59 protein-coding genes (2 of these 59 only partly in view) are annotated in these 55,680 nt (G+C 66.7%); 33 read left to right on the top strand and 26 right to left on the bottom strand.

Annotation, left to right across the window (positions count from 1 at the left end; translation table 11 throughout):
* Positions 1-1,883: the 5' portion of an RNA polymerase recycling motor ATPase HelR gene (gene helR, locus ACZY0X_RS13290; protein ID WP_463771018.1), read on the bottom strand. The gene continues 277 nt to the left of window position 1, outside the view; only the first 1,883 of its 2,160 coding nucleotides appear in the window; the start codon lies at positions 1,881-1,883; the stop codon falls past the left edge of the window.
* 374 nt (positions 1,884-2,257) lie between these two features.
* Here helR and ACZY0X_RS13285 point away from each other — a divergent pair, with 374 nt between their 5' ends.
* On the top strand, positions 2,258-2,959 hold the full coding sequence (locus tag ACZY0X_RS13285) for a cutinase family protein (RefSeq protein ID WP_463771576.1): 702 nt from the start codon (positions 2,258-2,260) through the stop codon (positions 2,957-2,959).
* Between the two features lie 46 nt (positions 2,960-3,005).
* The gene (locus tag ACZY0X_RS13280; RefSeq protein WP_463771017.1) at positions 3,006-3,347 is read left to right on the top strand and encodes a hypothetical protein; all 342 of its coding nucleotides are present in this window, start codon (positions 3,006-3,008) and stop codon (positions 3,345-3,347) included.
* Between the two features lie 212 nt (positions 3,348-3,559).
* Here ACZY0X_RS13280 and ACZY0X_RS13275 read toward each other — a convergent pair whose 3' ends face one another.
* Entirely contained in the window at positions 3,560-3,763 is a 204-nt protein-coding gene (locus ACZY0X_RS13275) for a cold-shock protein (RefSeq protein WP_241405277.1), read from the bottom strand.
* Positions 3,764-4,420: 657 nt separating this feature from the next.
* On the opposite strand from ACZY0X_RS13275, the gene trhA reads away from it, so the two are divergent.
* Positions 4,421-5,128 carry a PAQR family membrane homeostasis protein TrhA gene (gene trhA, locus ACZY0X_RS13270; RefSeq protein ID WP_463771016.1) on the top strand — a complete coding sequence of 236 codons (708 nt, stop codon included), beginning with the start codon at positions 4,421-4,423 and terminating at the stop codon, positions 5,126-5,128.
* Positions 5,128-6,702 (top strand): class I adenylate-forming enzyme family protein, encoded by a 1,575-nt coding sequence (locus ACZY0X_RS13265; RefSeq protein WP_463771015.1) that lies wholly within the window; start codon positions 5,128-5,130, stop codon positions 6,700-6,702. The genes trhA and ACZY0X_RS13265 overlap by 1 nt, the downstream gene beginning before the upstream one ends.
* A gap of 11 nt (positions 6,703-6,713) precedes the next feature.
* On the opposite strand, the gene ACZY0X_RS13260 is transcribed toward ACZY0X_RS13265, so the two are convergent.
* The gene (locus tag ACZY0X_RS13260; RefSeq protein ID WP_463771014.1) at positions 6,714-7,304 is read right to left on the bottom strand and encodes a DUF1707 SHOCT-like domain-containing protein; all 591 of its coding nucleotides are present in this window, start codon (positions 7,302-7,304) and stop codon (positions 6,714-6,716) included.
* Between the two features lie 46 nt (positions 7,305-7,350).
* Here ACZY0X_RS13260 and ACZY0X_RS13255 point away from each other — a divergent pair, with 46 nt between their 5' ends.
* The 3 genes from ACZY0X_RS13255 to ACZY0X_RS13245 all read left to right on the top strand — a co-directional run bounded on the left by ACZY0X_RS13255 (position 7,351) and on the right by ACZY0X_RS13245 (position 9,802).
* Positions 7,351-7,896 (top strand): class I SAM-dependent methyltransferase, encoded by a 546-nt coding sequence (locus tag ACZY0X_RS13255; RefSeq protein WP_463771013.1) that lies wholly within the window; start codon positions 7,351-7,353, stop codon positions 7,894-7,896.
* Between the two features lie 44 nt (positions 7,897-7,940).
* Positions 7,941-8,504 (top strand): thiaminase II/PqqC family protein, encoded by a 564-nt coding sequence (locus ACZY0X_RS13250; RefSeq protein WP_463771012.1) that lies wholly within the window; start codon positions 7,941-7,943, stop codon positions 8,502-8,504.
* A 134-nt stretch (positions 8,505-8,638) separates the two neighbouring features.
* On the top strand, positions 8,639-9,802 hold the full coding sequence (locus ACZY0X_RS13245) for an acyl-CoA dehydrogenase family protein (RefSeq protein ID WP_463771574.1): 1,164 nt from the start codon (positions 8,639-8,641) through the stop codon (positions 9,800-9,802).
* A gap of 88 nt (positions 9,803-9,890) precedes the next feature.
* Here ACZY0X_RS13245 and ACZY0X_RS13240 read toward each other — a convergent pair whose 3' ends face one another.
* From ACZY0X_RS13240 to ripD, 3 genes are all read right to left on the bottom strand, one after another.
* Entirely contained in the window at positions 9,891-10,910 is a 1,020-nt protein-coding gene (locus ACZY0X_RS13240; RefSeq protein ID WP_463771011.1) for an NADP-dependent oxidoreductase, read from the bottom strand.
* Positions 10,911-11,002: 92 nt separating this feature from the next.
* Entirely contained in the window at positions 11,003-11,497 is a 495-nt protein-coding gene (tpx, locus tag ACZY0X_RS13235; RefSeq protein WP_463771009.1) for a thiol peroxidase, read from the bottom strand.
* Positions 11,498-11,575: 78 nt separating this feature from the next.
* On the bottom strand, positions 11,576-12,157 hold the full coding sequence (gene ripD / locus ACZY0X_RS13230) for an NlpC/P60 family peptidoglycan-binding protein RipD (RefSeq protein ID WP_463771008.1): 582 nt from the start codon (positions 12,155-12,157) through the stop codon (positions 11,576-11,578).
* A gap of 280 nt (positions 12,158-12,437) precedes the next feature.
* Here ripD and tenA point away from each other — a divergent pair, with 280 nt between their 5' ends.
* Positions 12,438-13,118, top strand: a complete 681-nt coding sequence (tenA, locus tag ACZY0X_RS13225) for a thiaminase II (RefSeq protein ID WP_463771006.1) — start codon at positions 12,438-12,440, stop codon at positions 13,116-13,118.
* A 170-nt stretch (positions 13,119-13,288) separates the two neighbouring features.
* Positions 13,289-13,585, top strand: coding sequence for a DUF4193 domain-containing protein (locus tag ACZY0X_RS13220; protein ID WP_463771005.1), 297 nt, complete (start codon positions 13,289-13,291; stop codon positions 13,583-13,585).
* A gap of 4 nt (positions 13,586-13,589) precedes the next feature.
* On the opposite strand, the gene ACZY0X_RS13215 is transcribed toward ACZY0X_RS13220, so the two are convergent.
* The gene (locus ACZY0X_RS13215) at positions 13,590-14,546 is read right to left on the bottom strand and encodes an enolase C-terminal domain-like protein (RefSeq protein WP_463771004.1); all 957 of its coding nucleotides are present in this window, start codon (positions 14,544-14,546) and stop codon (positions 13,590-13,592) included.
* A gap of 88 nt (positions 14,547-14,634) precedes the next feature.
* Between ACZY0X_RS13215 and ACZY0X_RS13210 the strand changes: the two genes are divergently transcribed.
* Entirely contained in the window at positions 14,635-15,222 is a 588-nt protein-coding gene (locus tag ACZY0X_RS13210; protein ID WP_463771002.1) for a hypothetical protein, read from the top strand.
* A gap of 29 nt (positions 15,223-15,251) precedes the next feature.
* On the opposite strand, the gene ACZY0X_RS13205 is transcribed toward ACZY0X_RS13210, so the two are convergent.
* Positions 15,252-15,680, bottom strand: a complete 429-nt coding sequence (locus tag ACZY0X_RS13205) for a PPOX class F420-dependent oxidoreductase (protein WP_241405264.1) — start codon at positions 15,678-15,680, stop codon at positions 15,252-15,254.
* Between the two features lie 68 nt (positions 15,681-15,748).
* Between ACZY0X_RS13205 and ACZY0X_RS13200 the strand changes: the two genes are divergently transcribed.
* Positions 15,749-16,576: an aminoglycoside phosphotransferase family protein gene (locus ACZY0X_RS13200; protein WP_463771001.1), complete on the top strand. Its 828-nt coding sequence runs from the start codon at positions 15,749-15,751 to the stop codon at positions 16,574-16,576.
* 16 nt (positions 16,577-16,592) lie between these two features.
* On the opposite strand, the gene ACZY0X_RS13195 is transcribed toward ACZY0X_RS13200, so the two are convergent.
* Together ACZY0X_RS13195 and ACZY0X_RS13190 are read right to left on the bottom strand one after the other, a co-directional pair.
* On the bottom strand, positions 16,593-17,285 hold the full coding sequence (locus ACZY0X_RS13195; protein ID WP_463770999.1) for an Rv0518 family GDSL lipase: 693 nt from the start codon (positions 17,283-17,285) through the stop codon (positions 16,593-16,595).
* A 14-nt stretch (positions 17,286-17,299) separates the two neighbouring features.
* The gene (locus ACZY0X_RS13190; RefSeq protein ID WP_463770998.1) at positions 17,300-18,544 is read right to left on the bottom strand and encodes an acyltransferase family protein; all 1,245 of its coding nucleotides are present in this window, start codon (positions 18,542-18,544) and stop codon (positions 17,300-17,302) included.
* Between the two features lie 333 nt (positions 18,545-18,877).
* Between ACZY0X_RS13190 and ACZY0X_RS13185 the strand changes: the two genes are divergently transcribed.
* From ACZY0X_RS13185 to yaaA, 4 genes are all read left to right on the top strand, one after another.
* Positions 18,878-19,318 (top strand): QcrA and Rieske domain-containing protein, encoded by a 441-nt coding sequence (locus tag ACZY0X_RS13185; RefSeq protein WP_463770996.1) that lies wholly within the window; start codon positions 18,878-18,880, stop codon positions 19,316-19,318.
* Positions 19,319-19,395: 77 nt separating this feature from the next.
* Complete coding sequence (locus ACZY0X_RS13180) at positions 19,396-19,989, top strand: class I SAM-dependent DNA methyltransferase (RefSeq protein ID WP_463770995.1); 594 nt, start codon at positions 19,396-19,398, stop codon at positions 19,987-19,989.
* Positions 19,986-21,122 carry an alkaline phosphatase family protein gene (locus ACZY0X_RS13175; RefSeq protein ID WP_463770993.1) on the top strand — a complete coding sequence of 379 codons (1,137 nt, stop codon included), beginning with the start codon at positions 19,986-19,988 and terminating at the stop codon, positions 21,120-21,122. The genes ACZY0X_RS13180 and ACZY0X_RS13175 overlap by 4 nt, the downstream gene beginning before the upstream one ends.
* A gap of 26 nt (positions 21,123-21,148) precedes the next feature.
* Positions 21,149-21,895: a peroxide stress protein YaaA gene (gene yaaA / locus ACZY0X_RS13170; RefSeq protein ID WP_463770992.1), complete on the top strand. Its 747-nt coding sequence runs from the start codon at positions 21,149-21,151 to the stop codon at positions 21,893-21,895.
* A 455-nt stretch (positions 21,896-22,350) separates the two neighbouring features.
* Here the strand turns inward: yaaA and ACZY0X_RS13165 are convergent, their stop codons facing one another.
* Entirely contained in the window at positions 22,351-23,889 is a 1,539-nt protein-coding gene (locus ACZY0X_RS13165; RefSeq protein ID WP_463770990.1) for an HNH endonuclease signature motif containing protein, read from the bottom strand.
* A gap of 173 nt (positions 23,890-24,062) precedes the next feature.
* Complete coding sequence (locus ACZY0X_RS13160; RefSeq protein WP_463771572.1) at positions 24,063-24,476, bottom strand: VOC family protein; 414 nt, start codon at positions 24,474-24,476, stop codon at positions 24,063-24,065.
* 85 nt (positions 24,477-24,561) lie between these two features.
* Between ACZY0X_RS13160 and ACZY0X_RS13155 the strand changes: the two genes are divergently transcribed.
* From ACZY0X_RS13155 to ACZY0X_RS13145, 3 genes are all read left to right on the top strand, one after another.
* Positions 24,562-24,834: a hypothetical protein gene (locus ACZY0X_RS13155; protein WP_463770989.1), complete on the top strand. Its 273-nt coding sequence runs from the start codon at positions 24,562-24,564 to the stop codon at positions 24,832-24,834.
* A 175-nt stretch (positions 24,835-25,009) separates the two neighbouring features.
* Positions 25,010-26,047 carry a TerC family protein gene (locus ACZY0X_RS13150; RefSeq protein ID WP_463770988.1) on the top strand — a complete coding sequence of 346 codons (1,038 nt, stop codon included), beginning with the start codon at positions 25,010-25,012 and terminating at the stop codon, positions 26,045-26,047.
* A 61-nt stretch (positions 26,048-26,108) separates the two neighbouring features.
* Complete coding sequence (locus tag ACZY0X_RS13145; protein WP_463770986.1) at positions 26,109-27,569, top strand: amidase; 1,461 nt, start codon at positions 26,109-26,111, stop codon at positions 27,567-27,569.
* Here the strand turns inward: ACZY0X_RS13145 and ACZY0X_RS13140 are convergent.
* From ACZY0X_RS13140 to ACZY0X_RS13130, 3 genes are all read right to left on the bottom strand, one after another.
* Positions 27,566-28,279: a DUF899 domain-containing protein gene (locus tag ACZY0X_RS13140; protein WP_463770985.1), complete on the bottom strand. Its 714-nt coding sequence runs from the start codon at positions 28,277-28,279 to the stop codon at positions 27,566-27,568. The genes ACZY0X_RS13145 and ACZY0X_RS13140 overlap by 4 nt on opposite strands.
* Positions 28,276-29,052, bottom strand: coding sequence for an ArsR/SmtB family transcription factor (locus tag ACZY0X_RS13135; protein ID WP_463770984.1), 777 nt, complete (start codon positions 29,050-29,052; stop codon positions 28,276-28,278). The genes ACZY0X_RS13140 and ACZY0X_RS13135 overlap by 4 nt, the downstream gene beginning before the upstream one ends.
* 89 nt (positions 29,053-29,141) lie before the next feature.
* The gene (locus tag ACZY0X_RS13130; RefSeq protein WP_463770982.1) at positions 29,142-30,698 is read right to left on the bottom strand and encodes an ATP-binding protein; all 1,557 of its coding nucleotides are present in this window, start codon (positions 30,696-30,698) and stop codon (positions 29,142-29,144) included.
* 108 nt (positions 30,699-30,806) lie between these two features.
* On the opposite strand from ACZY0X_RS13130, the gene ACZY0X_RS13125 reads away from it, so the two are divergent.
* Complete coding sequence (locus ACZY0X_RS13125; protein WP_463771570.1) at positions 30,807-31,166, top strand: response regulator transcription factor; 360 nt, start codon at positions 30,807-30,809, stop codon at positions 31,164-31,166.
* A gap of 5 nt (positions 31,167-31,171) precedes the next feature.
* On the opposite strand, the gene ACZY0X_RS13120 is transcribed toward ACZY0X_RS13125, so the two are convergent.
* The gene (locus tag ACZY0X_RS13120) at positions 31,172-31,825 is read right to left on the bottom strand and encodes a response regulator (protein WP_463770981.1); all 654 of its coding nucleotides are present in this window, start codon (positions 31,823-31,825) and stop codon (positions 31,172-31,174) included.
* A gap of 171 nt (positions 31,826-31,996) precedes the next feature.
* Here ACZY0X_RS13120 and ACZY0X_RS13115 point away from each other — a divergent pair, with 171 nt between their 5' ends.
* The 6 genes from ACZY0X_RS13115 to ACZY0X_RS13090 are packed head-to-tail and all read left to right on the top strand — an operon-like array spanning position 31,997 to position 38,130.
* Positions 31,997-33,061, top strand: coding sequence for a cupin domain-containing protein (locus ACZY0X_RS13115; RefSeq protein ID WP_463770979.1), 1,065 nt, complete (start codon positions 31,997-31,999; stop codon positions 33,059-33,061).
* Positions 33,062-33,089: 28 nt separating this feature from the next.
* Positions 33,090-33,419, top strand: coding sequence for an SRPBCC family protein (locus ACZY0X_RS13110; protein ID WP_463770978.1), 330 nt, complete (start codon positions 33,090-33,092; stop codon positions 33,417-33,419).
* Positions 33,416-35,626, top strand: coding sequence for a xanthine dehydrogenase family protein molybdopterin-binding subunit (locus ACZY0X_RS13105; RefSeq protein ID WP_463770977.1), 2,211 nt, complete (start codon positions 33,416-33,418; stop codon positions 35,624-35,626). The genes ACZY0X_RS13110 and ACZY0X_RS13105 overlap by 4 nt, the downstream gene beginning before the upstream one ends.
* Complete coding sequence (locus ACZY0X_RS13100) at positions 35,626-36,177, top strand: (2Fe-2S)-binding protein (protein WP_463770975.1); 552 nt, start codon at positions 35,626-35,628, stop codon at positions 36,175-36,177. The genes ACZY0X_RS13105 and ACZY0X_RS13100 overlap by 1 nt, the downstream gene beginning before the upstream one ends.
* Positions 36,174-37,163, top strand: a complete 990-nt coding sequence (locus ACZY0X_RS13095) for an FAD binding domain-containing protein (RefSeq protein ID WP_463770974.1) — start codon at positions 36,174-36,176, stop codon at positions 37,161-37,163. The genes ACZY0X_RS13100 and ACZY0X_RS13095 overlap by 4 nt, the downstream gene beginning before the upstream one ends.
* Before the next feature lie 49 nt (positions 37,164-37,212).
* Positions 37,213-38,130 carry an alpha/beta fold hydrolase gene (locus ACZY0X_RS13090; protein ID WP_463770973.1) on the top strand — a complete coding sequence of 306 codons (918 nt, stop codon included), beginning with the start codon at positions 37,213-37,215 and terminating at the stop codon, positions 38,128-38,130.
* A gap of 82 nt (positions 38,131-38,212) precedes the next feature.
* Here ACZY0X_RS13090 and ACZY0X_RS13085 read toward each other — a convergent pair whose 3' ends face one another.
* Genes ACZY0X_RS13085 through ACZY0X_RS13075 form a run of 3 tightly spaced genes read right to left on the bottom strand, consistent with a single transcriptional unit; the run spans position 38,213 to position 42,869 of the window.
* A complete protein-coding gene (locus tag ACZY0X_RS13085) occupies positions 38,213-40,663 on the bottom strand; it encodes a GcvT family protein (RefSeq protein WP_463770971.1) in 2,451 nt (816 codons plus the stop codon).
* Between the two features lie 9 nt (positions 40,664-40,672).
* Positions 40,673-41,593, bottom strand: a complete 921-nt coding sequence (locus ACZY0X_RS13080) for a choline/ethanolamine kinase family protein (protein ID WP_463770970.1) — start codon at positions 41,591-41,593, stop codon at positions 40,673-40,675.
* A 4-nt stretch (positions 41,594-41,597) separates the two neighbouring features.
* A complete protein-coding gene (locus ACZY0X_RS13075; protein ID WP_463770968.1) occupies positions 41,598-42,869 on the bottom strand; it encodes a competence/damage-inducible protein A in 1,272 nt (423 codons plus the stop codon).
* Positions 42,870-42,968: 99 nt separating this feature from the next.
* Here ACZY0X_RS13075 and ACZY0X_RS13070 point away from each other — a divergent pair, with 99 nt between their 5' ends.
* Both ACZY0X_RS13070 and ACZY0X_RS13065 read left to right on the top strand, forming a co-directional pair.
* On the top strand, positions 42,969-43,652 hold the full coding sequence (locus tag ACZY0X_RS13070; RefSeq protein ID WP_463770967.1) for a VTT domain-containing protein: 684 nt from the start codon (positions 42,969-42,971) through the stop codon (positions 43,650-43,652).
* 45 nt (positions 43,653-43,697) lie between these two features.
* Positions 43,698-44,171, top strand: coding sequence for a DUF309 domain-containing protein (locus ACZY0X_RS13065; protein WP_463770965.1), 474 nt, complete (start codon positions 43,698-43,700; stop codon positions 44,169-44,171).
* On the opposite strand, the gene ACZY0X_RS13060 is transcribed toward ACZY0X_RS13065, so the two are convergent.
* Positions 44,168-46,933, bottom strand: a complete 2,766-nt coding sequence (locus tag ACZY0X_RS13060; protein WP_463770964.1) for a glycoside hydrolase family 2 protein — start codon at positions 46,931-46,933, stop codon at positions 44,168-44,170. The two genes, ACZY0X_RS13065 and ACZY0X_RS13060, sit on opposite strands and share 4 nt — an antisense overlap.
* Before the next feature lie 99 nt (positions 46,934-47,032).
* Entirely contained in the window at positions 47,033-47,665 is a 633-nt protein-coding gene (locus ACZY0X_RS13055) for a TetR/AcrR family transcriptional regulator (protein ID WP_463770963.1), read from the bottom strand.
* A gap of 59 nt (positions 47,666-47,724) precedes the next feature.
* Here ACZY0X_RS13055 and ACZY0X_RS13050 point away from each other — a divergent pair, with 59 nt between their 5' ends.
* Positions 47,725-48,564 carry an alpha/beta fold hydrolase gene (locus tag ACZY0X_RS13050; RefSeq protein WP_463770962.1) on the top strand — a complete coding sequence of 280 codons (840 nt, stop codon included), beginning with the start codon at positions 47,725-47,727 and terminating at the stop codon, positions 48,562-48,564.
* 9 nt (positions 48,565-48,573) lie between these two features.
* On the opposite strand, the gene ACZY0X_RS13045 is transcribed toward ACZY0X_RS13050, so the two are convergent.
* Positions 48,574-49,317: a glucose 1-dehydrogenase gene (locus ACZY0X_RS13045; RefSeq protein ID WP_463770960.1), complete on the bottom strand. Its 744-nt coding sequence runs from the start codon at positions 49,315-49,317 to the stop codon at positions 48,574-48,576.
* 98 nt (positions 49,318-49,415) lie between these two features.
* Here ACZY0X_RS13045 and ACZY0X_RS13040 point away from each other — a divergent pair, with 98 nt between their 5' ends.
* On the top strand, positions 49,416-50,492 hold the full coding sequence (locus tag ACZY0X_RS13040) for an NAD(P)H-dependent amine dehydrogenase family protein (RefSeq protein ID WP_463770959.1): 1,077 nt from the start codon (positions 49,416-49,418) through the stop codon (positions 50,490-50,492).
* Here the strand turns inward: ACZY0X_RS13040 and ACZY0X_RS13035 are convergent.
* Both ACZY0X_RS13035 and ACZY0X_RS13030 read right to left on the bottom strand, forming a co-directional pair.
* Positions 50,489-50,929, bottom strand: a complete 441-nt coding sequence (locus tag ACZY0X_RS13035) for an ATP-binding protein (RefSeq protein ID WP_463770957.1) — start codon at positions 50,927-50,929, stop codon at positions 50,489-50,491. The two genes, ACZY0X_RS13040 and ACZY0X_RS13035, sit on opposite strands and share 4 nt — an antisense overlap.
* 67 nt (positions 50,930-50,996) lie before the next feature.
* Positions 50,997-51,389, bottom strand: coding sequence for an STAS domain-containing protein (locus ACZY0X_RS13030; protein WP_463770956.1), 393 nt, complete (start codon positions 51,387-51,389; stop codon positions 50,997-50,999).
* Between the two features lie 211 nt (positions 51,390-51,600).
* Between ACZY0X_RS13030 and ACZY0X_RS13025 the strand changes: the two genes are divergently transcribed.
* Complete coding sequence (locus ACZY0X_RS13025; protein ID WP_463770954.1) at positions 51,601-52,338, top strand: HAD family hydrolase; 738 nt, start codon at positions 51,601-51,603, stop codon at positions 52,336-52,338.
* Here the strand turns inward: ACZY0X_RS13025 and ACZY0X_RS13020 are convergent.
* Together ACZY0X_RS13020 and ACZY0X_RS13015 are read right to left on the bottom strand one after the other, a co-directional pair.
* Positions 52,298-52,480, bottom strand: coding sequence for a (2Fe-2S)-binding protein (locus ACZY0X_RS13020; protein ID WP_463770953.1), 183 nt, complete (start codon positions 52,478-52,480; stop codon positions 52,298-52,300). The two genes, ACZY0X_RS13025 and ACZY0X_RS13020, sit on opposite strands and share 41 nt — an antisense overlap.
* Complete coding sequence (locus ACZY0X_RS13015; RefSeq protein ID WP_463770952.1) at positions 52,480-53,121, bottom strand: fatty-acid--CoA ligase; 642 nt, start codon at positions 53,119-53,121, stop codon at positions 52,480-52,482. Before ACZY0X_RS13015 ends, ACZY0X_RS13020 begins: the two co-directional genes overlap by 1 nt.
* 194 nt (positions 53,122-53,315) lie before the next feature.
* Here ACZY0X_RS13015 and ACZY0X_RS13010 point away from each other — a divergent pair, with 194 nt between their 5' ends.
* From ACZY0X_RS13010 to ACZY0X_RS13000, 3 genes are all read left to right on the top strand, one after another.
* Positions 53,316-54,449: a nitronate monooxygenase gene (locus ACZY0X_RS13010; RefSeq protein ID WP_463770950.1), complete on the top strand. Its 1,134-nt coding sequence runs from the start codon at positions 53,316-53,318 to the stop codon at positions 54,447-54,449.
* A gap of 146 nt (positions 54,450-54,595) precedes the next feature.
* Positions 54,596-55,159 (top strand): TetR/AcrR family transcriptional regulator, encoded by a 564-nt coding sequence (locus tag ACZY0X_RS13005; RefSeq protein WP_463770949.1) that lies wholly within the window; start codon positions 54,596-54,598, stop codon positions 55,157-55,159.
* Positions 55,156-55,680: the beginning of a molybdopterin-dependent oxidoreductase gene (locus ACZY0X_RS13000; protein WP_463770947.1), read on the top strand. It continues 1,722 nt past the right edge of the window; only the first 525 of its 2,247 coding nucleotides appear in the window; it begins with the start codon at positions 55,156-55,158; its stop codon lies off the right edge, out of view. The genes ACZY0X_RS13005 and ACZY0X_RS13000 overlap by 4 nt, the downstream gene beginning before the upstream one ends.

The raw sequence follows: 55,680 nt of genomic DNA, 5'->3' as shown, positions 1-55,680 counted from the left end.
ATACCGCCGCTGCGGGCGGAGATCGGCACGTTGGCGTCTGGGAGGACCGCCCGGATGATCGGCTCGGCTTCGGCCATGACCTCGGCCGGGGTTCGGTAGTTGATACGCAGAGACGCCACGTTGATCCGCTCGAGGCCGATCCGCTCGAGCCGTTCCCGCCAGGACTCGGTGAACCCGTGCCGGGCCTGCGCGCGGTCGCCGGCGATGGTGAAGCTTCTGGTTGGGCAGCGCAGCATCAGCATCTGCCACTCGGCGTCGGTCAGTTCCTGAGCCTCGTCCACGACGACGTGTGCGAATGGGCCGGCAAGCGGATCGGTGTCCGCGTCGGGCAGGGCAGCCTCGTCGACCAGCGCGTCACGGATACCCTGCTGGCGCAATTGGGCGATCATGCCCTCATCGTCGTCGGCCTGCAGAAGCTCGTCGACGACCCTGTCCATCTGCCTGCGTTCGACGGCGACGGCCGCCGCATACGCGCGCCGACGACGTGCGGCGGCGGGGTCGCCGAGCCGTTGCCGCGCTGCGTCCAGCAGCGGCAGATCGGACACCGTCCAACGCCGGGCGTCCGCGCGCTGCAGCTTCCGAACGTCGTCGGGACGAAGCCACGGCGCGCACTTGCGCAGGTAGGCGGGCACCGACCACAGGTCTGCGACGAGATCTGCGGCCTCGATCAGCGTCCACGAGTTGTTCAGCTTTGACCGCAGCTCCTCGTTCTGCAGCAGGGCGTTGCGGAGTGCAGCGGTTGGCGCGTCACCGTCGCACTTGTCGAGCAGGATCGTGAGCAGCACCTCCCAGATCGCCTCCCGCGCGATGTTGTGCGGCGTCCCGGGCTCGGGTGCGTCGAACGCCTCGGCCCAGTCGTCGGCGCTCAGCCAGATATCGGCCCAGTCGGTCGTGACCGTCATCCCCGTGCTGGGCGGCTCCTCATAGAACCTGACGGCTGTTTCGATCGCCCGCACCATGTCCACCGATGACTTGAGCCGGGCCACCTGCGGGTCGGTCTCGACCCCTGCCGCGGCTCCCTCGGGGACAAGGTCACCCACGGTGCAGGTCAGCACGCCCTCCTCACCCAAGTTGGGCAGCACATCGCCGACGTAGGCCAGGTAGGGCTGATGCGGACCGACGAACAACACCCCGCCTCGATGCTGATCGAGACGGTGGTCGGAGTACAGGACATAGGCGGTGCGGTGCAGGGCGACGACGGTCTTGCCGGTACCTGGACCACCGTCGACAACGAGGGCTCCGGGTGATGCCGCGCGGATGATGGCGTCCTGGTCGGCCGCGATGGTGCCGAGCACGTCGCGCATCTTCGCCGACCTGTTGCTGCCCAGGCTTGCGATGAACGCCGACTGGTCGTCTAGTGAGGCGTTGTCCTTCAGACCGTCGGGGGTGAACGCCTCGTCCCAATAGTCGCTGACCCGCGCCGTGTTCGCCGATCCGGAGCTCCAGCGATATCTGCGGCGACGTGTCAGACCCATCGGGTTCGCGTGGGTCGCACCGAAGAACGGCTCGGCCGCGGGTGTGCGCCAATCGATCAGCAGCTGTCGACCCGCACCGTCGATGAGGCCGAGTCGGCCGATGTACACGGGCGCGACGTCATCCGACCCGATCATGTGCCCGAGACATACGTCCAGACCGAAGCGGCGCAGGTAGCGCAGATGCGCCGCCAACCGGTGAATCTCCATGTCGCGCTCCATCGCCGCCCGATCCACGCCGCCGGGCGACCTGTGCAGGGCATCGAGGCGGGCGGTCACGTCCGCGATGGACTTCTCGAGGCACTGCGCGATGGCCGCAAAGTGCCGATCATCGTCGGCGATCAGTGTCGGGTCTGCCTTGGCGGTGAGGCGACCGGGAAGGTCGAAGGCGCTCGTCGACATCACACTCATTTCGTGGCCCTCACTTACATGCGTCTCTGGGTTCGGCCAGCGATTCTGCGGCACCACCCGGGTCTTGCCGCAAGCCCCCCAGTGCGCTATATGTTGAAGGTGGAAGGAGTTTCGTCCTCCCTTCTCATCGATCGTCCCTCGCACACGGGCAAACTCCATGACCCCCTCGGTTGTTTGACTCCGCCAGGAACCCTCGACGGACGTCCGGCATGTGAGGAAAAATCGCCCGACGAAATGTTTCGATGAGGCTGATCCGGGAAATCCACGCCCCGAACTACTAAGGGGCGCTAAACAAGCCCTCTCTGGACGTCGAGGAGCCGAACATGGGCAACGGCACATCTGGACACACGTCGGCGGATCGCCACCCGTCCCGCATCAAACGCGCACAACGCGGGATCCCTCTCCTGCTCGTCGCAGTCGTGGCGGTCATAACAGCGGTGGTTCACCCGTTCGTCTACGCCCCTGAGGCGGCAGCCGAGCCATGCCCCGACGTCCAGGTCGTGTACGCGCGCGGCACCTTCGAGCCGCCCGGTGTCGGACTCACCGGGCAGGCGTTCGTGGACGCACTGCGCGGGAAGCTGCCCGACAAGTCCGTTGACGTGTACCCCGTCAACTACCCCGCTTCTCTCGACTTCGCCCGAGCCGCCGACGGTGTCATCGATGCCACCAACAAGGTGCAAGATGTGGCGGCGAAGTGCCCCGACACGAAGATGGTGCTGAGCGGCTACTCCCAGGGCGCCGCCGTCATCGCCTACATCACCACCGATTCGGTGCCTGCCGACTACAAGTTGCCACCCGGGATCACTGGCCCGATGCCGGACTCCGTGGCCGGTCACGTCGCCGCCGTCACGCTCTTCGGAAAACCGTCGACCGGGTTCATGAACATGATCGACCGGTCTGCACCGCCCATCACGATCGGAAGCGAGTACGCGGGCAAGGCGCTCGACCTCTGTATACCCGCGGACCCGATCTGCTCGCCGAACGGCGGTGACAGTGCCCTGCACACCCTGTACGCGGTCAATGGAATGGCCGACCAGGCAGCGACATTCGCCACCCAACACTTGCGGCTGACGTGAGGTAGTTCAGCCCTGAATCTGTGAATTGTGCGAGGAAAGGGCGCTGTTGCTGGCGGTGGCAGCGGCAGTGGACGCGTTGGACGAGACGATATCGGCCGCGTGCAAGGTCTCTGGTCACGGCGAGCACGCGGCCGAGTCGATCAGGAACACAGTCGGCCGGCTGAGGACGCGACGCGCGACGCTGCTCGACGGGCTCACCGCGGCAGTGGACGAGGTGGCCACCGTCTACGCGGGGCTGCTCGAGCTGTCGGCCACTGCACGCACCGTGGGTGTCTGGCTTGAGGATACGGACGTCGGCGCGGTCAACGACTCCGTCACGCTCTTGCAGATGACATTCGCCGAACTGGAGGCAGACGCGGCAAGGCTACCCATCGATGGGCTGACCTAGATCTGCCCGAATCCGAATTGGACTGTCGTCCAACGGATTGCGTGCCTCACTTCACGATGAGCGCACGAACCACCCTGCAGGACGGCATCGTTCGATGACGAGCGCGCCGCCGTACAGGGGGTTGAAAAGCAGGAAACCCCCGGACTGATCAGGAATGGCACTGGGTTGCAGCGCGCATACCGATCAGCTCGGGGGTTGTCCGGAGGGAAGGTCTAGAGGGCGGTGACGCCGACCGCCTGGGGACCCTTCGCACCCTGCGTGATGTCGAACTTCACACGCTGATTCTCCTCCAGCGTGCGGAATCCGCCCGACTGGATCTCGGAGTAGTGAACGAACACATCTGCCGCGCCGCCGTCAGGCGAGATGAAGCCGAAGCCCTTCTCGCTGTTAAACCACTTGACGGTTCCTTCTGCCATGCTCTTACTTCCTTCTTCTTCTAGCAATGAATGCAACTGATGTGCATCCAGGTCTGTGGACGGTTTGGGACTAGGTGCGGTCACCAAACCGAGGTCGGGTCATGGGATTTGTACGAAGTGAGTGGGCGTAGACCGTCACAGTGCGGCGCTCCTGCCCGACCGCAAACCGGTCAATCCTCAAACCGACGACGTCACGACTAGATCAGTCGTGCGACGAAATACCGTCGATGTGGACTTACTCTACCGGCTTTTCGTCGCTGTCCCAACAGTTAGCCGAATATGGGTTTCGGCATGGTCCGTCGCGGAGCGGCCGCTGAGCCTGCAACGTGGTCCCCCGACAGGTGCTCGAACACGGCACTCGGACAGCGCAGCGGGACCTTTCACCTCCTCATGTCCGGGTGTCCGTTTCGGTGCGGCAGGCATCACACGTCGCGCATGCGCTACCGGCGTGTCGCGCACTGTTCCGACGCATCCACCGCCGAACGAACGCTCCCCTTGGGGCCCATGGGGCGCATGTGACTCGCAAACTGCCATATCGACCGCCTATCGGGGGCGTGCGACGGTAGTGTTTGGACGGCTATCGCGATACCAACCACCAGGTCATACGCGAGGAGCGGAGGCCGTCTTGAGCACTCGCAGAGCAGCGATACGACGACCGTGACCTCCGAACGCCCCGCGGCGGGTGAGGATCTCCCGCAGATCCTGGCCGACACCATCACGAACCTCCTCGACAAGCCTCGGGCCCGTGGCTGGATCCATCTGGTGGTCGCCGTGATGGCCGTCGTTGCGGGTGCGGCGCTGGTCGCGGTCGCGGCCGTCAATGTCTCATCGCGGGCCGGGTGGGCGACGCTCATCTATGCCGTGGCCATCATCGCCATGTTCAGTGTCAGCGCCATCTATCACCGCGTGGATTGGGTCTCCCCGATCACCGAGAAATGGATGATGCGCCTCGATCACTCGCTGATCTTCGTCTTCATCGCGGGCAGCTACACCCCGTTCGCGCTGTTGGCCATGCCGCACCACACCGGCACCGACCTGCTGATCCTGGTGTGGACCGGCGCTGCGGCCGGTGTCGCGCTGAAGATGCTCTGGCCATCCGCGCCGCGGTGGGTCGGTGTCCCCCTCTACCTACTGCTGGGGTGGGCGGCGATCGGGTTCGCGGGGACGCTCAGGGACGGCGGCGGCCTGGTGGCGGTGGTATTGCTGGTGGCCGGTGGCGTGCTCTATAACGTTGGCGCCGTGTTCTACGGCTTTCGGTGGCCAAACCCCTGGCCACAGACGTTCGGCTATCACGAGTTCTTCCACGCGTTCACCGCAGTGGCCGCGGTCTGCCACTACGCCGCCGTGTGGGTGGTGCTGCGGTAGTGACCCCGTCGCCAACGACAACCACTCCACCGACCACCATCCCCGCGCTCCTCGAACACAGTGCACGTGAGTTCGGCGGGCACACGTACCTGATAACCCCCGATGAACGGCTCACCTACCAAGAGGCCGAACAGCGTTCGGCCGTGGCCGCGCGGTGGCTGCTGCGCGAGGGCGTCGGCAAGGGCACCAGGGTGGGACTGTTCTTCGCGAACGGTGTCGACTGGGTGATCTGGTGGCTTGCCGCATCGCGGATAGGGGCGCTGGCCGTGCCGCTGAGCACTATGTACACACCCGCCGAGATCGCCAAGGTGGTCAGGCTCGCCGACATCGGGCTGCTCGTGGCGCCTGACCGCGTGCTCAAGGTCGATGTCGCCGAGCGGCTCGAGGCAGCCCTGCCCGGGCTCGTTGATCAGCAGACCGGAGCTCTGGTCCTGGGCACTGCGCCCTACCTGCGTCGCATCGTGATCACCGGCGACACTGACCGGCGCTGGGCCACCCGGTACGACGAGGAGGCCACCGCCTCCGTGCCTCCCGCGATGCTCGCCGCGGTCGAGGCAGAGGTCTCCGCTGCTGATCTCGCGGTCATGGTGCACACCTCCGGATCCACGGCGGATCCGAAGGGCGTCATCCACACCCACGGGACCCTGGTCAGGCAGACGGCGACGTGGCCCGCCGCGATTCGCGTCGTCACCGGATGGGACGGCGCCACCCGGGTGCTGTGTGCGATGCCCTTCTTCTGGGTCGGCGGACTCCTCGCGGTGACGGGCGCGCTGCACGAGCCCACCACGGTCGTGGTCCTGCCGTGGCTCGATGCCGCGACCGCACTGGACATGATCGAGAGGGAGCGGGTCACCGGGGTCGTGGGTTGGCCGGCGTTCACCCAGCGACTGCGTGAGCATTCGACATTCGGCAGTCGCGATCTGAGCAGTGCGCCGCTGCTGCGGGAGGGCCCGTTGGACATCGCCATGACCGACGTCCCGGACGGATATCCCGTGCACCGCACCATGTCCGAGACCGCAGGCGGCTTCGCTCATACCGACATCGCGATCGTCGGTGATGACGGAACACCGGTGGATTCGGGCGTCGTCGGTGAGCTTCGCATCCGTGGAGTCGGTGTGATGGCCGGCTACAACAAGCGGGAGCGGTGGGAGACCTTCGACGAGGACGGCTGGTATCACACCGGCGACCTGGTCTACCGCAACGACGGTGACCCGCGCCTGTTCTACGTCGGGCGCACAAGTGAACTCATCAAGGCGGGCGGGGCGAACGTGTCACCGTTGGAGGTCGAGGCGGTGATCGCCGACTTCGCCGACGTGACGCAGTGCATCGTCGTGGGCATCGAGGATCCGGTCCGCGGCGAGGAGGTCTGCGCCGTGATCGTGCCTGCTGACGCGGAACTCGACGTGGCATCCCTCGTGGCACGTGCGCGCGAGCAGCTCTCGACATACAAGGTGCCCACGCGATGGGCCATCGCGGCCAGTGAGCAGATCCCGACCCTGCAGAGCGGCAAGTTCAATCGGAGGGCACTGCGCGAACTCGTCGTCGACGGCGTCCTGACGTCAGTGAGGTCGTAACGCGGTTCGCGTCACCCCCACAGTCTGCGCAGCCGACTGCCGAACGGGTGCTTCACGGTCAGGGAGCCGAACCTGACATTGCCGCGCAGGACGACATGCACGCGGCCGGCGGGCGGTGCGGTGTTGGCGCGGGAATGGGCGCTGCTGCCAAGACACCTCAGGTCGTTGATGTCCACCGTGAAGTCGTCGGGCACCACGATCTCGGTGCTGCTGCACATGTCGTCGACGTCGACGGTGATGACCGGGGTACGGACATCGGCCTGAGTGAGATCGAGTTTCACGTCGGAGAACCGCGTCTTGAGCGTGAGACGCTCGGGCACTCGCCAGTTCCCCGATCGGTGAATCGAGGACATGGTCACCTTGATTGGAAGTGCCGCGGTCGCCGAGGGCAACGAGAGGTGGCGGGGGTCGGTGGCGGCTTGCGAACCAGGTAGGTCGGCCACGACCTCGCTCAACTCGCCCCTCGTCCGCGCGGCCAGTGCAGCGTCCATGCGGGAGCTGAACTCGTCCAGGGTGATCATGCCCTCGCCGACGGCGCGGTGCAGCATCTCGATCACACGCTCGCGATCCGCATCCCCTACCCGCAGCTCTCGTTCGTCCACTCGACCCAGGATAGGGGTTGGCCCGCCGCGGTTTACGCTGACGCACGTGTCCGATCAAGATCGTCAGCGCTGGGACGAGCGGTACGAGGATCGTGGACCGGTGCCACTCGACGACGTGTCACTGCCCCCGGTGTTCGAGCCGTTCGCCGACGTGTTCCCGACCGCGGGACACGCTCTCGATCTCGCATGTGGTCGCGGAACGGCCGCGGTGTGGCTCGCCCGACGCGGTATGACGGTGTCGGGCTTCGACGTCTCCCCCGTGGCGATGGCCCAGGCCGGTGAATTGGCGTTGGCCAGCGGTGTGATGCAACGCTGCCGTTTCGTGGCCGTCGACCTCGATGCCGGTCTGCCCGCCGGTCCGCCCGCGGACGTCGTGCTGTGTCACAGGTTTCGCGACTCCCGACTGGACGGCGACATCGTCGCGAGGCTCGCTCCCGGTGGAGTGCTGGCAATCAGCGCGCTCAGTGAGGTGGGCGCCTCCCCCGGCCCATTCCGGGTCAAGGCCGGCGAGTTGAGCGCGGCGTTTGGCGTCCTCGAGCCGATCGCCGCAGGCGAGGGCGACGGAGAAGCCTGGCTCCTGGCCCGCAAGTAGGCGTGCCGGCCAAGTGATCGGCGCACGCGGCTATCGTCGCCTGCGTGCTCGAACCCCTTTGGACTGCCGCAACCAACCATGTGTTCCTCGACGCCGTGCGCGAGGGCACGATCACGGACTCGGCGTTTGACCGCTGGCTGGCCCAGGATGCGGTGTTCGTCGCGGACCTCCTGCGCTTCCAGGCGCGATTGCTCGGCCGGGCACCACGATCCGCCCAGTCGACGCTCGCCGGCGGGTGCGTTGCCCTGGTCGAGGAGCTGGACTGGTTCGACGTCCAATCCGCGCGGCGCGGCATCGACACCGACCAACCGGTGCTTCCCGCCACGCTCGCCTACCGGGACCTGCTCGTGCGGCTGGACAACGCACCCTTCGACGCGGCGATCACCGCGCTGTGGGTTCTGGAGCGGGTGTACCTGCTCGCCTGGACCGTTGCGGCGTCCCCGAAATCGCCGTTCTCCGAGTTCACCGATCACTGGACGACCCCGGAATTCGCCGCCTACGTCGAGGCGCTCGGCGCTCTGGCCACGCCGGATGGTCACGACGACCTCATCGCTGAGGTCCTGTCGTACGAGGTGGCGTTCTGGGATATGGCGCTGCCGAATCCGTGAACAGAATTGATTTTGTGTCTAGTTAGTCGTTGACACCCGACACTCGCGCGGGTTCTGATGTGGACGTGACGACCGACGCATCCACCGCGACGGCCACGCCGCCGCAGATCTATCCAGTCGACCTCGCGAGGTCGATGCGCGATGTCGTGGCCGCGGAGGCCGCCGCATCGGAACGTCTGCGCACACTCTCTGCGCCGATCGTCGATGCGATGTGGTCGAGCGGCCTGATGACATCGTTCAACCCGGCGGTCGCTGGTGGCACGGAACCCTCCTTCGCTCAGATGATCGAGGCGTGGATCGAGATGGCTTGGCAGGACGGGTCATTCGGCTGGACAGGAATTGCGAACATGCCGTCGTCGCTGGCCGCGGCGACCTATCTGCCCGACGCGGGTTTCGAGGAGGTGTTCACCCGCAATGGCAATCGGGTGACCATCGGCGGCCAGTTCGCCCCGAACGGCCAAGGTGTGGTTGTCGATGCCGGAGCCGCCCCGGCGGGGACATCAGGCGGAGGCTACCGCTTGACCGGGGCGTGGAACTTCGGCTCCGGCACGGCGCATTCGGCGTATGTGGCGGCCGGCTTCCTGCCGATGGAAGACGGCGAGATGCGCTGGATCGCCGATGGCATCCCCGAGATGATGATCGCCGTCCTGCCGCGTGATGAGGTCACCTTCACCGACGGCTGGCACGTCCAAGGACTCAAGGGCACAGGCTCCTACGACTACAACGTGGCGGACCTGTTCGTGCCGGCGTACCGGACGTTTCAGCTGTTCACCCGCGAACCCCTACGCGGTACCTCAGCGGTGGGTCGGATGGGCATGATGGCCGTGACTGGCGCCGGTCACGCGGCGTGGGCGCTGGGTGTCGCCAAGAGCATGCTCGACGATGTTCAGGAACTCGCCGCCACCAAGTACCGAATGTCGGATATGGCGGCGCTCGCGAGCCGACCGACATTCCAGAAGAGCCTCGCCTATCACGTGATGAGTTGGCGCGCGGCGCGATTGCTCGTCCTCGACACCTATGGTCGCGCCGAGTCCGGCGTGCAGGCCGGTGCCGAGCTCACCCCGCAGGGTCGTGCCGACATGCGGGCCGCCGCGGTGTATGCGACGGACGTTGCCCGCGCGTGCGCCGAGTGGGCCCATCTCGCCGCAGGCACCACGTCCATCCGCGAGGGCAGCCGGTTGGAGCGGGCGTTCCGCGACATCTACACCGGTACGCAGCACGCGTTCATCAGCGAGAAGGTCGCCATCGACGCGGCGCAGATATGGCTGGGCACCATCGAGGACCACTTCGCGCTGTAGCGGCTCGCCGACTTCAACTAATCGTCGGCTCGCCGACCTCAGCCAATCGTCGGCTCGCCGACCTCAGCCAATCGTCGGCTCGCCGACCTCAGCCAATCGTCGGCTCGCCGACAGCGACAAGCATCTTGCCGATATTGGCCCCGGTGAAGAGTCCGTTGAGTGCGTCGACGCATGACTCGACACCATCGAAGATGGTCTGCCGATGCTGCAGTAGGCCGTCCTGCTCCCACTGACGTAGCGCGGCGAAGGCCTCGTCGAAGCGGCCCCACTGATCGAGGGCATTGAAGCCCTGCATCGACGCGGTTCGCGCCAGCAGGTTCACGTAGTTCGACGGTCCGGGATGCTCGCCGGTGAGATAGCTCGAGATGACCCCGCACAGGACGACACGCGCCCGCGGTGCGAGGCGGCCAAGCACCGCATCGAGGATCGGTCCGCCGACGTTGTCGAAGTAGACATCGACCCCGCGCGGGCAGTGCTGTTTGAGGCTGGCGGCCAGGCCGTCCTCGCGGTAGTCGATACACGCGTCGAAGCCGAAGTCCTCGACGACGGCCCGGCACTTCTGTGGCCCACCGGCGATGCCGACCACACGGGCGCCGTGAATCTTGGCGATCTGTCCGGCGATTGACCCGGTGGCGCCCGCGGCGGCCGAGACGACGACGGTCTCGCCTTCCTTGGGCTTGCCGATGTCGACCATCCCGAAGTACGCCGTGGCGCCGGTCGGGCCGTACACCGACATGATCGCCAGCTGGTCGGTCAGCCCGGGCATCGGCGTGCTGAACAAGTCATCGCGGATGATGACGTACTCCTGGAATCCGGTCAGGGTCGTGACGATGTCGCCGACTGCGTAGGCGTCGCACCGGGACGCCACGACCTCGCCGATTCCGGCTGCACGGATGACCTCGCCGAGTCCCACCGGCGGCAGGTAGCCCGGCTGATCGTTCAGCCAGGTCCGTACCGCGGCGTCGATCCCCACGTAGGTGGTCCGCAGCAGCGCCTCGCCCTCGGCCGGCTCGGGAGCCGGTGACGCGACGATCTCAGTGTCCCCGGGTGCGACCGCCCCGGTGGGTCGACGGCGAAGCAGCACTTGGTGATTCATCAGAGCGGGCACATCGTGAACCTACCCAATCGGGTGCCCTCAGAATGCAGAACGCCCCTCGACGCCGTGAAGACGGGCCGAGGGGCGTTCTCGAGAAGATGGGGTCAGCCCGCCGCCGCGATGGCCGCGTCGTAGTTGGGCTCCTGGCCGATCTCGGGGACGAGCTCGGCGTAGGCCACATTGCCGTCCGCGCCGATGACAACGACGGCCCGGCCCAGTAGACCCGCCATCGGGCCATCGGCGATCGTCATGCCGTAGTCCTCGCCGAAGCTGCCGCGGAACGCCGATGCCGTCGTGACGTTCTCGATGCCCTCCGCGCCGCAGAATCGCTTCTGCGCGAACGGCAGATCGTTCGAGACGCACACCACGGCAACGCCACTCCCGGCGACGCGCTCGTTGAAGGTGCGGACGCTGGTGGCGCACACCGGCGTGTCCACCGACGGGAAGATGTTCAGCACGACCGACTTTCCGCTGTACTGCTCGCTGCTGATCTCGCCGAGGTCAGTTCCGGTCAGGGCGAAGCCAGGTGCCGGCGATCCGACGGTGGGCAGTTCTCCGACAGTGTTGATGGGGTTTCCGCGCAAGGTGATCTGTGCCATGCCGACAGTCTGCCAAGTCGGATGCCACAGCGGTCGGTCAGGGTGCCGAACGTCGGTCGCACGGTCCTGGGACTGGCGTCACCACTCGATGATGCGGCTCAGGTAGGGCGCCATCTCGTTGGTGCGGACCGGTGACACGGTGACGGCCGTGTCGGTGACCCCGACCATCTGTCCGTTGCCGATGAACATCGTCACGCTCTGCGTGCCCTCGGGCCCGTAGAAGATCAGGTCACCCGGCAGCGCCTGCGACGGCAGGATCTTGCGGCCAACCTTGTACTGCTCCCCCGAGGAGCGCGGCATCTTGATGCCCACGCCACCGAAGGCGTAGACGATCAGGCCGGAGGCGTCGAATCCCGCGACCTTCGGTGCGACGGGCGCCGCCGGTGCCGCAGGTGTGAGGAGGCTGGGGAACAGTGGATCGGGGTTGTTCGCGGTGAGGCCCGTCGCGGGCGGCTCCTCGCGGACGGGGGGAAGGCTCGGTCCGTTGATGTCGCCACCGCCGTAGGTGAAGGGGACGCCCTGCTGCGAAACGGCGCGCTTGATCACCATGTCGATCGCCTGCTGGCGCTGCGCCGGCGTCGCGTAGTTGTCCGCGTGGGCCAGCCCGGGCGTCGCGAGGAGTACGGCCAGGCCGAGCGCGATGGCGTAGATGCGTCTCATTCTTCAATCCCACTTCTGCGGTCGTTCATCTGCGGTTGGCACTGCACTGTGCCGTCGGGCTGGTGTGCCATCGGGCCTCAATATGAGGTCACAACCTTCACATCAGTCACTTGCACCCCAAATTGTGCCACTCCCCTGTGTCAATAAGGCCCATGGCGGTGGGAACTTGCCCGTACCGTGACCGAACGGTGACCATCTCATGGTGAGCCCAATCACGTTTTACGCGTTGAGCTTTCGGCAGCGTCCCCGTTGTGACGAACGGGGTGCGAGGATGCTGCACGTGATCGAATCGACAAATGAGGCATGGTCGACCCGGCTCTGGAACGAGATCGACCAGACCTTCACCGCAATCCTCGAGCACCCTTTCGTGACAGGCCTGCGTGACGGCACTCTCGACATTGACGCATTTGCCCAGTACGTCGCCCAGGACGTGCACTACCTGCGGGACTACGCGCGTGCCCTGGCCATCGTCGGCGCTAAGGCCCCCACCCTGGCCGACACGGCGATGTTCGCGCGGCACGCAGCCGAGGTGTTCGACGTGGAACTTGAGCTGCACGGCTCGCTGCTACCCGAGATCGGACTGGATTCAGCGGCAGTGAGCGCGGCGCCGGTCACGCCCACCACCAGGGCATATACCAGCTATTTGCTCGCCACGGCCTACGGTGGCAGCTTCGCCGAGGGACTGGCCGCAGTCCTGCCGTGCTACTGGATCTATGCCAGGGTCGGCGCCGCGCTCGCCCAGAGCGGTTCGACGGACAGTCGCTACCAACGCTGGATAGACAGCTACGGCGGGGAGGAGTTCGCGGCGACCGTCGCCGAGGTCCTTGCTCTCACCGATCGGATCGGATCGATGTTGAGTCCCGCCGAGGAAGAGGTTGCGCGGGCCCACTTCGCGACGACGTCGCGCTACGAGTGGATGTTCTTCGACGCCGCTTACCGCCGCGAGATTTGGCCCGTCTGAACGGCGCGACGGCGGTCCGTCGAATGCCCGTGGGCGCGGCATCGCGCACAACCTGTAGGGTTCGACGGCCAGTCGCACTTCGTCAAGTTTCAGTCGAGGTGTCCCGGGAACATTCGGCACCATCCGCAACGTTCTGATGGCGCCGGTTCCACACTCGAGAGGACGTTCCCTTGGCCACCGATTACGACGCACCACGTAAGACCGAGACCGAAGACACCGCCGACGAATCGTTGGAGGCGCTGGCGGGCCGTCGGACCGACGCCGCCACCGCGGTGATCGACGTCGACGAGGGCGACGACGACATGTTCGATCTGCCCGGTGCGGACCTGTCCGGTGAGGAGCTGACGGTTCGGGTCGTGCCCAAGCAGGCCGATGAGTTCACGTGCTCGCGTTGCTTCCTGGTCCACCACCGCAACCGTCTCGCGATGGAGTCGGGCAACCAGCAGATCTGCACCGACTGCAGCTGAGGTCCTACAGGAGCGCAGCGCGCACGCGTTCGCGCCACCACGCGATCCTTGTCGGATCGGTGAGGGCGTAGCGCGCCAGGGCGTCGGCGTCGGGGGCCGGTGGCATCGGCGCAACCGGTAGATGGCCATCGACGGCGACCAGCGTCCGGCCGGATGAGACCACATCGCCACCGAGTCGCGCCGCGGTGGCGAACCCGTAGGCGAACGGCAATTCGGCCAGAGCGCCGGCCAGTGCCAGCCCCGCAGCCAGTCCGACGCTGGTCTCGACCGCGGACGTCACTACGCAGGGCAGCTCGAGCCGCTCGGCTTGGCGCAGCGCGCGCCGCACACCGCCCAGCGGAGCACAGGCCAGCACCGCCACGTCGGCGGCGTCGGCTGGTGCCGCGGGTGCCGTGTCAGCGAGCAGACGCGATGCGGGAACAGCAACGGAAACGGCCACGCGTCGGCGGACCGCGGCCAACTCGTCCAGGCTGCGACACGGCTGCTCGACGTATTCGATGCCGCCAGCTGCCTTGGCCAGGACTGCAATGGCCGAGACCGCCGCATCGACATCCCATGCGCCGCCGGCGTTCAACCGGATGGCGCCGTCCCGGCCTAGACCGTCGCGGACGGCCTCGAGCCTGGCGATGTCGTCGGCAATCGCACCCGCCCCCACCGCGACGTCTGCACTGCGGCAACCGGATTCGGCCACCAGCTGGCGTGCGCGAGATGGATCGACCGCCGGCACACCGATGGCAACGGGAACCCTGCCGCGCACCGCGTCGGGCCAACCCACGGTGCCGGGCTCCGTCGCCGCCGTCAGCCACCGATGCAGATCGCCGACGGCGCAGTCGTCGGGCGGACTGAACTCACCCCAACCCTGTGGTCCCTCAAGCAGCACGCCCTCGAACACGGTCCCGGAACCGTCGGTCACGGGGAGCGCGAACACGGGTGCCGCGGCGAAGTCGATCAGCGTCCTCATCAACGTCAACTTAGCGAGTGCCCATGGGCGAGCAGCGACTGCCATCGCCACAGCGGCAGCCGGTTACTCTGAGCCGATGACGGGTTGGATGACGGAACGCAGAGTCATCCAACGAGCCGCCGATGAGGCGTTGATGACACCACGCCCGCTCCTCGACGGCGATCATGACGATTCCCACGACCACCCGCCCGATGACCGGGACTACCCACCCGGATTCGGCTCGGCAAGAGTCGGTGACCCGAATGTCACAGTGCTATCAGGTATCAGCGCGTTGGCGGGGGGCTACCGGAATCGACCTTGGTATCAGACCAAGCGACTGTTCCCGGTGCTGGCGGTGGCTCTGATTCTCGCAGTCGCTTCGTGGGGCGTCATCGGCGTGCTCCGGAGTCCGGGCAGCAATGGCGATGACTCCCCCGCGGTGTCGCCGACCGGCGAGCCCGCTCCCGCCAGCCCACGGGCCCCGACGAGCCGGGGCGAGCCCATCGAGGTCGCTCCGCCGCCTCCCCCGCCGCCGCGTCCGACGGCTGAGAAACTCAATCCGCCAGCCAACCGAAGTGGACAGTGGCCGCGGTCCAGACCATCGCGGCCCGACGGGAAACCCGAGATCGGCGTCACCCGCACACCCGTCACCCGTGCGCCGCTGAGCGTCGCACCGATACCTCGGCAGCCCCGCTGACTCATCCTGGGGTGCGAGCGCGGTGCGGGTCAGCGGATCCGTTCGCCGTACACGCGGGTGACGGCCAGTCTCATCAGGACTCTGCGGTCCGACACCATGACCGATCGGTACTCGTCCCAGTCGGGATGCTCACCGGCCGCGGCCCGGTAGTAGTCCACCAACGCCCCAACCTCGGGACCATGCGGGTCGGTGCCGGGCCCGGTGAGTGTCACCGTGCCCTCTGCGGTGGCCCACGACCAACCGTCACGGCTCGTGACCTCGAGCGCGGCCCGCGGATCGCGGCGGAGGTTGACCGTCTTGGCACGCCCTTCGGTCATCGACACATAGACGACGTCGGCGTCGCGGTCGTAAAACGGCGTCACCGGCGACAGCTGCGGCATCCCGTCGGCCTTGATGGTGGCCAGGACCCCCAGGCCACTCTCGGCCAGCAGGTCACGAGGGTCAAAGGGTTCGGGCATGCCCATCGCAACGTGCCAGGGCTGACAGCCATTCCCGCCGTGCCTGTGCGGGGTGCGACGATGACGCGGTGATCGACCTACCCAGGCTGGTGAGCGACACCCTCGAGGCGTGGGATCTGGTGGTCGACGGCCCGGTAGCCCATGGACATGGTTCGGTGACGGTGCCCGTCCACACGTCGGACCGCGTACCCGCCGTGCTCAAGATCGCCCTTCCCGCAACCATTCCCACGCTGGAGCACCTGGCGCTACGCCGCTGGGGCGGCAATGGTGCGGTGTTGTTGATGCGGGCCGATCCGCACCGGCGAGCGGTGCTGCTGGAGCGGCTGCACAACCGGAACCTCGACGATCTCTGGGACATCGAGGCATGCGAGGTTGTCGCGTCGCTATACGGGCGGCTCCATGTGCCCGCGATGCCGCAGCTGCCCGACCTCGCCGACATGGTCGCGAGCTGGACCGAGGACCTCGGCGCGCTCCCGCGCAGTGCGCCCATACCTCGCCGGTTGGTCGAGCAGTCCATTGCGCACGGACGGGACTTCTCCTCGGACAGTGCAACCAGTGCCACGCTCGTTCACGGCGACCTCCACTATGGGAACGTCCTGGCCGCCGATCGTGAGCCGTGGCTGTCGATAAGTCCCAGGCCGATCAACGGCGACCCGCACTTCGAGGTCGCGCCGATGCTCTGGAACCGGTGGGACGAACTCGCCGGTGATACCCGCGGCGGCATCCGCCGACGATTCTTCGCCGTGGTGGACGCCGCAGGTCTGGCCGACGAGCGGGCGCGGGACTGGGTGGTGGTGCGTGCCGTACGCGAGGCGATGGTTGGTCTGACGGCCGTACAACCAGATCCCGCATTGTTGACCCGATGCGTGGCCATCGCCAAGGCCGTGCAGGGCTGACACCCGCGGTTCCGATTCACACCCGGCGCGGCAACTGCGCGCTGATGAGGGGCGCGATCCTCTCCGCCATGTAGGCGTGTCCGGCGTCGGTGGGGTGTACGCCGTCGGCGCCGATGAGGTCGGGTCGGCCCACGAACCACTGCTCGGCGATCGGGTCGATGAAGGTCGCGCCGGCCATGCTCGCCGTGAAGCGCAGGACATCGCGAATCTGAAGCACTGCCTGGGGCACGTCTGCGGTGGGCCACGGTGGTCCGATCACCAGAAGGTTCGCCCGCGGAGCGATGCGGTGAGCCTGCGCGAAGGCATCCTGCGTCATCCCGGCAAGCGCCAACGGGTCGGCCCCCTGGTCGTTTCGCGACCCGAAGAACACGACGAGTACGTCGTTGGCCGTGACGGCGCGCGGTGTCAGGTCGCCGAACACGTTGCCGTTGTAGCCGCGCACGACGTATCCCGCGCGACCCTCGGCGGCGACGTTAGGATCCACATCCTGACCCCCGCGTGCGAGCTTCTGCCAGGTCAGCGCTGTCCAGCCTTGCGCTCCATTGCCGCCCTCGGTGCTCCCGGTGGTGTAGGAGTCACCCACCACCGCCACGCTGTAGAGCGGAGACTCCCGAGTGAGCAGCACGGGGTGCGGCGCCGTCGAACTCGGCGCGAGCAACGCACCGGCGATGACGACGAGCGCCACAACGGCAGCGGCGACACGACCCACAGCTATCCTCCAGTTCATCCAGCGCGGGCCGAGAAGGCCTCGGATCGTGTGTCGTGCGCGGTGTCGACCGGATGCAGCCTGCCGCCGCCCGACGGGCCCTTCCCCTCATCGTCGCGGGTGCCCGCGGCGACTTCCCTGACGTCGACCATCCGGCGCATCCACCGTCGCGCGGGTTCTTCGACCAGGTGGTACATCAGGCTCGAGAACGCCAGGGCCGCCGCGATCAGCCCCACGACGATGAGCTTGCCGGCGCCACCGGTGAGAGTGATCTCGAACTGCTTGGCCGCCCAGGTCCAGGCCGTGTGGATGAGTTCGTGCACCATGTAGAGGGCGAACGAGATCTGGCCGAGGTAGACCAGCACCCGCGTGGACAGCAGCCGCGGCAGGCTGCCCGCCCCTATGGACAGGGCCACCACCAGCGGCAGGAACAGCACGTCGATGAGGCCGCCCGCATCCCGGACCGTCGCCACCGGGTGGGTGCTGTAGTAGTACAGCGCGCCGACGATCGCGACGATCAGCACGATTGACGCGTAGCCAGCGGCCTGGCGGGTGCGATCGGTGGGTTCTAGCTTGCGGACAGCGGCACATGCCAGCGCGCCCGCGGTGAACTGCATGACGATGCGCGGCAACCAGCTCCATGGCGTGTAGAACTCGCCGGAGGCCAGCAGCAGCATCACCGGTGGCAGGGACGCAGCGAAGGCCAGCAGCAGTAGGCCGCGCGCCCGCGTCGCCCGTGCCATCCGGAACACCACCAGGGCGATGCCTGCGAACAACAAGTAGGCGAGCCACTCGGCACTGATCGACCAGGCAGGGCCGTTCCAGCTCGTCCCGTCGAAGAACGGCTGGTACCACAGCTGGACCAGGAACAGTTGGCGAATGTAACTCGTCGCCGTCAGCGTGTCGACGTTCTCCGACGGCACGTGACCGACATTGAGCGTGAAGATGATCCACAGGGCGGCGAGATGCAGTGTGACGAGGTAAATCGGCCACACCCGAGCCAGCCGCAACCACAGGAACCGCAGTGTGGCCCGCATGGACCAGGTACGGCCCATCCTGTCCAGGTAGGTCCAGGTCAGCACGAATCCACTGAGGATGAAGAAGAGGTCGACGCCTTGTGCGCCGGCGTCGAGCACGGGAGCCAGTGCAGCGGCGAAATCCGGTGCGGCCTCCCCGAGCAGCGGCCGAAAGTGAAAGAGCACCACCCATACCGCGGCGACGATCCGCAGGCCTGTCAGAGCCTTGATCTCACCGCTGCGCACAACACTCTTTCCGTATCACTTCGCACTTGTTCGTTCGCGCCCTTGCGTCGCGCCACCGGGCGGTCCACCCCTCGGGGGTGACCAGGCAACCGGCAGCCATCGCAGGGTAGCAGCGTGTCGGAGCCGTTTGGGTGAGCGCGACACTGTGCGATTCCTGTGTGTGGCAAACCTCCGCGCCACCGGCGCTCGCCAGCAAACGCCACTTGGGGGTGAGGGCCTGCCCAGCCGAAAAGACATGCACCAGTACAGCGAAATCATAATTCTTCAACATGGCGCCGCCCCGCGCGCACGGGTACACAATCGGCTCACAGCCAAACGACGAAAGAGGCAGCCATGCCGCTGGACGAGATTCGACAACCTCGCCGCACCGTGATCGTCGGGACGGGCCTCGGCCTGGCCGCGACCGCACTCGCCGGCTGCGCTACTGCCGAGGACAAGTCCGCCGAGTCGTCAACGGGTTCGTCCACAGTGGGAGGCGAGGGCGCACCGGCCGCCGGGGCCCCGCTTGCGAAGACGTCCGATGTGCCCGTCGGGTCCGGGATCATCGTCGACGAGTACGTGCTCACCCAACCGACCGCAGGCGTTTTCAACGGCTTCTCGTCGGTCTGCCCGCACCGCGGATGCAAAGTGTCGGAGGTGATCGACGCGATCATCGTCTGCCCGTGCCACGGCAGCCGGTTCGATCTCGAGGGTGCTGTCGTGAATGGTCCGGCGGTCAAGCCGCTGGAGCGTAAGGCCGTGTCGATAAACGGGGACGCGATCCTCGCCGGCTGAGCTGGGATTTCGGCGCGCTTTCGTTCGCTCAGCGACGGTTTGCGCGCCGAAATCATAGAGGGTGCGAGGATGGCGCGATGACCACCCGATGGCAGAACTCGGACGCGCCGCGGGGCGACGACTACGACGCTCGCTGGCGAGCGCTGGCCGCACAGGGCCGCAGCATCCACGGTGAGGCTGACCTCGTCGACGCTCTGTTGCACGAGGCGGGCGGCACGCGCGTGCTCGACGCGGGCTGCGGGACGGGTCGGGTGGCGATCGAGCTGGCCGCCCGCGGGTACCGCGTCACCGGTGTCGACGTCGACCCAGCCATGCTGTCGACCGCCCGCGACAAGGCCCCCGAACTCGCCTGGCTTCAGGCCGATCTCGCCGATCTGGCGGCCGTCACCGACGAGCGCTTCGACCTGGTTGTCCTCGCCGGCAATGTGATGATCTTCGTCGACCCGGGCTCAGAGGGGGCCGTCCTCGCGGCGGCCGCGGGGCGGTTGGTTGAGGGCGGCATTCTGGTCGCTGGCTTTCAGATCCTGCCGGACCGGTTGTCGCTGCAGCGCTACGACGAGCTCGCCGAGGCCGCGGGTCTGCAGCCAGTGGCCCGGTGGTCCACCTGGAACCGTGACCCATTCACCGGGGGCGACTACGCGGTGACGGTGCACGCCAGGGACCGGTCATGACGCTGCCGTCGCCCGATCCGGATCTCGCGCACCTCAGTGATGTGGTCCCCGCGGTTCTCACCGCGATGGGCGCGGCCGGGTTCGCCAGCCCGATCGCACTCCCGGGTGACGTCTCCGGCGCCTGCGTGCTGCTGATCGACGGGCTCGGCGCCGAGCTGCTGGACGCCCACGCCGGCGACGCACCTGTGCTGGCCGGACTTCGGGGACAGACGATCAGCGTCGGGTTTCCGTCCACCACCGCGGCGGGCCTGGCCGCAGTCGGCACCGGCTGCAGGTCCGGTGAGCACGGCATGGTCGGATACAGCTTCCTGCTGCCCGGAACCGGTGTCGTCAACGCTCTGAGCTGGCGGCCCCACCCCTGGGGAGACGACCTGCGAGCGACGGTCGAACCCGAACAGGTACAACCGCTTCCGACCACATTTGAGCGGGCCGCGTCGGCCGGCTTCGCCGTCAGCGTGATCTCCGCGGCGAAGTTCGCCGACTCCGGGCTGACCCGCGCGGTCCTGCGCGGCGGCCGCTACGTCGGCGTTCATGCGATCGGTGACCTCGCCGCCAATGTGCGCGCCGTCGTCGCCGATGGCGGCTTCTGCTACGGCTATCACGCCGACCTCGATCTGCTGGGTCACCTGTACGGCCCGGGGTCTGATGCGTGGCGCGCGCAGCTGCGGCAGGTCGATCGCCTGGTCGAGTCAGTGGTGGAGACCCTGCCGCCCGGCGGTCTGCTGGCCGTGGTCGCCGATCACGGCATGGTCGAGGTCGACGCGGCCGGCGTCGTCGACCTCGACGCCTCTCCCCTGCTGCTCGACGGTGTCGCCGAGATCGGGGGTGAGGCCCGTGCCCGTCACGTCTACACCGCCGCCGGAGCCGCGGACGCGGTCCTCGCCGCGTGGCAGGAGACTCTCGCGGATCGGGCGTGGGTGGTGTCGCGGGACGAGGCGATCGCGGCCGGGTGGTTCGGCGCACGCGTCTCCGATGAGACTCGCGTGCGGATCGGTGACGTGGTGGCGGCCGCCCGGGATTCGGCGGCGATGGTGCGCCGCACCGTGGAACCCATCGAGTCCGCGCTCATCGGCCACCACGGATCGCTGACGTCCGCCGAGCAGCGCGTGCCACTGCTGCTTGCGCATGGCTGATCCCCACTCCGTTAACCTCAACGCCCGTGATCGTCCTGCTGCCGCCTTCGGAGACCAAACGTGACGGCGGCGATGGGCCGCCACTTCGCCTCGACACGTTGGGCTCGCCAGAGTTGGGCCCGCTGCGGTCGGAGTTGACGGGCGAACTTGTCGCCCTGGCGGCCGATCGGCCGACCTGCCGAAAGGCCCTGGGTATCTCGGCGGCCCAAGATGCCGAGATCGACCGCAACGCCGCCCTGCTCACCGCGGGCACCATGCCCGCGATCAATCGCTACACCGGCGTTCTCTACGACGCCCTGGATGTCGAATCCCTCAGTGGGGCAACGGCATCGAGGGCGCGGGCGCGACTGGCGGTGGGCTCTGCGCTGTTCGGGTTGCTGCGCGCCGACGACTCGGTGCCCGCCTACCGGCTGTCGGCCGGGTCGAAGTTGCCCGGTCGGCCCTCGTTGGCGGCCCGATGGAAACCTGTCCTGGAGCCCGTACTCGCGGCGCTGGCGCTCGATGAACTGATCGTCGATCTGCGCTCCGGTGCGTACGCGGCGCTGGCGCGGGTGCCCGGTGCGGTCACAGTCGACGTGGTGTCGGAACGCCCCGACGGAAGCCGCGTCGTGGTGAGCCACTTCAACAAGGCTCACAAGGGTCGGTTGGCGCGTGCGCTCGTCAGCTCCAAGTCCGAGCCCGACGATGCGGCGAAGGTGGCGGCGGTGGCCAGACGCGCAGGCATGCAGGTGGAACGCAGCGGTAACGCGCTAACCGTCGTGGTCACTGGCTAGTGAAGCGTCGCAGGCAGACTCGCGTCTAGGTGCACGGAATCCCGTGCGGACCGCCGATCCAGTGACCGGGCGGGGACTGCCAGGGGCACCACTTCTTGACCTGTCCGGGCGAGCCCCAATTGACTCCCGGATTCCAATCGACCCAATCGCCCGGCCCCGGAATCCACGGAATGTCCGGACCCCAACCGGGATCAGCCTGTGCTGAAGCCGGTTCGAGTCCGAGGGACGCAGCCCCAAGGGCACCAGCGATCATTGCTGTCGCCGCAGCCTTCTTCAGATTCATCTGCGGTCTCCTTCCTGCCCGTCGCCGCTGCCTCCGAGATGAGGCAGGGTATTGACGCGCGATACAAGGAAGCCGGTATGTCGTTGCTGTGGTGGACGGCAGACCAACCTCACGACCCGTGCAACCAGAATACCCCTCTGCTTTTGGCGTAAACACGCTGGTTGCGGGCCAGTCAGAAGGGCGGTGCCGTGCTGACGGGCTGACGCTGCGGGTCGGTTTCGTTGAGCCGACGTTCCTCGGTGATGCGGTGTGTACGGGCCTGCGCTCGGGTGGTGGTGCGTCGTGGCATGGTGAGCCCGTCATTGGGGCTCGGTGCGTGCGTCGTCGTGCGCGTGATGCTGGCGGCGACGGGTGCGGTCGGTGCGCACAGTTCGGGGAACAGCAAGCTGCTGCCCGGGCAGGTGCGGTAGGTCTGTCCGTCGGGTGCGGTCCAGATGACGGTGCCGTCGGGGTCTTGGCGGTCGCGCCAGCCGCCCTGACCACTCCAGAAGGTTTTGAGCAGGTGGTGTTTTCGGCACAGACACTTCAGGTTCGACGCACACGTGGGCCCGACGGGGTACGGAATCGTGTGGTCGAGGTCGCAGGCAGTGGCCGGTTCGTCGCAGCCCGGGAACCGGCACGTCAGGTCGCGGCAGCGCACGAAATCCGCCAACGCCATCGACGGCACGTAACGGGGTTCCGGTGGTGCGGTCCCGGGGTGCAGAACGTGTTTGATCGCGGCGGTCAGGGCGAGACGGCGGATGATTGGGCCGGCCAGAACAGGCCCGTCGATCATCACTCCGGGTGCGGTGGCCGCCAGCTCGCCGGGGTCGGTGTCGGTGAGCGCCTCAGCCAGGGTCAGTTCGCGCACGGGTTTGTCGAACATGCGCGGCTGCTCGCCGTCGAGCGTGGGGTCTTGGCTCGCTGTCACGTCGCTCTGGTCGGTGAGGGTGTCGTCGCGGGTGATGACGTAGACCACCGCAGAACTGCGGGCCGGTGCGGCGGCGGCGCAGTCGGGGTCCTCGCACAGGCAGGTCAGTCGATCCGCTCCGGCGGCCAGCGCACCGAGGGCGTCGGCGCGGCGCTGATCGCGTGTGCGGGGGTCTCGCCCGCACACGGTGTCGGCCAGCCCGCCGAGACGCCGGTCCAGCGCCTTGGCATCGTGGGCGAACAGCTCGCCCCACAGTGTCGCGATACCGGAGGCGTCATCGACGTCGATATCAACACCGCGGGAGCGCGCCCGTGTCTGCGTGCGGCGCAAGGCATGCGGGTCGTGTCGGTCGACGAACACGTCGATCGCGTCGACCGTCCTCTCCTGAGACATCGGCGGCGAGTCGGTCAGCGCGTGGGCCAGATCGGCATCGACGGCACGCAGGGCGTCGGCGTCCTTGATCAGGGCGGTACGCCACACCGCGGTGGACACCAGCCGGTAGGACAGCTGGCCCTGGGAGAAGGCCGCCGCGACCCTCGGCAGCCGGTCACGCAGCGAGGTCGCGACCAGCAGTTGATTCGATGCCGCCGCGGAGCTGATCTGTTGGGCGGCGCCGATCTCGGCGCAGACCGCTCCCCAGTTGTCCAGGTACCACTGTTCCCGCGAGGCGGAGTCATCGGCGGACTGGCGGACATCGAGCATTGCCACCATCGCGCTCAGGCGCCGCGCGCAGGCCGCGGACTCGACCCGTGCCCACGCCGCCACAGCCTCACCACCAGAGGCCCGGGTTGCGGCTGACACGAATTCATCGAACACAGTTTCGAATGTAGTCGGGGTGTGGGACACGTGCCAGAACCGAAATCGGGATCTGTGGATGAATCCGCGACTGTGGATAACTCGGTGATCAACCGCCGAGAATGTCAGAGCGCCATGCTAATTGGTCCGAGCGCCGGTCCCCCGGCATCGGACGCGACTCAGAGCGTCCCGAACAGTTCGATCGAGTTGCCGTCGGGATCGGCGATGAACATCCAGCCCATCCCCGGCACCGGTTCGAACTCGGTGGGCGGTTCCACGACCTGATAGCCCGCCGCCTCGATCTTTGCGGCCGTCTCGCGCAGGTTGGTCACCCCGATGGTGAGGTAGCGCATCCCGGCCTGGGCCTTACCGCCGCCGGGGACCACCGGCTGGGCAGGGGCGGTGTTGTAGGTGACCAGCTTGATCACGCTCGCCCCCAATGCATATCGCCGTTGCCGTCCGTCGGCGAACTCAATCTCACCCTGCAACTCGAGGCCGAGGAAGTCCTCGTAGAACGCGACCATTGGGTCGAGGTCGGTCGTGACGAGTCCGATCTCTACGGTCGGTGTCAGCAGGTCAAGGTTCACGGTCACCTCTTTGATATCGCGGGTCATGGGGGCGTGCCGTTCGGAGCCTAGCCACTGTTGTCGCCCCCGAACCCGGACACGCAGGCAATATATGGGGACCAATCAGCTGACGCCGACGACGGGAGATCGCGTGGAGACGTTCTGGCGCTACCTACGCGTACAGGCGTTCGTCTTCGTGTGCGGCATCGTCGGTCCGATCTTCCTGATCGTCTACTTCGCCACCCAGCCAGATCCGACCATCAAGTGGATGTACTGGGCAGGCCTGTTCATCACGGCGCTCGACGTGTTCATCGCGCTGGGGCTCACGTCTGCGGCAAGTCGCGGCAACCCGAAACCCTCCAGGTCGGAGCCATCGGAGCAGTAGCCAATGCTGCCCGAATTTCACCACCACCGAGTTCCTCTGACAGACTGATCGCTGAGGGGAGTATTCCTTCGCCGCGGTGTCGTCATCACGTTGTCCACCTTTGGACAGCCGGTGCCGTGGGCCGCATTCTGCGGCGGCAGAGACCTCAGCCGTGTTTGACGACCGGAGGAAGCTCTTGAACGTTACCCAGATCGAATGGATCGTCACGCTTGGCGTGACGCTCGCAGTGCTGCTGTTCGACATCATCTTCATCGCTCGCAGGCCTCACGAACCCACGTTCCGTGAGTGCGCGATAGCGCTGACGTTCTATGTCGGTCTCGCGGTGCTGTTCGGGATATGGGTCTGGTACTTCCACGGCAGCCAGTTCGGCGTGGAGTTCTTCGCCGGCTGGCTCACCGAGTACAGCCTCTCAGTGGACAACCTGTTCATCTTCCTGATCATCATGGCGAGCTTCAACGTGCCCAGGAAGTTCCAGCAGCAGGCGCTGCTGATCGGCATCATCCTGGCGCTGATCTTCCGCGGCATCTTCATCGCACTGGGCGCGGTCGCGATCAACCAGTTCTCCTGGATCTTCTACGCCTTCGGCGCGTTCCTGGTGTACACCGCGATCAAGCTGGCCCGCGACACCGAACACGATGACGACGCCGAGAACAGTGTGGTGCGGTTCGCCCGCAAGCATCTGACTCTCACCGACAAGTGGGACGGCCTCAAGATGTGGATCAAGCAGGACGGCAAGCGTCTGATGACGCCCATGTTCCTGGTGATCGTGGCATTGGGCACCACCGACCTGCTGTTCGCGCTGGACTCGATTCCCGCCATCTACGGGCTCACCCAGGAGCCCTACATCGTGTTCACCGCGAACGTGTTCGCATTGATGGGTCTGCGCCAGCTGTACTTCCTGCTGGGCGATCTGCTCAAGCGGCTGGTCTACCTGTCGCAGGGGCTCGCCTTCATCCTGTTCTTCATCGGCGTGAAGCTGATCCTGCACGCGTTGCACGAGAACGAGCTGCCGTTCATCAACGGCGGCGAGCACGTGCCGGTCCCCGAGATCCCGACGCTGGCCAGCCTGGGCGTCATCATCGTGACCCTGGTGATCACCACCGTCGCCAGCCTCTACAAGACGCGAGTGATCGACAAGAAGAACGGTGCATCCGAGGTGTCCCCGGCCCCCGACGCCGAGACCTCGACGGAGACACCGGATCGGCCCGCCTAACTGACGCCGGCCACCGGCATCGACTTGCCGTTGGCCGGGTCAGGCCCCAGGATCTGGGGCAATGGATCAGAACTCGGCCGTTGAATTGTCGGCCATCGATGCGATCGGCCAGGCCTCGCTCGTCGCGGCCGGTGAGTTGAGGGCGGCGGATCTGCTCGACGCGGCGATCCTGCGCGTCGAGGCGACCCGCCCCCTCAATGCCGTCATCACCGACCTGTTCGAGCGGGGCCGCGCACAGGCGACCGCGCTCGACGAGTCCGGGGTGCTTCGGCGCGGGGACGCGGGGCCGGTGGCCGGGGTGCCTTTCCTGCTCAAGGATCTCGGGGCGTCACTTGCCGGCGCCCCCGAGGCGATGGGCTCGCGCGCGTTGCGGTCCCACGTGGCAGGCGAGTCCGCGTGGATCGTGGACCGCTACCTGGACGCTGGCCTGGTCGTGTTCGGCAAGACCAACACGCCGGAGTGGGGAAACCACTGCACCACCGAACCCTCTCTGTTCGGCCCGACGGTCAACCCGTGGTCACCGGACGTCAGCCCCGGCGGGTCCAGCGGCGGATCGGCGGCAGCGGTCGCCGCTGGTGTTGTGCCCGCCGCCTCCGGTGGCGACGGCACCGGCTCGATCCGCGTACCCGCCTCCTGCTGCGGGCTGGTCGGACTCAAACCGCGCCGGGGCCGAACATCGTTCGCGCCGGGCGGCGGCCACGGGCTCGAGGGGCTCGTCAACGAACATGCGCTGACGCGTACGGTGCGCGACAGTGCCGCGTTGTTGGATGTCGTGACCGGGTCTGCCCCTGGCGATCCCTACACCGCACCCCTGCCGCGGTCACCGTTCCTGCAGGCGATGTCGGAAACTCCTGCGCCACAGCGAATTCTGACCACCACCGAATCGCCGTTCCCGGGATCGTCGACCCATCCGGAGGTCATCGCCGCGGTCGAGTCGGTAGCCGCGACGCTTGGCGATCTTGGGCACCACATCGCGCCCGGTGCACCGACGATCGATCCTGACGTGGTGGCCGACGCGATTGCGGTGCTGCACACCGTCAGCAATGCCGAACTGCATGCCCTCGCCACCGAGCACCTCGGTCGCGAACCCCGCGAGGACGAGTTCGAGGCCAGCACGTGGGTGATGGTGCGCGAGGGCTTCGAGACCAGCGGTGTGGCGTACGCGAGGGCCATTGAGGCCGTGCATGACCAGACCCGGCGCTTCGCCGCGGGCATGTCTGGGCATGACGTGCTGCTGGTGCCAACGTTGCTCACCTTGGTGCCGCCGTATGGGCTCCTCGATCAGCCGCGCGGGACCACCAGGAAGTTCTTCGACGTGGAGTTCGCCACGACGGGCTGGACCGCGCTCGCCAACGTCACCGGTTGGGCCGCCATCTCGCTGCCGCTCGGAATGAGCGCGACAGGCCTGCCGATCGGCGTGCAGTTGATGGCGCCCGACGAGACGATCCTGCTTCAGCTCGCCCGCCAACTCGAGCAGGCGTCGCCGTGGATCGATCGACGCCCTCCGGGATGGCTCGCCTAGTCGACGTGCGCGTTGATCTGTGCCAGCCACCCCTGCGCCACAGGCATGTCCGTGTCGTACTCGTCGTGCCAGTTCAACCACTCGTACGGCGGTGTCTGCGGATAACCCTCGGGTGAGTCCTCCCAGTTCTCCTGGCGACCGAGTGCGGTGATGTCGAGATAGCTCCACGTGCTACCCATGGCCTCGTCACCACGGTTGTCCACGAAATACGTCCGGAACACGTCCTCGCCATCGCGAATGAAGGCGTTGTGGCCGTGAAAGTCCTTGACCCCGAAGTCCGTGTCGAAGTCGTCGGTGAGGGTGAACCACGGCATGTGCCAACCCATTCGGTCCTTGAGCGCTGCGATATCCGCTTGGGGCGCCCGTGATGCGTAGACCAGCGTCGTGTCGCGCGCGTTCAGATGGCCGAGGTTCCCGACGTGGTCGGCGACCATGGAACAGCCCCGACAGGCGTGCTCCGGCCAGCCGAACACTCCCGGTTCGAAGAATGCTCGGTAGACGATCAACTGTCGTCGACCTTCGAACAGGTCCAGTAGGCCCACCCGGCCGTCCGGCCCGTCGAACGCGTAGGGCTTCTCCACCCGAACCCAGGGCATTCGGCGGCGTTGAGCAGCCAACGCGTCACGCGCCCTGGTCATTTCCTTCTCCCTAACCAGCAGGTCCTGGCGCGCGGCGTCCCACTCCTGTGGCGAGACGATCGCCGGCCTCACCGCTCCTCCAGCCCCGACTTGAGGCCGGCGAGCTTGCGCGGCCAACCCTGCGAGATCAGGCCCCGCACCATGCTGTCTGGACCGAAATCGTCGTGAATCACTGTGAGCTTCACCTGGTCACCCTCCTGTTCGAGGTCGAAGGACACCCTCGAGCGCCGCTCGGCAGCGAGTTCGGCGATGGTCGCCTCCGTCAGACTCGGTGCGATCTCACGGATCTCGGGAATGAAGGTGTGGAAGGTGAATGCCAGTCGGCGGTAGGGGTCTGACTCGAGGATCACCTGTTCGGGATGCTCGATCCGCACTCCCTCCTCGACCCAGGCGTAGGTGGAACCCTTCGTCCAGTCCGACTCGATCGCGTGGCCCATGTAGTTACGCGAGAACACGGGGTCGGTGATCGCCTGCCAGAGTCTCTCGGGCGTGGTCTTGATGTAGGTCGTGTACACGAATTCCGCAGTGTCGCTCATCTTCTCTGTCTCCAATGCCGTCTTCAGGTCGGCCAGTACCTTTACCCGTGGCTGGTCGTATTGGTTGATCCACCGGTCGGCGATGGCGTTGATCGGCTCGGCGTTGAGGTAGTGCAGCTTCTCCCGGCCCCGCCACGTCGTCGTGACCAGGTTGGCGCCTTCCAGCACCGCCAGATGCTTGCTCACCGATTGCCGGGCCATCGCCAGGCCAGTGCACAACTCCCGCAGGCTCTGACCGCCGCGGACGTTGAGGCTGTCCAGCAGACGGCGCCGGTTGGGGTCCGCCAACGCCTTGAATACCTCGTCCATCCGCGTTGTTCGCTTTCTTATATGCAGCCGTTTGGCTGCATATCCACCTTATGCAGCCAAACGGCTGCATGTCAATGGTGTGTCGGCGACTAACCCGCAGCGCCGTCGATTTGGTTGGCCGGAACCGGGATTCGCGCGGTCACGGTGGTTCCCGAACCCGCGACACTGACAACGTCGAGGTGCCCGGACACCGCCTCCACCCGGTCCTTGAGCCCGATGAGGCCACTCCCCCCGCCGGAGGTGGCGCCCCCGACACCGTCGTCGGACACCTCGAGACGCAGATCGTCGCCGTCGAACCCGGCACGCACCGTCACCTCGGTGGCTTCGGCGTGCTTCGCGACATTGGTGAGGGCCTCCGCGATCACGTAATAGCCCGCCACCTCGATGGATTCGGGCAGCCTTCGGTCCACCGCGAGGTTGAGCCGGACGGGCACAGCTGACCGGCGCGCCAAGGTCTTGACCGCCGGGCCCAACCCACCCTTCGACAGGATGGCGGGGTGAATCCCACGGGAGAGGTCCTGCAACTCGGTGTACAGGTCGGCCATGCCGTTCACCAGGTTGTCGATCTGCTTGCGCACTGTGACCTGATCGTCGGGGACCGAGGCCTCCAACGCGCGTAGTCCGAGACCGAGCGAGACGATGCGCTGCTGCGCGCCGTCGTGGAGGTCGCGTTCAATGCCCCTGCGAGCCTGATCGGCGGCAGCGACGATGCGCGCTCGCGACGCCTGCAGTTCGGCTCGCGTCTCCGCGTTGTTGATGGCGGTACCCACCAGATCGGCGAAATCACTGATGCGGTCCTCGGTTTCGGCCGGAAGCGCATCCGGGCGGGCGGACCCGACGATAAGGGCGCACCTCGGCTCGCCGTTGACGTTGACGGGGCAGCCGACCCCGGAACGCAGCCCAAGTCCCCTAAGCCTGATGGCGATGGAACCCTCGACGTCGGTGTAGTCGTCGATCCGCGCCGGTTCCCCGGTTCGGAGCACCCGGTCCGTGACGCTGTCGCCATCGAGTGAAAGCCGTTCTCCGACCGAGAGCGTCAGTTTTTCCGGTTCGTCGTGCGCCGCGAGGACCACACACTGGTCCCCCGGCTCGAACCGAGTCAGGGTGACGTGTTCGACGCCGAGTCCGCGGGCTAGTTCGTTCACCGCAACCGGATACACGGCCGATGGGTCGGCACCTCCGGCGACCAGTGTGGCCACCCGGCGCAGTGCCGTCTGCTGTCGGGCGAGGGCATCGGCTTCGCGGCGACGCTCCTCGGACTCGGCCGCGCGCAGCCGGGCCTGGCCCGCCAGGACGTTCACCAACAGCGCCAGCGGCAGGAAGATGAACAGCGCGGGCGCCAGACTGTCGCTGCCCTCCAGGTGGAAGTACGCATAGACCGCCGCACTCGCCAGCGACGTCGCCAATGCCAGCCCGAAGTTCCACCCCGCCGAGACCACCAGCACGCCGAGCAGGAACACCGCGCCGAAAGCGTTCTCCGGCGCCACCCGCTTGAGTTGGAGGACCAGAATCACCTCAGCCACGATGAAACCGGCCGCGACGAGAATGCCCCAGCCCAGGGGGCGCGCGGTGGGACTCAATACGAGGGCAAGCAGCCGACTGCGAAACGAGCGCCGGCTGTTGGCGGATACCGGTCGCTCTGTCATCCAACGGGATGCTAGTGGGTCGGCTCCAGCGGGAGTTCCAGCTAGCCGCAATGACGTCGGATCAACCAGCTGCGAGACTCGTTCCATGTGGTTTCCGGGACGTCAAACGTGCGCTGCCTGATCGTCGATGACAGCGCCAACTTCCGCGATGCCGCGAGCAGCATGCTCGAGCGTGCGGGGATCGAGGTCGTCGGTGTGGCGAGTAACGGAGCCGACGCCCTGACCCGATTCCGGCAAGTGCGCCCCGATGTCACACTGGTCGACGTCGACCTCGGCGTGGAGAGCGGATTCGATCTCGTCGTCCAGTTGTGCGCGGCCACCACGCCAGCGCCGGCGGTGATCCTCATCTCGACTCATTCCGAGCAGGATTTCCTTGACATGATCGCGGCGAGCCCGGCGCTTGGCTTCCTGCCCAAGTTCGCGCTCTCTCCCGGTGCCATTCGCGACCTGGTGGCCACGCGCGGGTAGCTACCTCAGAGCGAGTCGAGGTACATGATCACGGCGCGCACGCGCCGATGGTCATTGCCCGTCTCCGGTAGGTCGAGTTTGGTCAGAATGCTGCGGACGTGCTTCTCGACCGTTCCCTCGGTCACCCAGATCCGCCTGCCGATCCCGGCGTTGGACAACCCCTCCGCCATGAGCACGAGGACCTCGCGTTCCCGGGTGCTCAGTGCGGCCAGGGGGTCATCTCTACGCCGCGCCGACACCAGCTCGGCCACCAGCGCCGGATCCACCACCGATGCGCCGTTGGCGATCCGGCCGACTGTGTCGACGAAGTCGGCGACGTCGGTGACGCGCGTCTTCAGCAGGTAACCGATCGAGTGACCACCGGCTAGCAGTTCCATCGCATGCTCGATGTCGACGTGAGCCGACAGCACCAGAATCGCGATGTCCGGCCACTGCTCGCGGATCGTCCGCGCCGCGTCGAGGCCCTCAGTGCTGTGCGTCGGCGGCATCCTGATATCGACTACGACCAATCCGGGCTGGGTCTCGCGGACCAGGTCGAGGAGTTGAGCCCCGTCGCCGGCCTGGCCCACCACATCGAAACCCGACCGCTGCAGAAGACTCGTCACGCCCTCTCGAAGCAGGACGTCGTCATCGGCGACGACCACGCGTACGGCACTCATCACGTGAGTCTCTCATCGGAAACGGGGTGATACCTGCTAGCCGGTAGGCCGAATGGAGGGAAAACCTCCATGAGCATGGCGGGCAGCCCCGTCGACACATCGCCGGCGAGAGAGAAGTGTCATCCACACCAGATCATCGACGGTCCTTCGACCCCCACCGAGGAGCACGACATGACCCTCTCGCTCGCACGCAATACGCACTCAATCTCCCTGCTCGACGGCACGGTCGTCGAAGAGTCAGAGCTGGGATCGATGCGACGCGTGACCGCCGACGACCTGCCGATCCTGAAGGGCCTGTCGATCAAGCGCGTGCTGCTGAACCCCGGCACGATGCGCACACCGCACTGGCACGCCAACGCCAATGAACTCACCTATTGCGTGTCCGGCACAGCGCTGGTGTCAATCCTCGACGACGGCAGTCGGTTCTCCACCTTCATCATCACCGCCGGACAGATGTTCCACGCCGCGTCCGGGTCCCTGCATCACATCGAGAACATCGGCGACGACGTTGCGGAGTTCATCATCGCCTTCCGCAACGAGCGCCCAGAGGACTTCGGTCTCGGTGCCACATTCGGCGCCTTCACCGACGCGGTGCTGGGGAACACGTATGACTTGCCCGCCGCCGACTTCGCCAAGATCCGCCGCAGCACCACCGACCACAAACTGGCCGCCCGCATCGGTGATCCGCAGATCCCGGCCGGCGCGTACTTCAACGATCCGCACAAGTTCGATATCGAGGCCCAGGCCCCAGGACTGAACTACGTCAGCGGTAACGCGCGTTTCGCCCGAGACCAGTTCTGGCCTGTGCTCAAGGACATCTCGATGTACTCGCTGCGCGTCACCGACGATGGCATGCGCGAGCCGCACTGGCACCCCGTGACCGCCGAGATGGGCTACGTGCGGCAGGGCGATGCACGGATGACCGTCATGAATCCCGATGGCACGCTGGACACCTGGAAGCTCACCACCGGTGACATGTACTTCATTCCGCGGGCCTACCCGCACCACATCGAGAACGTCGAGTCCGACCCCTGGCACTTCCTGATCTTCTTCGATCAGCCGTTCCCGGCCGACATCGGCTACCGGGCGTCGGCCAGCGCCTACTCCCGCGAGGTCCTGGCAGCCGCATTCAACACCCATATAGACGACCTGCCCGACTTCCCCTTCACACCAGCTGACCCGCTGATCGTCGGGCGCAGCAATCCGGTTGACGCACATGGCGTCGGCGAGCACTGAAACCACTGGCGAAGGAGGGGAGAGACCAATGCCAACCATGTGCTGGCGAAGGGAACTGGACATCCCGTCGGGAGGAATGCCGACCATCGTCGCGTCGCTGTCTGAGTTGTCCGAACGCGACCGTCCCTGGCCGGTCAGCCCGGGTCTGACCGGCGAGACGCTTGACTACACGGCGGCGATCGAGGTGTTCGACGTGATCGCGACCGGTCGTTCCCTGGTGGTGTGGACGGCCACGTTCCCGGTGCCCGACGGGCGGTTGGCTAGCGCGGAGATGGTGGGCCACGCTGTCTTTCGTGACTTCATCGGGCAGCTGCGCTACGAATTGGTCGCAGACGCAAACCTCGGCGTGTCGGCGTGACGGCGGTCGGCCGCCCGGTCAGCCGGGTCGAGGGCCGCGACAAGGTCACCGGCGCAGCGATCTACACCGCTGACGTGGTGGTGCCGAACGTCGCACATGCGGTTCTGGTGCAGTCCACGATCCCGCACGGTCGGGTGCTCGCGGAGTCCCTTCGTGCCGCGACCAGACTCGCCTCGGCGGCACCTGGTGTCCTGCGGGTCATCACCCCGCTCAACTGCCCGCCGCTGAAGCCGCCGCCGCGGGAGATGAGTGATGACCTGCCGCTCGAGCGCCGGCCGCCGCTGTCCGACCTCACCGTGCAGCACGTCGGACAGCACATCGCCGTCGTCGTCGCGGACACGCTCGAGAACGCCACGTACGGGGCCTCACTGATGAATGTCAACTACGAGACCCTGCCCGCTCAGATGTCGGCGAACCAGGTGCTCTCCCAACCGATTGTCCCCGACGACGGAAACGGGTGGGTCAGGCACGGCGTCTACCGGCCGGACCACTTCGTCAAGCTCACCGACGAGAGGCTTCAGGACCACCGCGGCCCCGATCGCGAACCGGCGGACGGCATTAGGGTCTCGGCGCGGTTCTCCACCCCGGTCAACGCCCACTACCCGATCGAGCTGGCCGCGACGACGGCGCACTGGGACGGCGACATGCTGACCGTGCACGACACCACCCGGTGGATCACCGGCGAGCGGACGGCGCTTGCCGCATACCTGGACGTGCCCGAGCACAACATCAGAGTCCTGGCTCCCCTGGTGGGCGGCGCCTTCGGGTCCAAGAGCTTCCTGTGGATGCACACGGCGCTGTGTGCCATCGCGGCCCGGGAGGTCGGACAGCCGGTCAAACTGGTGCTCACGCGCGGCCAGATGTTCACCTCGACCGGGCACAGGCCCAGGACCGAGCAGCGCCTGTCCCTGGTGGCCGAGCACGGTGGTGCCATCGTCAGCACCGAACACCACACCCTGACCGAGACGTCGACCGTCGCACACTTCTGCGAACCCGTCGGCCTCTCGTCACGATTCCTCTACCAGTCGCCGCGCCTGGCTGTATCGCACACTGTGGCGCGGATCAACTCCCCCACACCATGTTTCATGCGCGGGCCCGGCGAGGCCCCCGGTTTGTTCGCGCTCGAAGTCGCCATGGACGAACTGGCATACGCGACCGGCCTGGATCCCGTCGCACTGCGGCTGCGCAATGACCCGGACCTGGACCAGGCCAGCGGGCGGACGTGGTCGGGAAAGCACCTGCGCGAGTGTTACCAGCAGGGTGTCGAGCGGTTCGGCTGGCACAACCGGCCGATGGAACCGCGCTGTCTGCGACGGAACGGTGTTCAGATCGGTTGGGGCATGGCCACTGCCACCTATCCCGGTAGACGTATGCCAGCGGCCTGCCGCGTCACAACGACCGCCGACGGGATCGTCCGGTTCGCATCGGCGACCCATGAGGTGGGCACCGGGGTTCGCACCGTGATGTGTCAGGTCGCCGCCGACGCCGCAGGCCTTCCACTGGCTGCTGTGGCCTTCGACTCGGGAGACTCGCTGTTTCCGCATGCACCCTACAGCGGCGCCTCGCAGACCACCGCCACCGTGGGATCCGCCGTCCACGCGGCGGGTACACAGTGGCGACTCCGGCTCGACGAGTGGTTCGGTGATCGCACCGGCGTCGACACTCCGTCCGTCATCGAACTGATCCGCGAGGGTGGGACGGCCCTGCTGGAGCGGCTGACCTTCACCGTCGACAGTGCCGGGCCCACCGCAGACGGCCCGGTGTCACAGTCGTTCGGCGCCCACTTCTGCGAGGTCGAGGTCGACGAGGACATCGGCCGTGCGACCGTGACGCGCTGGGTCGCGGTGCTGGACTGCGGGCGCGTGCTCAACCCCAAGCTGGCGCGCAACCAGGTAATGGGCGGCATCCTCTTCGGCCTGGGCATGGCGCTCATGGAACAGCTGCCCTACGACCCACACACTGCACAACCCATCGGCGAGTACTACCTGCCGACGCATGCCGACGTGCCCGATTTCGACATCGGCTTCGTCGACGTTCCCGATCTCGCACTCGACCCCATCGGGGTGCGCGGCATCGGTGAGATCGGCACGTGCGGTGTGCCCGCTGCGATCGCGAACGCGATACATCACGCCACTGGGCGGCGGCTGCGTGACCTTCCCATCACGGTGGAAGACCTGATGGCCCCCTTCGATACGGGAGTGTTCTGATGAGTACGGAGCAGTTGACTTGCACCACAGTCGAACTCGTCGTCAATGACGTTCCGCGCCGAATCGCGGTTGACGTCAGGCAGACCCTGTTGGACCTACTTCGCGAACGACTGCACCTGACCGGCACCAAGAAGGGCTGCGATCACGGACTGTGCGGCGCCTGCACGGTCACCGTCGACGGTGAGCGGGTGCTCAGCTGCCTCACCCTGGCGATGTCGATAACCGGACGCAATGTCCACACCATCGAGGCAGCAGCCGACCCCGACAACTGCAACCTGTCCCCCATCCAGAAGGCATTCATCGAGCACGACGGATTCCAGTGCGGCTACTGCACTTCGGGTCAGGTGACCTCAGCGCAGGCACTGCTGCGCGAACATGCTCGCGGCGACCTGTCCACGGCATCGTTCGAGCGCGGGAGGTGCGCAGCGCTGCGGGGCGAGGTCGCGCTGACTCGTGACGAGATCAGAGAACGTATGGCGGGCAACATCTGTCGGTGCGGAGCCCAGGCCAACATCGTCGCCGCGATCGCCGATGTGGCAGGCGCGCTGTGAAGCCGTTCGCGTTCGGTCACGCTGAAAGCGTCGACGATGCGATCCGCACCGCGATCGCGACCGGCGGTCGGTACTACGCGGGCGGCACCAATCTGCTGGATCTAATGAAGACCGGCGTCGAGACCCCCGACGTGCTGATCGACATCGGCCGGCTCGGGTTGACGGCAATCACCGCCACATCTGGCGGCGGTGTCCTGATCGGCGCCGGCGCCACCAACACCGCGGTCGCCAACCACCCGCTGATCCGGACCCGCTATCCAGTGTTGTCGCAGGCGATCCTGTCCGGTGCGACCACACAACTGCGCAATATGGCCACGGTCGGCGGAAACCTGATGCAGCGGACGCGGTGCCCCTACTTCATGGACCCGGGATTCCCATCCTGTGACAAGCGGTCACCCGGGACGGGCTGCGCGGCGCGGGACGGCTTCAACCGCGAACACGCACTGTTCGGAGCGGACGGATCCTGTGTCGCCGTGCACCCCTCGGACATGGCTGTGGCGCTAGCGATCCTCGACGCCACGGTGCACGTCCGTGGCGCCGGGGGTGTGCGGGACATTCCGGTGCGGCGGTTCTTCACCCTGCCTGGCCCAGATCCCGACCGCGACAACACCCTGGCGCCAGCAGAACTTATCGTCGGGGTCGAGCTCCCGCCCTCGAGGTATGCCGACCACAGCTGGTACCTGAAGGTTCGTGATCGACACAGCTATGCGTTCGCCCTGGTCTCGGTCGCGGTGGGTCTCGAGGTCACTGACGGTGTGATCCGGTCGGCCGCGCTGGCCCTTGGCGGGGTGGCCGCCATGCCATGGCGGACCGGTGCCGCCGAGGCCGCGCTCGTCGGCAGACCGCCAGGTCGGGAGGTCTTCCGGAATGCGGCCCGGCTCGCTCTGGAGGGCGCCCGACCACTCAGCCAGAACGGCTTCAAAGTCGACCTCGGAAGGCACGCGGTGGTCAGGGCGTTGACGGTCGCGGCAGATTTGCCGGTCTGACCCTGCGAAGGCCTGCAGGCGCGCCCAGGCGGCGTGCGAGACTTCAGCCATGGTCATGCCTATCGAACGCCCCAAGCTGGAGGGCAACGTCGCGGTCGGGGGCGATCGTCAACTCGGGTTTGCCGAGTTCGGCGACCCTCAGGGCCGCGCCGTGTTCTGGCTGCACGGCACACCGGGCGCGCGCCGGCAGATCCCCGTCGAGGCCCGCGCCTACGCCGAACAGCGCAACATTCGGCTCATCGGTGTTGACCGGCCCGGTATCGGCTCATCGACACCGCACCAGTACCGCAACGTACTCGCCTTCGCCGAGGACCTCCGGACCATCGCCGACGTGCTCGGGATCGGCAAGATGGCGGTGATCGGACTCTCCGGCGGCGGGCCATACACCCTGGCCTGCGCAGCGGCGATGCCCGACCGAGTCCTCTTGGCCGGTGTCCTCGGCGGCGTCGCCCCCACGGTCGGTCCCGAGGCTATCGGCGGCGGGCTGATGGGGTTCGGTTCACGCGTGGCGCCTGCGCTTCCGATCATCGGGTTGCCGCTGCGCCTGGCGGCGGTCGGCCTGGTCCAGATGATGCGTCCCGTCGCCCCTCTGGCACTGCACGCGTATGCGTTGGTGTCCCCCGAAGGCGACCGGCGTCTACTGGTCCGGCCGGAGTTCGGCGCGATGTTCCTCGACGATCTGCTCAACGGCAGCCGCAAGCAACTGGCCGCGCCGTTCGCCGACGTCGCCGTCTTCGCCAAGGACTGGGGCTTCCGGCTCGCCGATATCAAGGTCCCCGTGCACTGGTGGCACGGCGACGCCGACCACATCGTGCCGTTCGCGCACGGCCAGCACGTCGTCTCGCTGCTACCTGACGCCGAGCTCTACACCCTTCCCGGTGAGAGCCACCTCGGTGGGCTGGGCGTCGCCGAGGTGATCCTGGGCGATCTGATGAATCTGTGGGACGCGCTCGACGTCGAGAAGTGAGGCCGTGACATCCCTCGTCCCGGGCATGGTTGGCTACGTCGCCGCAGTCGGCGGCTGAGGCTCATACCGACGCGGGCGACTGTCAGCGAATCCGCGAGTTGGCGGGGTCATAGATCGGTTTGAGCGACACCGTGATTGGATACGTCGTCCCGCCGACGTTGACCTGGTAGTCGCCGGCGCGGATCCACTGCGCGTCGACCCGCGCACCGTCCGGCGAGCGGAGGTAGGCCATCCCGACGCACGCACCCGCCGTCTCACCCCATGCCGCCGAGGACACCTGCCCGGCGACGACGCCGTCGCGCAGCACCAGTTCGCCACCCCACAACATCGCCTCCGGCGAGCCGACCGTGAAACCGACAAGCTTTCGGCGTGGGCCGTCGGACCTGGCTCTCTCCACCGCGGTACGGCCCAGGAAGTCGATGTCGGTGTCGAGTTTGCACGTGAACAGCAGGCCCGCCTCTACGGGGTTGTCGTTGGGCGTCAGCTCCCGGCCGAAGGCGCGATACCCCTTTTCCAGCCGCAGCGATTCGATGGCGTAGTAGCCACCGCGCGTCACCCCGAACTCGGCGCCTGCGGACATCAGCGACTCATACACCCCGACCGCGAACTCGGTGGGAACGTAGAGTTCCCAACCGAGTTCACCCACATAGGTGATGCGGGTGGCGCGAACGCTGGCGTGACCCAGGGTGATCGACCGGCTAGTACCGAACGGGAAGGACTCGTCGGCAAGGTCAGTGTCGGTGAGCGTCGACAGCAGATCCCGCGAGGCCGGTCCCATGACGCCGAACACCGCCAGCGCCGAGGTGGCGTCGACCAGTTGTGCCAGGGCGCCGTCGGGCAGGTTCCTGCGGATGTGGTCCTTGTCCCGCTCGGTGGTCGCCGCACTGCTGACAATGAGGTACTCGTCGTGCGCGGTCCGGGTGACGGTGACATCGGACTCGTAGGTGCCGCGCGTGTTGAGCATTCCGGTGTAGACCGTCCTGCCGACGTCGACGGCCATATCCGCTGTGCACAGCCACTGCAGCGCCGCCTCGGCGTCGGGTCCAACGAGCAGGTACTTCGAGAACGACGTCTGGTCGAACACGGTGACCGCGGTCCGCGTGCTGATCTGCTCAGCGGCCGACCACGGCAGCCAGTTCTGCTTGCCCCACGAGTACTCGATGACGGGATCGTGGCCCTGCGGGGCGAAGAAGTTGGCGCGCTCCCAGCCCATCCTGCTGCCGAAGTTCGCGTTCGCGTCTGCCAGTAGATGGTGGACGGGTGACCGGCGGAAGGGACGCGCAGTGGTCATCTCCCGGTTGGGCCAGGGGATTTCGTAATGCAGGCCCAACACCTCGGCCACCCGGTCGTGTAGCCACCGGTTGTTACCGTTGAACGGCGCGAACCGTCGGATGTCGACGCTCGTGAGGTCACTGGTGGGAGCGCCATTGACGATCCACTCGGCCAACGCCCGGCCCGCACCGCCCGCCGAGGCGATACCCACCGAGTTGAAACCCGCGGCCACGAAATAGTTAGCGCACTCCGGCGCCTCACCGAGAATGAACTGATTGTCCGGGGTGAAGCTCTCCGGTCCGTTGTAGAGCTTCTTGAGTCCGGTCTCCTCCAACACCGGAATTCGCAGCAGTGCGTTGTCCATGAGGATCTGAAAGTGGTCCCAGTCCTCCTCCAGCAGCTGGAATTCGAACGGGTAAGGGATAGCGTCAGGGCTCACCCACGGTTTGGCCTCCGGCTCGAACCCGCCGATGACCAGTCCGCCGACCTCCTCCTTGAAGTAGGTGTAGCCGTCGGGGTCGCGCAGGATGGGCATGTTCGGGTGCACGCCCGCGATGGTCTCGGTGACGACGTAGAAGTGCTCGGCGGAGTGCAGCGGCACGTTGACCCCGGCCATGGCGCCGACCTGCTTGGCCCACTGTCCGGCGCAGTTCACCACGATCTCCGCTTCGATGTCCCCTGAGTCGGTGCGCACGCCGGTGACCCTGCCATCGGCGGTCAGCACGTCGATCACCCTGATGTGCTCCAGGATTCGCGCCCCACGCAGTCGTGCGCCCTTGGCCAGCGCCACCGTCAGGTCGGTCGGGTTGGCCTTGCCGTCGGCGGGCAGCCAGATGGCGCCGACCAGGTCGTCGATCCGCATGACGGGATAGTGCTCGAGCGCCTCCTCGGGCGACAGCAGGTCACACTCCAGGTCGAATGCTGCGGCATTGGCTGCGGTGCGGCGCAGCTGGATCATCCTGTCCTCGGTGCGCGCCACCGTCACGCCGCCGCACTGCCGGTAGCCGGCGGTCAGACCGGTCTCGGCCTCGAGTTCGCGGTACAGCTGCGTCGAGTACTGGACCAGCCGGGTGCCGCTCTCGGACGCGCGCAATTGCCCGACCAGACCCGCGGCGTGCCACGTGGTGCCCGACGACAACTGGCCCTGCTCGAGCAGCACGACGTCGGCGTGGCCGTACTTGGTCAGGTGATACGCGACGCTCGCGCCGATCACGCCGCCTCCGACGATCACCACTCGCGCGCGGTCGGGAAGGGCTGCCATATCGTCCTCTCAGTCCGATGCCCGCACGTCGGCGAGCAGTCGGTTGAAATCGGGCCCGCGGAACTCCTGCATGGCCAGTTCGAAGCGCTCCATCGCCCAGCCCCAGAAGTCGAAGTCCAGCGCGCTGGAGCCATTCTGGATGCAACCCCACAGTGTCCAGCCGTATTGGGAGACGGTGCCCTGTAAGCGGACACGGGCCATTTCGTGACGAGCCCTGCGCCCGAAGTACTCGTCCACCAGTTCGTCGAGCTGGTCGAGGGACAGCCGGCATTCGCGCCAGATGTTGCCCAATTCGAAGCACGGGTCGTTGTTGCCCGAGTACTCGTAGTCGATAACCCAGACCTGGTCACCGTCTTCGACGAAGTTGGCCGCCAACAGGTCGTTGTTGCACGGGACTGTGGTGTCGTCACCGTCAAGGGCGACGCGGATGGTCTCGAACTGTTCAGCAAAGCTCAGGTAATCATTCGGCAGTCGGAAGCCGTTGTCCTGCACGACCTTCAGATACTGCGATTGCCGCACAAACATGTCGAAGTCGTCGCGGAACCGTGGTCCGGCGTGCAGTGCGCGGCAACCGGCGGCGACCTTGGCGATGACGCCGGGCCTGGCGAAGTCGTCGTTGGTCAGCGTCGCCCCGGGAACGAACCCGATCAGTAGGATGCCGAGGTCGGGCCGGTAGTCGATCACGGGCGCCCCGACGCCGGCCTGTTCGGCGGCAAGAGTGTTGGCGTACTCGTTATCACGGTCGATGCCGAGCAGGTTCGTCGAGGAGTCACAGCAGCGCGCGACGAAAATCCCCATGGGCGTGGTGATCTTGACGTTGCGATTCGTCAGGCCCCCCGACAGGTCCTCGAGCACCCGCGTCTTACCCGCGAGTGCGGGGAACTGATCCAGCACTGCGTCGAGTTCGGCGTTGGTGAGCGAGAACGACACCGCATCAGTCCGGGTCGTGACGCAGTGCTCGCCGCAGCATGTGCATCGCGACGGTGGTGGACCGTTCCCGGATGTCGGATCGGTTACCCGGCAGCACCAACGTGCGCGTCGTCGGCGCACCGTCGCCGACCCGCACACTGAAGCAGACGGTGCCCACCGGCTTCTCGGCGCTTCCCCCACCCGGACCGGCGATGCCTGTGATCGCCACGGCCGTGTCGGCTTTGAACCGTTGCAGCGCACCCGCGGCCATGGCCTCGGCGACGGGCTCGGACACCGCACCGTGGGTGGTGATGAGATCGGGATCGACCCCGAGTAGATCGGACTTGGCGGCGTTCGAGTACGACACCACACCGCCTGCGACGTAGTCCGAGGAGCCGGCGCGGTCGGTCAATCGGGCCGCGAGCATGCCCGCGGTGCACGACTCCGCCGTCGCGATCGTGCGGCCGGAAAGCAGCGCGGCGACCTGGTCGTCGACCAATGCGCCATCAGTGGAGTAGATCTCCCTGGCGTGGTGCTTCTGCAGCAGCCCCAGCATGCGCGCATAGACGTCGTGGGCGCTGGGCTCATACCGTGTGACGATCTCGAGTTCGCCGCGACGCAGACACGTCGTGATCTCCAGCCGGTCGAAGTCGGCGATCTCGGTCTCACCGATGCGCAGCGTCTCGGCGAGGCCCGACTCGGGCAGCCCGAACATGCGGATGGTGTCCTGTCGATACTCGGTGCGGCCCGCGATCGCATCGGTAACCGCAGGTGTGGCAATCGCGGCGGCCCACATCGGCTGAAGTTCACGCGGCGGCCCGGGCAGCACCACCACCGTCGGCTTGCCGGGCACCACGACACCCGGTGCGGTGCCGACCGGGTCGAGGATCTGTGCTCCCTCGGGCACCATCGCCTGCTTGCGGTTGGCCGCCATCACCGCGTCGAAGTCGACGCCCTCGCGACGCCCCATGAGCCGTCGGAGGATGCCGGCGATCTGTTCCTCGAGTGCGCTGTCGAGGACGAGTTCGCGACCACAGAAACGGGCGACCGTTGCCACCGTCATGTCATCGGCCGTCGGACCGAGCCCACCGCTGGTGACGATCAGATCGACGCCCTCTGCGGCCAGGAACCGAAGCTGGGCCTCGATATCGGCCGGACGGTCCCCGCAGATGGTGATGTGCGCGAGCTCGACACCCAGTTCCAGTAGTCGGTCGGCGACCCATGGGCCGTTGCGGTCCTGGACCCTCCCGGTCAGCACTTCGGTTCCGGTGACGACGATTCCCGCACGGGCGCTCACGGGTACAGACACTACGACCATGGCCGCACATGCGTGGCAAGTGGTGTCGACGTGTTGTGTTCAGCGTCCCGCAATGTGGCAGCGCTAGGTTCGGCGGCCGTGACGAGCGCGGTCCTGGCCCTGCCCGAGCTGATGGACCCGATGTACTGGTTGGGCCACGGCGGCCCCTTCGCGGCGGCGCTGCTCCCCGGCGTGGTGATCATTGTGTTCCTCGAGACCGGCCTGTTCATCCCGTTCCTGCCCGGTGACACGTTGCTGTTCACCGCGGGTCTGCTTGCCGCGCAACCGAACGCGCCGGTAAGTGTCTGGCAGCTGGGCGCCAGTGCCGCCGCGGCCGCCATCGTGGGCGGACAGGTCGGCTACTTCATCGGCAGACGGTTGGGGCCCGCGCTGTTCAAGAAGGAGGACGCGCGGTTCTTCAAGAAGCGCTACCTGGCCACCTCGCATGCGTTCTTCGACCGACACGGTCGCAAGACCATCGCGATCGGGCACTTCATCGGTGTGGTCCGGACGTTCACCCCGGTGATCGCCGGCGCGTCGGGTATGCGCTATCGCGTCTTCCTGGTCTACGACGTCATCGGCGCCACGGCCTGGGGCGTTGGCCTGACACTGGTCGGGTTCCATCTCGGCGGCGTCGGGTTCGTCAGCACCCACCTGGAGCTCGTCGTGTTGGCCATCGCGGTGCTGTCAGCGCTGCCCATCGCGGTGTCGGTGCTGCGGGCGGTGGCGGTCCGTCGCCGCGATGCGACTTCGGCGCGCCTCCGTTCGCCTACCGACGGTTAGCGCGCCGAAATCGCGGGGGCGCGGGCCCGGGTGCAGACTGGTGTGATGGCTCGGGACCGCGATGAGTCGGGCCGTGCGCGCAACGCGCGGGCCCGAGACGAACTGGGCCGACCGCTACCGCGAGGGGTGCAAGGCGTCCCCCGTGTCCCAGAGGACGCCGTCTTCACACCACTGGAAGCCCTCACCGCAGCCCAGGACTACCTCGATCGCGGGCAGGCATTCCACGCGCACGAGGTCTTCGAGGCCATGTGGAAGCAGGCCGATCCCGCCGACCGCGAGCTGTGGCAGGGACTCGCCCAGCTGGCGGTGGCGATCACCCACGTGCAGCGGGGAAACCGCAAGGGCGCACTCGCATTGCTGCGACGCGCAACCGCGGCCATCGATCAACCAGGGACACCCCACGATATCGACACCGTCGGACTGGTCGGTTATGCCGAGAAACTGATCGACGACCTGCAGGCCGACGGCGAGATCGGGGCGGATCGATTACGTCCCGGGGTTCGACGCCAAGCGCGCTAGGCGACCGGCACCAGCACCGGAGCCGAGTTGTAGCCCGACACCCGCACCCAGTTCGCCGTCACCTGCGGGCTCGGCACGACGGCCCTCAGCTCGACGGTCTCGCCGGGAAAGACCGAGACGTAGTTATCGCTGTACTCAATCGGGAGGATCTCATCACCGTCGCGTGTGGCGGTGACCTCCGCGCGCTGGAAGAACGCGACCTTGGTGGTGGGGTTGGTCAGACGGATCGTCACGGTGTTCTGCCCCGCGCCGTTGGCGCTGCGTTGAGCGGTCACGCCGAGCCGTACGCGGGCCATGTGGTTGAGCGGGGTCATATCGGCCCAGCTCTCCTGGCGCAGCTCGAAGGCGAAGTCCTCGTTCGGGTCTCCGACATCGTCGTTGCGTTGCGACTGCCAGTAGACGTTCTCGGTGATGACGTTGCCCGCGTCATCGAGCAGTTGGCAGCGGACGAAGTAGACCTGCGAGTCGCGCGCCAGCCGGGGCAACGTCATTGCCGGTGCGGTGCCACCCGATGGCACTGTGAGAGGCCCACTGGTGCGATCGTCTCGGACCCTGCCCTGCAGGTCGTAGGCACGCACGCGGACACGTAGATCCGTTGCCGTGCTGGGGCTCTGATTCACCGCGGTGACGTTGGCGACGTCGTGGTCGCCGGTGGCGTAGGAGTCGAAGACCACCGAGAGCGGTCGCAGTCCCTTCTTCGCGCCGTAGTACGCGCCGCCGGGGCGCAGGTAGTAGTCGAAGACGTTGCCGAAGAACGACGGCCAGTGGTTGTTGAGCATCCAGTAGAGCGTCATCTTGTGGTCCGCCCAGCCGAGGGCAGCGAACGACTCGAACTGGGCTCGTGTCGACTCATAGTGCGCGAGTTGGGCTTTGCGAGTGAACTCCTCCGCGCCGCTGGAGTAGCCGTAGCGTCGGTTGATCGCCCGCTGGATGCTGCGCAGCGCGGCGTTACCCGGGTTGGAGCCGGCGTGGAAGTACCAGTAGTCGTTGATGGGCCACAGCTTGTCCGGCGGGATGAACTTCTTGAGGCTCGCCAATGGCGGAATGTGCTCGTTGTCGCCCTGTTCTGCCGAGGCGCCGCGGGCCGCGCGGTACCGGCCGCTGAACCAGTACGTCGGCGGCCGCCACGTGTACGGCCCGGCCATGTGGATCCCGTCCCACAGCCGTTCACCCGTTTCATCTGTGGTGTAGGACGACACGCTGTCAACGACGGCGTTCTGCCAGTGCAGATCTCGCAGAATTCCGTGGTAGGCGTCCATCACCGGCGGCGGCGGGCGTCCGTCGCTCGCGTTGGCCCACACGAATGCCGAGGCATGCGATCGCAACATCGCAACCTGTGATCGAAGACTGTCCTTGGCGACCGCGAGATCCTCGGCATCCCACTGTGGCCACTTCTCCCACTGGTTGCAGCACATCCAACCCACCATCAGCGGGATGCCGAGCTCGTCGGCGGTCTGCACGAAGCGTTCGGTGGGGATCTTCGACTCGAGTCGAAGCATGTTGAGACCCAGGTCGCGGGTGTAGCCCAGGATGGCGTCCTCGCGGTCGGGATTGTGCTCGAAGAGCAGGTCAGGTGTGTAGGTCGCACCGCGAACCAGGAAGTCGCGCCCATTGACCTGGAGGTAGAAGTTGCCGCCGCGGCCCAGCTCGGGAAACTGGTCTTGGGCGTCGCGGAACTGCGACACGGTGCGGACGCCGAAGCGCAGGGTCGACTCGTCCACCGAGCGGTTGTACTGACGAAACTCCAGGCGCAAGTCATACAGGTTGGGCTCACCCATCGTGTATGGCCACCACAGGTCGGGGTTTGACAACGTCAGATCATCGAACTCGTCTGGGCTGAAGCCGACTTCGCGATCGTCGCCGGGCCCGAGAGTCACCGGCTTTTCCACCCGGACCGTGTCGCGACCCGGCCGGGTGATGGTGGCCCGCAGCACGCCGCGCACACGTTCGGTGGAGAAGTTCTGCAGCCGGGCGAACACATGCAGCCGGGCCGAGTCGGTGGCCGGCAGCGGCAGTTCCGTGTTGACCGTGGCGTCCGCAATGGCCACGGGCCCAGACATCCTCAGGTAGACCGGTTTCCAGATGCCGGCATTCCGATCGGCGACGAAGGAGTTACCGTTCGCCGGATTCTTGTCGGACCCCTGATATCCCAGATAGTTCCAGTTGATCCAGTCGAACCAGCTGTCGGCGAGCTCCACGCCGTCGACGTCCTGGATGGCGCGCTCCGGTGTCACCTTGACGGCCAGCGTGTTCGGCCGCCCCGGCTCGATCCATGGCGTCACGTCGAGGTCGTGCTCGACATACATGCCCACCACCTGGTCGTCGTCGGCCACGAGGTGACCGTTGAGCCAGATCTGGGCGCGGTAGTTGATGCCGGGGAAACTCAGCTGGTAGGTGCTGTGGCCCGCCGGCGCCTCGAATGTGGTGCGGTACCACCAGTCCTGCAGATAGAGGTCCTGCGGGACGTCCTCGAGCAGGTTCTTGCCGTAGTACAGGTTGGGGTAGGTGCCGTCGTCCTGCAGCGCCGCCAGCACCGTCGCGGGCATGCTGGGTACCTGGTGCCACGCCGAGTCCTGGTAGTCCGGCCGGGACACTTCCGCGCCGTCCGCGGCGACGTCGCGTGCCGAGGCGAGACGCCACCCGTCGGCGAGTTCGATCTGCGCCGAGGCCGACTCCGGGCCGGAGAAGCGTGGGATGTCGCCGGCGCAGACGACCAACAGCAGCAGAGAGATGACGACGCCCAGCACGATGGTGCGGCGCATCTGGGTCGCGATGGCGCGTCTCCCTCTGGTCGGGCATGGGTGGATCGCGCGATGCGCGGGGTTGGGCTCCCATTCTGCCCAGGGGTGCGCGGCTGCGCGTCAGGTGCCTGCGATCCCGCTGATCATCCGGTCACAGACCGAGTACATCTGGCGCAGCGCCGCATCGGCGTCATCGGCCCGCGCGACGAACAGCGCCGCCTCGTCCAGCGCGCCTAGCAGCACGTGTGCGGTGGGGCGCAATGGCTGTTCGGGGATGACCCCGTCGGAGATGGCCTGGGCCAGCATCGCCTCGATCACACCCAGGCCGTACTTCTCCCCCACCTCGCGCCACCGCTGCCAGCCGAGCACCGACGGCGCATCGATCAGCACGATGCGTTGCACACCAGGTGCCGAGCACTCCTCCAGGAACAGTCGCGCCCCCACGCGCATGGCCTCGAGTTGGTCGGTGGGGCCCGCGGCGGCGATCCTGGCCAAGATGGCAGCGACGATGTCCTGTTCAGCCTGCTCGTAGACCTCGGTGAACAAGCCTGTCTTGTCCCCGAACTGGTGATACAGCGCCCCGCGCGTCACGCCCGCGGCATCGACGATGGCCTGCGTGGAGACCGCGGCGTAGCCCTGCGTGGCGAAGAGCTCGCGTCCAGCCGCCAGTAGCAGGGCCCGCGTCGCGGCGGTGCGCTGCGCCTGCGTGCGACGCGGTGCCGAGGCGGCAGTCCGCTGACCGTTGACTTTCATACAGTGTGCACGTAACTTTCATACGAAGTGTTCGTAAGTTTGAGAGAAGGGTAGCTGAGATGTCGCAAGTGACAGTGCAGGGCGCGACAATCGAGTACCGCGTGTTGGGCCCGTCCGACTCCCCTCATCCGCCGGTCGTGTTCGTGCACGGCATCCTCGTCGACCACCGGCTGTGGGCCGGGGTGGCAGAAGATCTGGCGCGCAACGGATATCGCTGCATCCTGCCCGATCTGCCGCTCGGCTCGCACACGGTCCCGGTCGACGACGAGGTACTACGCACTCCCGCGGCAGTCGCCGAACTGGTGCACGACTTCATCGTCGCGCTGGACCTCGATGACGTCACACTGGTTGGCAACGACACCGGTGGCGGGCTCTGCCAGTTGCTGATCGACGCTCACCCGGACCGCATCGGACGATTGGTCCTGACCAACTGCGACGCATTCGACAAGTTCCCGCCGTTCCCGTTCAACGTCGTCTTCGCGACGATGCGCGGGCCTCGGTCGATCAAGGCGCTGGCAGGCCCCATGCGGATTCCGGCGCTTCGCCACTCACCGCTGGGCTACGGCCTACTGCTGGAGCGCAACGATGACCTCACCGCGGCCTGGATCAGGCCGTGCGTCTCCGACCGTCGCATCGCGCAGAACCTCGCCACCCTGTTACGAGGCGTCCGCGCAACGGATCTCACCGACGTCGCCACCCGTCTGCACCGGTTCGACAAGCCCGTGAGCGTGGTCTGGGGTCAAGCGGACCGCAGCTTCACACCCGAGCTCGGCCGGCGGCTCGCGGCGCTCTTCCCGAACGTGACAATGGTCGAGGTGCCGGGCGCACGCACCTTCGTCGCGCTGGACGCGCCGACGACGGTGGTGAACGCGATCACCGCCGTCGGGGCAGCGCGTTAGCGGGGTTGGCTAGAGGAGATCGCGGTGCGGCACGTCGGTGACGAGCCCGCCGTCCATCACGAACTCGGCGCCGGTGGAGAACGACGACTCGTCACTGACCAGGAACACCACGAACGTGGCGACCTCCTCTGAGCGGCCGGGGCGGCGCAGCGGCGCGGTGACCATATCGTCGGGAAAGTGCTTGGTCATCGGCGTCCGGATGAAGCCGGGGTGGATCGAGTTCACCCGGATGTTGTCCGGTCCGAGCTCGATCGCCGCGGACTTGCTCAGGCCGCGCACGGCCCACTTGGACGCCACGTAGGGATGCACCATAGGCGCGCCGCGCAGACCCTCGATCGAGGACACATTGATGATCGAACCGCTGCCAGCCGCCTTGAGCTGCTCGACGACGGCCTGCATGCCGAGCATCGTGCCGGTGAGGTTGACGTCGATCACCTTCTGCCACTTGGCCATGTCGAACTTGCCGATCTTGCCCAACGCGACGATTCCGGCGTTGTTGACCAGCGAGGTCAGACCACCGAACGCGTCCACGGCAACCTTGACCGCGGCGTCCCACTGCTCGGCGTCGGTGACGTCGAGGTGGACATAGCGGGCGGCGTCACCGAGATCGTCGGCCAGCGCCTGGCCCGGCTCGTCGAGGATGTCGCCAATGACGACCTTTGCTCCCTCGGCCACCAGCATCCGGGCGTGAGCCTCGCCCATACCGCGTGCGCCACCGCTGATCAGTACGACTTTTCCGTCTACCCGTCCCATGGGGCGTCAGGCTACCGTACGGAATCGAGACTAGAACCTGTTCCAATTCAGTGGCTCAGCACGCATACTGCGTTTCATCCCTAGGAGGAGGCAACGGTATGGCGATCCGCGTCGCACTCATCGGCACCGGCAATTGTGGCAGCCTCGCGTTACGGCAATTGGTGACTGATTCCCGCTTCGAGCTGACCGGCGTCTGGGTGTCGTCCGAGGCGAAGGTGGGCAGGGACGCGGGCGATCTCGCGGGCCTGGAGATCTCCACCGGTGTACGCGCCGTCAACGACCTCGACGTCATCGTGGCGGCCAAACCCGACTGCGTCGTGTACTGCGCCATGGGCGATGTCCGCCTGCCCGCGGCCATGGCCGACATCAGGTGTTTTCTCGAGGCGGGTATCGACGTCGTCGGCTCGGCTCCCGGGGTCCTCCAGTACCCGTGGCAGGTCATCCCGGACAAGTACATCGAGCGCGTCGAGGAGTCTGCACGCCAAGGCGATTCGAGCGTGTTCATCACCGGCGTCGACCCCGGCTTCATGACCGACCTGGTGCCCTTCGCGCTGGCAGGCACGTGCCAGAGCATCCAGCAGATCCGAACCATGGAGATCGCCGACTACGCCACCTACGACGGTGCGACGGTGATGTTCGACGTCATGGGCTTCGGCAACCAGATCGGTGACTTCCCGATGCTGTTCTCCCCTGGTGTGCTCAGCATCGCCTGGGGCACGGCCATCCGGGCGCTCGCAGCGGGCCTCGGCGTCGAGGTCGACGAGATTCGGGACTCTGTGGAACAGGAGCCCGCACCCGAGGACCTCGACGTCGCCGTGGGGCGGATCGCCAAGGGCACGGTCGCGGCGCTGCGCTTTCAGATCGAGGGGCTGGTCAAGGGTGAGCCGGTGATCGTGGTGGAGCACGTCACCCGCCTGCGCGGTGACCTCCGCCCCGACTGGGCCCAGCCGGCTCAGGAGGGTGGCTCCTACCGCGTCGAGATCGTCGGTGAACCGTCGTACGTGGTGGACGTCTGCCCCACCAGTCGCAACGGCGACCACAACTACGCGGCGATCCTTGCTGCTGCGGGACGGATCGTGAACGCGATTCCGGACGTCATCGCGGCCGCGCCTGGTATCCGCACCACCCTGGATCTCCCGCTGGTCACGGGCAGGGGTGTCTACTCGGGCGCCTAGCTGGCGGCCCGGAGGCCCACCTTGCTCCACTCCATGTGGACGCGCGTGCCCTCGTCGGTGGTATCGACCGACGCGTGGTCCGATAGTGCCGCGATCAGCGGAAGGCCGCGACCGCGACTGAGACTTCGCGGTGATTGCGTACTGCGCCACGTGCCGTGGTCCGACACGGTGACGACCATCGTGAACTTCGCCGGGTCGTAGCGTGCCTGGATGTCCATGGTGCCCGTGCCGTCTGTGCCCACGTAGGCGAACTCGGCACTGTTGGCGAGCGCCTCGTAGACGGCCAGGACGAGATCGTTGAACCGCGCGGCATCGAGCTCGAAGAAGTGTCCCAGCCAGGAGGCGAACGCACGTCGCGTCTGAGTTGCTGCACGTGCGTCCGCGATGACGCCGATCCGCTCGAAGCGCTCAGCGTCTGCGACGTCGGTGATGGGCATTGAATAGATCATGGCAGCGGTTGCCTACCCGATCGGCGTGCGCTGTAAGCGTGTCGCGCAGCTGGATTTATGACTGCAGGGCGGCGAGTGCCTCATCGAGCGTGGCGTACAGCGGCACAATATCCGCGATACCCACCAGTTTGAGGGGTCGGCTGGTGGCCGGACCCTCGGCGACGACACAGAAGTTGGTGGTCGAACCGACCTCGTCATGAGTCGCGACAATTACACCCATACCTGCTGAGGCCAGGAACTCGACCGCGGTCAGGTCCACGACCAGTGCCGTCGGCTTCGTCGCCACGGCTGCACGGATCGCCGCCTCGAGTTGCGGGGCGGTCAGCATGTCGACCACACCTGAGGGGGCGATCACGGCCACCTCACCAACACGCCGCTCGCTGACCTCACACGTCGATGCCGACGAGGAGGTCGCTTCCGCGGCCGCTGCTTCGCGTTGTTCGTCCAATGCCCAACTTTCCTTTTCGGCCGCACCGCTGGCTGCGATATCGGCACCACTTTCATGCTCGCGAGGCTTCAGGCTGAACCTGGCAAGAACAAAAACTGCCGGTCTCGAACCTAGCCGATGGAGGCGCAAATGCGTTGATCGGCTGCCAAACGACACCGATCGGCCACGGTCGCGGCGGCGAACGTCGGGCCTCGATGCTCAAATGGAGGTGATGACCCCGCAAACGCAGCTGTCGCAGATCGCGGCGAGCCCATCAGATACCAGGGTCGGCGCGTTCTTCGACCTCGACGGCACGTTGGTGTCCGGATTCACCGCGACCGCGCACGCCGGGCACCGCATCCGCAGACGTCAGGCCCGGATCGGCGAGGTGCTCGGCGTGATCGAGGCGGCCGTGCGGTACCGGCTGGGACGGATGGAGTTCGAACGACTCCTCGTCCGTGCGGCGGGCTATCTGCGCGGAGAGTCGGCCGACGAGCTCGCGGACCTCGGCGAGTACCTGTTCCGAAATCACATCGAGGAGCGGGTCTTCGACGTGATGCGCGACATCGTTGCGGCCCACCAGGAGCGCGGTCACACCGTGGCACTCAGTTCGTCGGCGCTCACCATGCACGTCGAGCCCGTCGCCCGCTACCTGGGCATCGAGCACGTCATCTGCAACCACTTCGACGTCGACGACCGGGGTCTGCTGACCGGTGGGATCGTGGCGCCCATCGTGTGGGGTGCGCGTAAGGCGTCGGCGGTGCGCCACTTCTGCGCGGACAACGACGTGACCCTGCAGCGCAGCTACTTCTATGCCGACGGTGATGAGGAGATCACGCTGATGCGTGAGGTGGGCCTGCCCCGACCGGTCAATCCGCGGCCCGGCCTGGCCGCCGAGGCAGCGAAGCATGGTTGGCCGGTACTGAACCTCACTGAGCGGGGCGGTCGGCGGCTGTTTGGGCATCGATGATCGCGCGCACGGTGCGCCGGCACCTGCCGCACTCCGAACCGGCGCCGCACGCGTCGGCTATGTCCTTGGAGGTACGAGCGCCTGCGCACACGGCCTCGGCGACGGCTTGGTTCGTGATGCCCGCGCACAGGCACACATACATCAGGATCCGCCCGTTGAGTCCCGCTCGGCGATCTGCAATACCCGGCGCAACCTGCCGACGAATACCGGTGGGTAAGCCCCGATGCCGGCCTTGCCCAGCCACTCCGAGGACAGGTCGGTGTCGCGCAGCCAGTGCCGGGCATGGCTCTCGTCGTCGATCCGGAACACCATCATGGCTTCGTGAGGGTTGTCAAAGGCGCTGAACACCAGGAGATTTCGCACCCCGGCCGCCCGCAGGTCATCGAGCGTGGCGTGAATGTGCGCGATCAGCGCGGTGATGTCCTCGATGGGCGTGACAACCGACACCATGGTCTCCGGCGCGGAGGGGTTGGTCTCGCCGACCAGGTCGACGCTGTCGACCACCTCACCCGCGAACAGTGCGGGGATGTCCTGGACTCCGACGGCGTCGAACCAGTCGAAGAACACCCGCGACCGCAGCAGTTCGAGCACGGTGTCACGCGTGTGGATCGCCATGATCACCATCACCCGCTCCGGGTCGCTGGTCGACGTGTACACCAGCACGTGGTGCGCGCCCAGTTCGGCGAGCATGTCCTGCCGTCGTTCGAGAAGCGGCGCCACCCGATCGGGGTCGGGGATGCGGTAGTCCGAGGAGACAACGAGCGAGTGGTTGAGCCAATGCATCACGGCCTGCATTCCTTCGGCGACACGATCATCTGGCTAGCGACGATCGAAAAAACGGTAGTGGGCTTACCTGCCGGTGTCGAGCATCGACACTCGCCGGCGGGACGGCGTCATCTGTTCCCGAGTCGCGCGTGGTCTACTAAACTAGAACACGTTTCACTTTTCCCCCGCTGACGCCCCACCTAGGAGCTGGCATGCACACTTCCCTCTGCGATCAACTCGGCATCGAGTTTCCGATTTTTGCCTTCACGCACTGCCGTGACGTCGTGGTAGCCGTCAGCAAGGCCGGCGGCTTCGGCGTGCTCGGCGCGGTCGGCTTCACCCCCGAGCAGCTCGAGATCGAACTGAACTGGATCGACGAGCACATTGGTGACCACAACTACGGCGTCGATATCGTCGTGCCCAACAAGTACGAGGGCATGGACTCGAACCTGTCCGCCGACGAGTTGGGCAAGATGCTTGCGGACATGGTGCCCCAGGAGCACCTCGACTTCGCCAAGAAGATCCTCCTCGATCACGGTGTCCCGCTCACCGCGGAGGACAACGAGAGCACGTTGCGCCTGCTCGGCTGGACCGAGGCGACGGCCACCCCGCAGGTCGAGATCGCCCTCAAGCACCCCAAGATGACGCTGATCGCCAACGCGCTCGGCACGCCCCCCGTCGACATGATCGAGCACATCCACGCCGAGGGCCGGAAGGTCGCCGCGCTGTGCGGGTCGCCGAGCCAGGCGCGCAAGCACGCCGACGCGGGCGTCGACATCATCATCGCCCAAGGTGGCGAGGCCGGCGGGCACGCAGGCGAGGTCGGCTCGATCGTGCTGTGGCCCCAGGTGGTCAAGGAGGTCGCCCCCATTCCGGTGCTCGCCGCGGGTGGAATCGGCAGCGGACAGCAGATTGCCGCGGCGTTGGCACTCGGCGCCCAGGGCGCGTGGACGGGTTCGCAGTGGCTCATGGTCGAGGAGGCCGAGAACACCCAGGCGCAGCAGGCGGCGTACATCAAGGCCGGTAGCCGCGACACCGTGCGCAGCCGCTCGTTCACCGGCAAGCCGGCCCGCATGCTGCGCAATGACTGGACCGACGCCTGGGAGAACCCGGACAACCCCAAGCCGCTCGGTATGCCGCTTCAGTTCATGGTGTCCGGGCTTGCGGTCTCCGCGACGCACAAGTATCCCGACGAGACGGTCGACGTCGCGTTCAACCCTGTCGGCCAGGTCGTCGGTCAGTTCCATAAGGTCGAGAAGACCTCTGCCGTCATCGAGCGATGGGTACAGGAGTACCTCGAGGCGACGACCACGCTGAACGACCTCAACGAGGCAGCCGGCGCTTGAGCTAACGGCCGTCCGGCCTGTAGTCGAAACCTACGAAATGGCTGCGTGAACCTAGGTTCACGCAGCCATTTCGTCGCTCTCGGTGTGATCCCAGTGTCGATTATGTAAGGTGACATACATAGTCCACCGGTGAAGGGATTCTCGACGTGGTCACGCCTCGCGAACGGATGGTCATCTCGACCGCGCTGCTGATCCGCGAACGCGGCGCCCACTCCACGGCGATCGCCGATGTTCTCGAACACAGCGGCGCGCCCCGCGGGTCGGCCTACCACTACTTCCCCGGTGGCCGGACGCAGCTGCTGTGCGAGGCCGTCGACTACGCCGCAGACTTCACGTCGAACCGAATCGCCAGTGCCGCAAACAGTCTCGAGGCGATCGACCACATCATTGACGGGTTCCGGACGCAGCTGGTGGAGTCCGGTTACCGGGCCGGCTGCCCCGTCGTCGCCGTCGCGGTGGAAGCCGACAACCCCGAGGTCATCGAACGCGCCGCAGCCGCGTTCACCCGGTGGACGGGCCTGATCGCCGACCGGCTGACACACGACGGTGTCGCGGCGGACCGCGCCGAGGAACTCGCGATGCTGTTCATGTCATCGATCGAGGGCGCGATCGTCGTCGCCCGCTCCACTCGTGACACCAAACCCCTCGAAATTGTCCACCGGCACCTGCGCGCCACGGTGGCGGCAGAGTCCAAGGAGTCCCGACAATGACCACTGACTGGCAGTCGACCGCGTGCATCCTGTGTGAGTGCAACTGCGGCATCGTCGTTCAGATTGAGGACCGCTCCATCGCCAAGATTCGCGGTGACAAGGACCATCCCGCGTCGCAGGGTTACACCTGCAACAAGGCGTTGCGGCTCGACCACTACCAGAACAACCGCAACCGACTGACGTCGCCGCTGCGTCGTCGCGATGACGGCACCTATGAGGAGATCGACTGGGACACGGCGATCGCCGAGATCGCCGAGGGGTTCAGCAGAATCCGCGATGAGCACGGTGGCGACAAGATCTTCTATTACGGCGGCGGCGGTCAGGGCAACCACCTCGGCGGCGCGTACAGCGGCGCGTTCCTCAAGGCGATCGGCTCCCGCTACCGCTCGAATGCGTTGGCCCAGGAGAAGACTGGCGAGTTCCTCGTCGACTCCCACCTCTACGGTGGGCACACGCGCGGTGAGTTCGAGCATGCCGAGGTGTCAGTCTTCGTCGGCAAGAACCCCTGGATGTCACAGAGC

This window comes from Mycobacterium sp. IDUB_39 (genome assembly GCF_055419205.1).
The sequence above is the reverse complement of the archived record's forward strand: the minus strand, read 5'-3'. Positions and strand labels throughout refer to the sequence as shown.

Bases quoted from the DNA above. Each gene is read 5' to 3' on its own strand.
- ACZY0X_RS13010 (WP_463770950.1), top strand. From the start codon at position 53,316: ATGCACACTTCCCTCTGCGATCAACTCGGCATCGAGTTTCCGATTTTT.
- ACZY0X_RS13185 (WP_463770996.1), top strand. From the start codon at position 18,878: ATGCCGCTGGACGAGATTCGACAACCTCGCCGCACCGTGATCGTCGGG.
- ripD (WP_463771008.1), bottom strand. From the start codon at position 12,157: ATGAGACGCATCTACGCCATCGCGCTCGGCCTGGCCGTACTCCTCGCG.
- ACZY0X_RS13145 (WP_463770986.1), top strand. From the start codon at position 26,109: ATGGATCAGAACTCGGCCGTTGAATTGTCGGCCATCGATGCGATCGGC.
- ACZY0X_RS13020 (WP_463770953.1), bottom strand. From the start codon at position 52,480: ATGTATGTGTGCCTGTGCGCGGGCATCACGAACCAAGCCGTCGCCGAG.
- ACZY0X_RS13120 (WP_463770981.1), bottom strand. From the start codon at position 31,825: ATGAGTGCCGTACGCGTGGTCGTCGCCGATGACGACGTCCTGCTTCGA.
- ACZY0X_RS13110 (WP_463770978.1), top strand. From the start codon at position 33,090: ATGCCAACCATGTGCTGGCGAAGGGAACTGGACATCCCGTCGGGAGGA.
- tpx (WP_463771009.1), bottom strand. From the start codon at position 11,497: ATGGCACAGATCACCTTGCGCGGAAACCCCATCAACACTGTCGGAGAA.
- ACZY0X_RS13055 (WP_463770963.1), bottom strand. From the start codon at position 47,665: ATGAAAGTCAACGGTCAGCGGACTGCCGCCTCGGCACCGCGTCGCACG.
- ACZY0X_RS13050 (WP_463770962.1), top strand. From the start codon at position 47,725: ATGTCGCAAGTGACAGTGCAGGGCGCGACAATCGAGTACCGCGTGTTG.
- ACZY0X_RS13035 (WP_463770957.1), bottom strand. From the start codon at position 50,929: ATGCCCATCACCGACGTCGCAGACGCTGAGCGCTTCGAGCGGATCGGC.
- ACZY0X_RS13060 (WP_463770964.1), bottom strand. From the start codon at position 46,933: ATGCGCCGCACCATCGTGCTGGGCGTCGTCATCTCTCTGCTGCTGTTG.
- ACZY0X_RS13025 (WP_463770954.1), top strand. From the start codon at position 51,601: ATGACCCCGCAAACGCAGCTGTCGCAGATCGCGGCGAGCCCATCAGAT.
- ACZY0X_RS13275 (WP_241405277.1), bottom strand. From the start codon at position 3,763: ATGGCAGAAGGAACCGTCAAGTGGTTTAACAGCGAGAAGGGCTTCGGC.
- ACZY0X_RS13135 (WP_463770984.1), bottom strand. From the start codon at position 29,052: ATGGACGAGGTATTCAAGGCGTTGGCGGACCCCAACCGGCGCCGTCTG.
- ACZY0X_RS13085 (WP_463770971.1), bottom strand. From the start codon at position 40,663: ATGGCAGCCCTTCCCGACCGCGCGCGAGTGGTGATCGTCGGAGGCGGC.
- ACZY0X_RS13130 (WP_463770982.1), bottom strand. From the start codon at position 30,698: ATGACAGAGCGACCGGTATCCGCCAACAGCCGGCGCTCGTTTCGCAGT.
- ACZY0X_RS13175 (WP_463770993.1), top strand. From the start codon at position 19,986: ATGACGCTGCCGTCGCCCGATCCGGATCTCGCGCACCTCAGTGATGTG.
- ACZY0X_RS13155 (WP_463770989.1), top strand. From the start codon at position 24,562: ATGGGGACCAATCAGCTGACGCCGACGACGGGAGATCGCGTGGAGACG.
- ACZY0X_RS13065 (WP_463770965.1), top strand. From the start codon at position 43,698: ATGGCTCGGGACCGCGATGAGTCGGGCCGTGCGCGCAACGCGCGGGCC.
- ACZY0X_RS13245 (WP_463771574.1), top strand. From the start codon at position 8,639: ATGCGCGATGTCGTGGCCGCGGAGGCCGCCGCATCGGAACGTCTGCGC.
- ACZY0X_RS13100 (WP_463770975.1), top strand. From the start codon at position 35,626: ATGAGTACGGAGCAGTTGACTTGCACCACAGTCGAACTCGTCGTCAAT.
- ACZY0X_RS13210 (WP_463771002.1), top strand. From the start codon at position 14,635: ATGACGGAACGCAGAGTCATCCAACGAGCCGCCGATGAGGCGTTGATG.
- ACZY0X_RS13090 (WP_463770973.1), top strand. From the start codon at position 37,213: ATGGTCATGCCTATCGAACGCCCCAAGCTGGAGGGCAACGTCGCGGTC.
- ACZY0X_RS13205 (WP_241405264.1), bottom strand. From the start codon at position 15,680: ATGCCCGAACCCTTTGACCCTCGTGACCTGCTGGCCGAGAGTGGCCTG.
- ACZY0X_RS13115 (WP_463770979.1), top strand. From the start codon at position 31,997: ATGACCCTCTCGCTCGCACGCAATACGCACTCAATCTCCCTGCTCGAC.
- ACZY0X_RS13040 (WP_463770959.1), top strand. From the start codon at position 49,416: ATGGCGATCCGCGTCGCACTCATCGGCACCGGCAATTGTGGCAGCCTC.
- ACZY0X_RS13180 (WP_463770995.1), top strand. From the start codon at position 19,396: ATGACCACCCGATGGCAGAACTCGGACGCGCCGCGGGGCGACGACTAC.
- ACZY0X_RS13015 (WP_463770952.1), bottom strand. From the start codon at position 53,121: ATGCATTGGCTCAACCACTCGCTCGTTGTCTCCTCGGACTACCGCATC.
- ACZY0X_RS13045 (WP_463770960.1), bottom strand. From the start codon at position 49,317: ATGGGACGGGTAGACGGAAAAGTCGTACTGATCAGCGGTGGCGCACGC.
- ACZY0X_RS13215 (WP_463771004.1), bottom strand. From the start codon at position 14,546: ATGAGGACGCTGATCGACTTCGCCGCGGCACCCGTGTTCGCGCTCCCC.